The organism is Streptomyces sp. NPDC043996, from assembly GCF_056435225.1.
Genome location: NZ_JBWKEY010000007.1, coordinates 451,375 through 508,551, shown reverse-complemented (window position 1 = coordinate 508,551; position 57,177 = coordinate 451,375). Strand labels below are relative to the sequence as shown.

Here is a 57,177-nt window from a genome sequence, read left to right as displayed (position 1 = left end):
CGACGAAGAGGGCGAAGAGGCCTCCGAGGACGGCGCGTGGAGCGACGAGAAGCCCGACGACCCCACGCGGACGCCGAGTCCGGCCCCCACTTTCCGGGGCAACACGGCCGCCCGGTCGGGCTGCGCGTAAGGCCGGGGCGGGGCCGGAGGCCACTTCGTCAAAGAAATCGGGCGGATTGCCCAGTTGTAGGGGAGTGGAATTTGTCACCGGCGTCGTTGGAGGCTGAACTGGGCGGATAGTGTGAGCCGATCCGGTGTCCGGCCGCGTACGGCCGCACACCGTTGGCATGACTGACCGAGCGCCTTACTTAGAGGGGGGAAAGGCGCCGCGTGGCCCTGACGGAGGACGCAAACAACCGTGGACGCGCAAGGCCGTGGGCGGGCTGACGACATCGACCCCGCAGACCAGTGGGTGCTCAACCCGCAGACCGGCGACTACGAGCTGCGACTGAGCCCTTCCGCAGAGCAGTCGGCGCCGACGGGCGTGCCCGGCCCCCGCAGATCGGCGCCGCGCACGGGCGCCCCCCAGCAGGGCCAGTCCCGGCAGGGACCGCGCGCCGCCGAGCGCCCGGGAGGCCGCGGCGGCGGCCCCGAGCAGGTGCCCGGACAGCGCAGGCGGCGCGCCGCGCAGCCGGAGGCGGCGGGCGGGCGCCGCAAGCAGAAGGGCAAGAAGAAGAAGTCCACGGGCAAGCGGATACTGGCGTGGACGGGCGGCTCGGTCGCCTTCGTGATCATCGCGGTCGGCGTCGGCGGCTATCTGTACTACCAGCACCTGAACGACAACATCACGTCCGTCTCCGACGACGGCGCGGGCACCGGCGGGTTCAGCAAGGACCGCGCCATCAACATCCTCCTCATCGGCACGGACAAGCGCAGCGGCTCGGGCAACAAGGGCTACGGCGACGAGGGCAGCGTCGGGCACGCGGACACCACGTTGCTGCTGCACGTCTCCAAGGACCGCTCCAACGCGACGGCCCTGAGCATCCCGCGCGACATGATCACGGACATCCCGGACTGCCCCACCAAGCAGGACGACGGCTCCACGAAGACCATCCCGGGCTCGCGGAAGGTCCGCTTCAACGAGAGCCTCGGACAGAACGAGCGCACGCCCAGCTGCGTCATGCGCACGGTCACGAAGATCACCGGCATAAAGCTCGACCACTTCATGGTGGCGGACTTCAACGCGGTCAAGACGCTGTCCAGCGCGGTCGACGGTGTGGACGTGTGCCTCGCCAAGGACATCGACGACCCCAAGTCGCATCTGAAGCTGCCCGCGGGCGAGCACTCGATCGAGGGCGAGGACGCGCTGGCGTTCGTCCGGACCCGGTACACCGTGGGCAACGGCGGTGACCTGAGCCGGATCCAGCTCCAGCAGCAGTTCCTCAGCTCGCTGATGCGCAAGCTGAAGTCGAACGACACCCTGACGAACCCGAAGAAGATGATAAGTCTGGCGGAAGCGGGCACGAAGGCGCTCACCGTCGACTCCAAGATCGCCGACATAATGAAACTCCGCGACCTGGGCATGGAGCTCGGCAAGCTCGACATGAAGAACCTGACCTTCGCGACGGCCCCGGTGGTCGACAACCCCGCCGAGAAGAAGCCCGTCACGGTCGTCCTGAACGAGGCCAAGTCCGCCGAGCTGTTCTCGATGATGCGCGAGGACGTGTCGCTGACCGAGGTCAAGAAGCAGGAGAAGAAGGAGAAGGCCGCCGTGGCCGCGCGGCTCAAGGGCCCGCGCGCGGAGGCCGCCGACGTCCGCGTCGACATCTACAACGGCAGCCAGAAGAACGGCGCCGCTCAGGAAACTCTCAGCTGGCTGCAGAACACTGAGGGCGTGACGAAGTCCAGCCAGCTCGGCAACGCGCCCTCGAACCTGCGCAAGACCACCGTGGAGTACGGCGCCGCCCAGGCCGACGAGGCCCGCAAGCTCGCCGACCTCATGGGGCTGCCCGCGGCCGCGCTGAAGCCGGGCAAGAGCGAGAAGAACGCGCAGGGGCTCCCGGCGATCGTGCTGACCCTCGGTGCCGACTTCAAGGGCGCGGGGACGCCCATCAAGGCACCGTCGAAGGCGCCGGACGGCGTCCAGCGGGTCGAGGCCGACAAAACCGTGTGTGCCAAGTGACCTGAAGCGTTCGTTTCGCGTCTGACAGGACGCCCCGGTGGTGGAAGCGGGATGTTTCGCTCCGGCACCGGGGCGGCGGCACAGTGCCGCAACGGGGCGCGGTACGGCCACACTTGGGAAGCACGGCGGGGAGGGACAGGGGATGGGGCAGAACAGCGTGCGCGGGGAGGGGATGTCCACGGGGGCGGACACCCGGGGCGCCCGGAAAGCGAGCGGCGGCTCAAAAGGCGGTTCGCGGGGCGGTCCGAAGGGCGGTCCGAAGGTCGGGGATTCCGGGGACGCCCGCGCGGAGAGCGCTCCCACCGAAGGCGGCGGGGGCGAGGCGGGCCGGTCCAAGGGCGGGGCGCGCCGGGCCCGTACCCGCGGCGGCGCGAGAGGCCGGGCGCCGCGGCCCAAGGACCCCAAGGACGGGGGCGAGGCCGCCGCCGCGGCGCCGGAAGGGGACGGGCCACCGCGCGGCCCGCGGCGCAAGCGGCGGGTGCTTCGCTGGTCGGCGATCGTCCTGTCGGTGCTGATACTGGGCACGGCCGGCGCCGGATACCTCTACTACCAGCACCTGAACAGCAACCTGGAGACCGACGACCTGAACCTGGCCGACCAGCGGGCCCCCGCGCCCACGCCCAACTCGGCGGGCCAGACCCCCCTGAACATCCTCCTGATCGGCTCGGACGCCCGGGACTCCAAGGAGAACCGCAAGCTCGGCGGCGCCAAGGACACCTTCGGCGGCCCCCCGCTCGCGGACGTGCAGATGCTGCTGCACCTGTCGGCCGACCGCAGCAACATGTCGGTGATCAGCATGCCCCGCGACACGCTCCTGACCATCCCCAAGTGCACCGACCCGGACGACGGCAAGGTGTACGAGGAGAGCGGTCCGCGCACGATGACGAACGAGTCCCTGCGGCGCGGCGGCCCCGGCTGCACGGTCGCCACCTGGGAGAAGCTGACCAACATCCGCATCGACCACTTCATGATGGTCGACTTCGCGGGCGTGGTGTCGATGGCCGACGCCGTCGGCGGCGTCCCCGTGTGCGTGGACAAGAACATCCACTCGCGCACCAGCGCGGGCAAGGGCTCCGGCCTGAAGCTGGAGAAGGGCACCACGAAGATCCAGGGCGAGCAGGCCCTCCAGTGGCTGCGCACGCGCTACGGCTTCGAGGACGGCAGCGACATCGGCCGCGCCAAGGCCCAGCACATGTACATGAACTCGCTGGTCCGCACGCTCCGCGAGAACGCGAGCCTGACCAGCCCCAACCGGCTGCGCAAGCTCGCCGAGAACGCCACCAGGGCGCTGAAGGTCGACCCCGGCCTCGGCTCCGTGATCAAGCTGTACGACCTCGGCAACGAGCTCAAGAAGGTCGCGCCGGAGCGGACGACGACGACCACCATGCCGTTCGAGTACTCGGGCCCCCGCGTGGTGCCCAAGCCGGGCGACGCCGAGCAGCTGTTCCGCCTGGTCCGCGACGACATCGCCCTGGACGGCAAGGACAAGCGGAAGAAGCCGAAGGAGAAGCTGTCCGACGACCCGGCGGCGCCGGACGCCGACATCGCGCTCCAGGTCCAGAACGGCACCCGCACCGCCACCGAGCCGCCGGTCAGCCGCCGGGCGAGCACGGTCGCGGGGCTGCTCACGGACAAGGGCTTCACGAAGGCGGCGCCGGACACGTCGTCGGCCCTCACGGAGGCGCGGACGGTCATCCGCTACCCCACGGTCGACCTGGAGGGCGACGCCCAGCGGGTCGCCAAGTCCCTGGGCCTGCCGCTGAGTTCGGTAAGGAAGTCGACGGACGTCTCGGGGATCACGCTGGTCGTGGGCGCCGACTGGCGCGAGGGCGACAAGCCGAAGAAGGCGAAGAAGCAGGACGACTCCACCCCGGCGTCGGCGGACGCCCTGAACGGCTCCGACACGAAGGCGTGCATGAAGGTCGACCCGAACTTCACCTGGTAGGACACCGGACCGCGCGAAGGGTCCCGCACGTACCTCATGTACGTACGGGACCCTTCGGCGCGTTCCTTGAGAGGCTCGGCGGGGCTCAGGCCTCCTGGGTCTCGCCCAGGACCGCGGGGCGGCGCGAGGCGATGACCTTCCTGGCGAGCGAGCGGGGGCTGGTGAGGAAGCCCCAGCCCCACGACATGTGCATGGTCGCGAGCGCGACGGGGATGCGCAGGCGTGACTTCAGGGGCAGGCCCTTGCCCGCGGGCACGGACCCGGCGACGATCGCCGCCAGATAGCCGCCGGGGACGACCAGGGCCCACGGCGTCACGGCGGCGCCCACGACCAGGCCCGCGGCGATCGCGCAGACGGCGGTCGGCGGCGCGAGGTAGCGCAGGTTGATGGAGCCCTCGTGGTAGCGGGCGACGACGTGACGCCAGCGGCCGTAGTCCTTGTACTGCTTGGCGAGGGCCCTCACGCTGGGGCGCGGGCGGTAGGAGACCTTCAGCTCGGGCGAGAACCAGATGAGGCCGCCCGCTTCCCTGATCCGGAAGTTGAGCTCCCAGTCCTGGGCGCGGATGAACTCCTCGTTGTAGCCGCCCTGCCGCTCCAGGGCCTCGCGCCGGAAGACGCCGAGGTAGACGGTCTCGGCCTGCTGCGCCTCGCCTCCCGTGTGGAAGGCGGCGTTGCCGACGCCGATCTTCGACGTCATGGCGGCCGCGACGGCGCGCTCCCAGTCGTTCTCGCCCTCGGCGTGCATGATGCCGCCGACGTTCATCGCGCCGGTCTCCTCCAGGAGGCGCACGGCGGTCGTGATGTAGCCCGGCGAGAGCGCGGCGTGGCCGTCCACGCGCACCACGACCGGGTGGCGCGAGGCCTTGATGGCGGCGTTCAGCGCTGCGGGCGTGCGTCCCGTCGGGTTCGGGACCGTGTGCACACGGGGGTCTTCCGCGACCAGTTCGGCGGCGATCTCGTCCGTGCGGTCGGTGGAGGGGCCGAGCGCGACGACGACCTCCATCTCGCCCGCGTACTCCTGCTTCAGGATCGCGCGCACGGCTTCGCGCAGGTGCCGCTCCTCGTTGAGGACCGGCATGATCACGGAGACGGCGGGAGGCTGACCGTCAGAATTCACGTGCGGAGTTTCCTTCTCGTGTCTCGGCCCGGAATCCGGGGGAGCCCCCGGACAGCACCGCGAGCGCTGCGAGCGCCGCGTCGGGCGTCACGTTACCGCGAACGGGGGACACGGGCGCGCGCCGTCCGGGTCGCTACCCCGGGCCGCAGATCGTATGGGCCTACCGTTCTAGCCGTCCCCCGGCCCAGCCGCGACCGCGGAGGTGTCCTCGCACGTGCCCGCACCGCACCGCTCCCCCGCCCCGCCCCCGCGCCGCCCGCCGCCCCCGCGGCCGTCGCGGCCACCGCGCCAGGGCGGCGGAGCCGCGGCCCGGCGGGGGCGGCGGCGGCCCCGGTGGGCCATGCGGATCGCGACCGCGCTGTCCGTGACGGTGCTCGGCGCCGCGGGCATCGGGCACGGGGTGATCAGCAGCCTGGACACCGGCATCAGGCGCGTCGACGCCTTCAAGGACATGAAGAACCGCCCCGAGGGCGGCCACGGCATGAACGTGCTGCTCGTCGGCACCGACGGGCGCGACAAGATCAGCCGCGCGGAGAAGAAGAAGTACCGCCTGGGCGGCGCGCCCTGCCACTGCACGGACACGATCATGATCGTGCACATCTCGGCGAACCGGGACCGCGCGAGCGTGGTGAGCCTGCCCCGGGACTCGTACGCGGAGCTGCCGCCGCACGTCGACCAGAACTCCAGGAAGCACCACCGCTCACACCCCGTCAAGATCAACGCGGCGTACGCGGAGGGCGGCCCGAACCTGACGGTCCGCACGGTCGAACGCATGACGAAGGTGAAGATCGACCACTATCTGGAGGTCGACTTCACCAGCTTCATGGAGACGGTCGACGTCCTCGGCGGCGTGGAGATCTGCACCGTGCGCCCCCTGAAGGACTCCTACACCGGCCTGGACCTGCCCGTCGGCACGCACCGCCTGAACGGCGGCGAGGCCCTTCAGTACGTGCGCTCCCGGCACATCGACGGAGCCGCCGACCTGGGGCGGATGCAGCGCCAGCAGCGCTTCCTCGCGGCGCTCATCGCGAAGGCGACGAGCAGCGGCGTCCTGCTGAATCCGGTCAAGTTCCAGGACGTGACGAAGACGCTGCTGGGCTCGGTACGGGCGGACAAGGGCTTCGGCACCGAGGACATGCTGGCGCTCGGCCGTGCCATGCGGAGCTTCTCGCCGTCGTCGTCGGAGTTCACGACCGTGCCGCTGGCCCGCAAGGGGCAGCTGATCCCGGGGGTCGGGTCGACGCTGAAGTGGGACCCGGAGAAGTCGGGGAAGCTCTTCCAGGCGCTGCGCGACGACAAGCCGCTCGCGCCGCACCGCGCGCGGCCCCGGGCGGCCCTGGTGCCGGTGTCGCCGGAGCTGATCCGGGTGCAGGTGGACAACGGCACGCGGGCGTCGGGGCTCGGGCGGCGGGTGGACGCGGCGCTGCGCGCGAGCGGCTTCCGCACCACCGGGGCGCCCGGCTCCGTCCCCCTGCCCCAGGGCGCCGCGCCGCTGGCCCGCACGGTGGTGGCGTACGACCCGCGCTGGGACCGCTCGGCGAAGTCCCTGGCGACCGCCCTGCCGGGCTGCGAGATGCGGCGCGTGAAGGGCCAGGGGGCGACGCTGAAGGTGCTCGCGGGGGCGGATTTCCGCGGGGCGCGGAAGGTACGGGCACAGGACGCGCACCAGGGCGAGTTCGGCGCGGTCACGGGGGACCAGGTGGTGTGCCCGTAGTCCCCGGCTAGTCCTCGGCCGGTCCTCGTGGCCTTCGGCCGGTCCTCGTGGCCTTCGGCTAGTCCTCGTACCCCTCGGCGGCGCGGGCCTCGCGGAGTTCCTTGATGGCGCGGCGCCGGGCGAGGCGGTGGGTGCGGCGGATCTGGGCCTCCTGGTAGCGGCGCCGGTCCCGGTCGGTCTCGGGCAGCACCGGCGGCACGAGCCGCGGCTTGCCGTCGGCGTCGACGGCGGCGAAGACGAGGTAGGCGGAGCCCACCTGCTGGGCGGGGGTCGACTCGTTCCAGCGCTCGGCGAGCACTCGTACGCCGACCTCCATGGAGGTCCGCCCGGTCCAGTTGACCTGGGCCTTCACATGGACGAGGTCGCCGACCCTGACCGGTTCGAGGAAGGCCATCTCGTCCATCGAGGCGGTCACGGCGGGACCGCCGGAGTGGCGTCCGGCGACGGCGCCCGCGGCGTCGTCCACCAGTTTCATGATCACGCCGCCGTGCACCGAGCCGAGGAGGTTGGTGTCGGCGTGGGTCATGATGTGGCTGAGGGTGGTGCGGGACGCCGAAGTCACCTTGCCCGGAATCTCCGATTCCGAACGGGAGGCCTGATCTGTCATGCCCTCCACCCTATGTCGAACACCGTCCGTCGCCGTTCGAAGCGCTTTGCCACAGCTCTGCAACAGCACTGACCCGAAATCACGCCCTCCCTGTAAGGCACGGCACACGGCACTGCACACTAATCCACATGAGCGATTGGCCAGACGCGCGGAACGACCGGAACGGTGACCGCCACGGATACGGCAGCGGCAGCCCCCAGCCCGAGGGCCCCCGCGTGATGCGCCACGTCCAGCGGCCGGACGTGCCGCGCCAGCCCTCGTACGACGACAACGTGTACGACGACCTGTACCGCGACCAGCGGCCCCCGCAGGGGCAGCCCGGTCAGCAGGGCCAGTCGCCCGACCCGGGCCAGGACGGTTATGACAGCGGCTACAACACCGGCCAGGTGTACGGCACGCCCTCGGGGCGGGGTCCGGGCCAGGGCCCGGGCGGTCCGGCCGCGCCGCCGCGCCCGCCGAAGCCGCCGGTGAACTGGAAGAAGCGGATCACCTGGGGCCTGGTCACGTTCCTCGCCCTGCTGATCGTGGTCTCGGTGAGCACGTACTTCTGGGCGGACTCCAAGCTCAAGCGCGAGGTCGACCTGTCGAAGGTGATCGAGCGGCCCGCGGGCGGCAAGGGCACGAACTACCTGATCGTCGGCTCCGACAGCCGCGCGGGCATGTCCGACGAGGAGAAGAAGAAGCTCCACACCGGCTCCGCCGAAGGCAAGCGCACCGACTCGATGATGATCCTGCACGTCGCGGACGACGGCGGGAACACGATGATCTCGCTGCCGCGCGACTCGAACGTCACGATCCCCTCCTTCAAGGGCGCGGAGTCCGGCAAGCTCTACCCGGCCACCGGGCGTCAGACCAAGCTCAACGCCGCGTACGCCGAGGACGGCCCCGAGCTGCTCGTCCGGACCGTCGAGGCCAACACGGGCCTGCGCATCGACCACTACGCGGAGATCGGCTTCGGCGGCTTCGCGAAGATCGTGGACGCGGTCGGCGGCGTGGAGATGAACATCCCCAAGGGCTTCAAGGACAAGAAGTCCGGCGCCGACTTCGAGGCGGGCAAGCAGAAGCTGAACGGCGAGGAGGCCCTGGCCTTCGTCCGCACCCGCTACGCGCTCCCGGGCAGCGACCTGGACCGCACCAAGAACCAGCAGAAGTTCCTCGCGGCCCTCGCCAACCAGGCGGCGACGCCGGGGACCGTCATCAACCCGTTCAAGCTGTACCCGACCATGGGCGCGGGCCTGGACACGCTGATCGTGGACAAGGACATGGGCCTGTTCGACGTGGCGTCGATGTTCTGGGCGATGAAGGGCGTCACGGGCGGCGACGGCAAGTCCATGAACATGCCGATCTCCGGCTCGGTCGGCGGCAACCTCGTCTGGGACAAGGCGAAGGTCAAGCAGCTGGTCGAGCAGCTCAACAACGACGAGACGGTCACCGTCTCGGGCAACTGAGCGAGCGGCGGGCGCGGCGCGCGAGCGCCGCCGGGCCGGTCGCCACCCTCCACGTCGCGTGACCGCGGGCCTCGGTCACGCGACGTTCGTGTGTACGGGGCCGGGTACCCCGAACGCCCCGCTCGCCGCGAAGCGCGGCGCCAGGCGTGGCACGGTGGTGCGACGACCCACGACGCCGCAGGTCGGCGTACGGGTGCCCCCTCCCATCCCCGCGGAGCTGCCATGGCGGACCTCCAGGACGAATTCGACACCACGGCCGAGGCCGGCGAGCTCGACCGGCCGCCCGCCCCCGCCCCGGACGCCACGGCCGAGGCCGGGCCACAGGCGGCGGAGCTCGACGACGAGGTACTCGGCAGGGCGCACGCGCTGCTGGCCGCGCATCCCGTCGCGGACGGCTACAGCGGGCTGCCGTGGGCCCTGCGGGCGCAGCCGTACTGCGACCTGGAATCCGGCGAGAGCTGTCTGGAGACCGATGTGCCTCGGCTGCGGGCGGGCGGCGTTGGCGCGCAGTTCTGGTCGCTGCACGTGCCCGCCGACGTCGTCGGCGACCACGCCGTGAGCGCGACGCTCGAACTGCTCGACCTGGTGCGGCACATCGTGGCCCGCTACGCCGACGACCTGCGGCTCGCCCGTGACGCCTCCGAGGCCGCCGACGCCCGCAACCACGGCCGCATCGCCGCGGTCGTCGGCCCCGCGAGCGCCCGCGCCATCGGTGACTCGCTGGGCGCGCTGCGCTCGCTGCACGCGCTCGGCCTGAGCGCGCTGACGCTCGACGGCACGTCGTGGGCGGGCGCGGACGGTCTGAGCGCCTTCGGCGAGGAGGTCGTACGGGAGATGAACCGGCTCGGCGTGCTCGCCGATCTGTCCGGCGCGCCCGAGGAGACGGCGCGGCGCGTGCTCGGGGTGTCCCGGGCGCCGGTCCTGTTCACCCGGTCCGGGGCGCGGGCGCTGCGCGAGCACCCGGCGAACCTGGGCGACGGCCTGCTTGAGGCCGTGGGCGCGGCGAAGGGCCTGTGCCTGGTGCCGCTGGCGGCCGAGCAGACGGGCCCGGCGGTGCGGGACGTGGCGGAGCACGTGGAGCACGTACGCCGCGTCGCGGGTCCTGAGTGCGTCGGGATCTCCGGGACGTACGACACCGAGGCCGCGCACCCGCACGGGCTCGATGACGCCTCGCGCTTCCCGCGCCTCGTCGCGGAGCTGCTCGACCGGGGCTGGAGCGACGCCGAGATCGCGGCGCTCACCTGGGGCAACGTCCAACGCGCCCTGCGCGGCGCGGACTTCACCGCGCGGGCGGCGCGCGAGCGCAGGGAGGCGTCGACGGCGACGATCACTCGCCTGGACGGCTGAGCTACGCCGGGATGCGGCAGAGGCAGAAGGGGTGGCCTGCCGGGTCCGCGTACACCCGGAAGTCGCGCTTGCCGCCGTCGTCGTCCAGGTCGAGCGGGCGGGCGCCGAGCGCGATGACGCGCTCCTGGGCGGCTTCGAGCTCGGCCATCGTGCTGCCCGCGTCCAGGTCCAGGTGGAGCTGCTGGCCGTTGACGTCGGCGCGGGGCCACTCGGGCGGCGTGAAGTTCTCGGCGCGCTGGAACGACACCTTGACGCGGCCGGGGGCCACCAGGTCGATCCAGTCCTCCTCCTCGACGATCTCGCCGCCGATGACCGCCGCGTAGAACTCGGCGAGGCGGCGGGGGTCGGGGCAGTCCAGGACGACGTTGCGCAGCGTGGCGACCGGCGTGGACGCGGGCGTGGCCGACATGACCTCTCCTCTCGTTGTTACTGGAAGAAGCCGTCTTCCGGTAACGGATGCGGTGACCTCATGGTGGCCCATAGGAGGTAACGTCGCAAGCATGAACGACAGAGCGCCCGCGCCGGGGGGCCTCGCGCTGATCCAGGACCTGGTGAACTCGCTGGACATCGGGGCGGGCACCGACGCGTTGGACACGGACGCCGGGCGCGCGCGGTTCGGGCTCGCCCCGGCCGACGTGCCCGCCGCGCGCGAGCTGCGCGAGTCCCTGCGGGCGGTGTGTCTCGCCCACGCCGGGCACGCTCCCCACCAGGAGGTACGGCCGCTCGGCGAGCTCCTCGCCGGGGCACCGCTGGTGGTGCGCGTCTCCCCCGGCGACGGCGCGGCGGAGCTCGTCCCCGTGGACCCCGGGCCGCTGGCCTCGCGGGTGGCGGCGGCCGTCGCGGAGGCCGTGGCGGCGGGGACGTGGGCCCGGCTCAAGGGGTGCGAGTCGGTGACCTGCCACTGGGCGTACTACGACCGCAGCCCGGGCGGGCGGGGCCGCTGGTGTGACATGGGGGTGTGCGGGGCGCGCGCCAAGATGCGCGCGTACCGGTCCCGCAAGGCTGGGCGCCCCCGCTGACCGGGCCCTGCTCCGCCGCTCCGCGGCGGGCCTGCCCTTGCCCGGCGGCCTGCCCCCTGCCCGGCGGCTGCGCCTCTCTCCGCCGCTCCGCGGCGGGCTTTCCCACCCGCCCGCCCACCTCCCAGCAGCACGCCGCACCCACGTCGCTCCGCCGCTCCGCGGCGAAAAAACAGGGGGCTGCTCAAGCCCTGCCCCCTCAGGCCGCCGGCCGCCCCATCGCCCGGTACGTCCAGCCGGCGGCACGCCACCGCCCCGGATCCAGCGCGTTGCGCCCGTCCAGGATCACCCGGTGCCCGGTCACGGTCCCGAGCGCCTCGGGGTCGAGCTCGCGGAACTCGCGCCACTCGGTGAGGTGCAGGACGACGTCGGCACCGCGCACGGCGTCCTCGGCCGTGGGCGCGTACCCGAGCGTCGGGAACAGGCGGCGGGCGTTGTCCATGCCCTTGGGGTCGTAGACGGTGACCTGGCCGCCCTGGAGGTGGATCTGCCCAGCCACGTTCAGGGCGGGCGAGTCGCGCACGTCGTCGGAGTCCGGCTTGAACGTGGCGCCGAGCACCGCGACCCGCTTGCCGAGGAAGGAGCCGCCGCCGACGGCCTCCCGGGCGAGCTCCACCATGTGGCCGCGGCGGCGCATGTTGATCGAGTCGACCTCGCGCAGGAAGGTGAGGGCCTGGTCGGCGCCGAGCTCGCCCGCGCGGGCCATGAAGGCGCGGATGTCCTTGGGCAGGCAGCCGCCGCCGAAGCCGATCCCGGCGCGCAGGAACTTGGCGCCGATGCGGTCGTCGTACCCGAGGGCCTCGGCGAGCTTCACGACGTCGCCGCCCGCCGCCTCGCAGACCTCGGCCATGGCGTTGATGAAGGAGATCTTCGTGGCGAGGAAGGAGTTCGCCGAGGTCTTGACCAGCTCCGCGGTCGGGAAGTCGGTGACGACGAAGGGCGAGCCCTCCGCCACGGGCGTCGCGTACACCTCGCGAAGGAGCTTCTCGGCCCGCTCGCCGCGCACGCCGACGACGATCCGGTCGGGGCGCAGGGTGTCCTTGACGGCGAAGCCCTCGCGCAGGAACTCCGGGTTCCAGGCCAGCTCCACCTCGGCGCCCGCGGGGGCGAGGCCGACCAGGCGCGCCGCGATCCGCTCCGCGCTGCCGACCGGCACGGTGGACTTGCCGACGACGAGGGCGGGGCCGCGCAGATGCGGGGCGAGCGCGTCGACGGCGGCGTCCACGTAACTCATGTCGCAGGCGTACTCGCCGTGTTTCTGCGGGGTGTTCACGCAGAGGAAGTGGACGTCGCCGAACTCGGCGACCTCCGCCCAGTCCATGGTGAAGCGCAGCCGTCCGGTGGACCCCTCGATGCCCGCGACGTGGGCGCGGAGCAGTTCCTGAAGACCCGGCTCGTACATGGGGACTTCGCCGCGCCGCAGCATGTCGATCTTCTCGGGCACGACGTCGAGCCCGAGGACCTCGAAGCCGAGTTCGGCCATGGCCGCGGCGTGGGTGGCGCCGAGGTAGCCGGTGCCGATCACGGTGATCTTCAGGGCCATGAGGGTGCTCCAGAGGTGGACGGCCGAGGTGCGCTGCCCGAGCATAGTCGGGCGTGCGCAGGCCCCTCACCGGGCACGTTCTTCCCTGTCGTCAAGGTCACGTATCCGTGGCGTGACCAGCCGCCTAAAATTCGAGTACGCATCGTGTTACTTAACGGTAATTAGCATCCGCAGCGTCCTTGGAGCGTGAGAGACCTTGGCCGGATCGGCTGACTTCGACCTGTACCGCCCGTCTGAGGAGCACGACATGCTCCGGGACACGATCCGCTCGCTCGCCGAGGCGAAGATCGAGCCGTTCGCCGCCGCCGTGGACGAGGAGGCGCGCTTCCCGCAGGAGGCCCTGGACGCCCTCGTCGCCTCCGACCTGCACGCCGTGCACGTGCCCGAGTCGTACGGCGGCGCGGGCGCCGACGCGCTCGCCACCGTCATCGTGATCGAGGAGGTGGCCCGCGTCTGCGCGTCCTCCTCCCTGATCCCCGCGGTGAACAAGCTGGGCTCGCTGCCCGTCATCCTGTCCGGCTCCGAGGAGCTGAAGAAGAAGTACCTGACGCCGCTCGCCAAGGGCGACGCGATGTTCTCGTACTGTCTGAGCGAGCCGGACGCGGGCTCGGACGCGGCGGGCATGAAGACCAAGGCCGTGCGCGACGGCGACCACTACGTCCTCAACGGCGTGAAGCGCTGGATCACCAACGCGGGCGTCAGCGAGTACTACACGGTCATGGCCGTGACCGACCCGGAGAAGCGCTCCCGGGGCATCTCGGCCTTCGTCGTCGAGAAGTCCGACGAAGGCGTGTCCTTCGGCGCCCCGGAGAAGAAGCTCGGCATCAAGGGCTCCCCCACCCGCGAGGTCTACCTGGACAACGTGCGCATCCCCGCCGACCGCATGATCGGCGCGGAGGGCACCGGCTTCGCCACGGCGATGATGACCCTGGACCACACCCGCATCACCATCGCGGCCCAGGCCCTCGGCATCGCGCAGGGCGCCCTCGACTACGCCAAGGGGTACGTCAAGGAGCGCAAGCAGTTCGGCAAGCCGATCGCCGACTTCCAGGGCATCCAGTTCATGCTCGCGGACATGGCCATGAAGATCTCCGCGGCCCGCGCCCTGACGTACCAGGCCGCCGCGGCCTCCGAGCGCGGCGACGCCGACCTCACCTACCTCGGCGCCGCGGCCAAGTGCTTCGCCTCCGACATCGCCATGGAGGCCACCACGGACGCCGTCCAGCTCCTCGGCGGCTACGGCTACACCCGTGACTACCCGGTCGAGCGCATGATGCGCGACGCCAAGATCACGCAGATTTATGAAGGCACGAACCAGGTGCAGCGGATCGTGATGGCCCGCAACCTGCCGTAGCGGGGGTTGCGCGAGAACCAGCACAGACAACGCGGCCCCCGGCGACATGCCGGGGGCCGTCGTCGTGAGCGGATCAGGCGAAGAACTCCGTGAGCAGGGCGGTCACTTCCTCGGGGCGCTCCTCCGGCAGGTAGTGGCCGCTGTCGGCGAGCGCGGCCACGCGCACGTCCGTGCCGTGCGCGGCGAGGCGGTCGCGCAGGTAGCCCTCGTTGTCGCCGCCCGCGACGCCGAGGATCGGCAGGCTCACCGGCGCGTACGTCTCGAAGTCGGCGAAGTCCTGGAAGAAGGTCTGGTACCAGGCGTTGCCCGCGCGGATCGCGTCCGGCGTCGCGTACGCGTCGGCGTACACGGCGCGGGCGTGGTCGTCGATCGACGCGGGGTCCTTGGTCATGTAGTCGAAGAGCCAGTCGATCAGGAGGCGCGAGCGGCCCTCTATGAGGCGCTCGGGCAGCCCCTTGACCTGGTTGAAGGCGAACCACCACAGGTAGACCCCGGGCACCGGCCTGGACTCCCAGTCGGGTCCGGCCGCGGGGAGCATGGGCAGGTCCTGGAACGTCCGGTCCGGGTGGGCCACGTCCAGCAGGGCCAGCTTCCGGACGGCCTCGGGGTGGTTGGCGGCGAAGGCGTACCCGACCATCGCGCCGATGTCGTGCCCGGCGATGTCCACGCGGTCGTGGCCCAGGTGGCGCACGAGGTCGTACACGTCCCGGGCCATCGTCTTCTTGTCGTAGCCGGACTCCGGCTTGGCCGAGCCGCCCATGCCGCGCAGGTCCACGGCGAGCACGCGGTGGCGGCGGGCGAGCTCGGGCATGATCTTGTGGAACTGCCACCAGGTCTGCGGCCAGCCGCCGAGCAGGACGAGCGGCTCGCCGCTGCCGCCCTCCACATAGTGCAGTCGGACTCCGTTCACCTCGGCGTACGCGCTGGTGAAGTCCCCTGCCAGGGAACGGGCCAGCTCGGCGTCGGTGCGCGCGGTCTCGGTCATGACGGTCTCCCTCAAGGGCTTCACGGTTTTGGACCGATCGGTTCAGTACTTGATGAGATGACGATAGCGGTTCTGGATCGATCATTCAAGAATGCGGAACGAAGAAGGGGCGCGGCCCGATGGCCGCGCCCCTCACCCCTTATGACGCCGCGTCAGCGACGCGTGTCAGCGGCCCGCGTCGCCGTCCAGCTGCTCCAGCGTCGCCACCGAGGGCCCCCGGCGGGAGGCCTCCGCGCGGGCCACGTCCTCCGCCGCGCCCAGGACCCGTACCGCGTTCCGCCAGGTCAGCTTGGACAGGTCGGCCTTCGACCAGCCGCGGTCGAGGAGTTCGGCGATCAGGTTCGGATACCCCGACACGTCGTCGAGGCCGGACGGCGTGAACGCCGTGCCGTCGTAGTCGCCGCCGATGCCGATGTGGTCGATGCCCGCGACCTCGCGCATGTGGTCGAGGTGGTCGGCGACCGTCGCGGCGGTGGCGATCGGGCGCGGCGTCGACTCCTCGAAGGCGGCGTGCACCTTCATCGCCTCGGGGGTGGTGTCGAGGTGGTGGAAGCCGTGGGCGCGCATGTTGGCGTCGGCGGCCAGCGTCCAGTCGACCGCCGCCTGGAGCACGAACTTCGGCACGAAGGTGGCCATCGCCACGCCGCCGTTCGCGGGCAGGCGCTCCAGGACGTCGTCCGGGATGTTGCGGGGGTGGTCGCACACCGCGCGGGCGGAGGAGTGCGAGAAGATCACCGGCGCGACCGAGGTGTCCAGGGCCGCCCGCATCGTCGTCGCCGCCACGTGCGAGAGGTCCACCAGCATGCCCAGGCGGTTCATCTCGGTGACCACCTCACGGCCGAACGCGGAGAGGCCGCCCACGCCGGGCTCGTCGGTCGCCGAGTCCGCCCACGCGATGTTGTCGTTGTGCGTGAGGGTCATGTACCGCACGCCGAGGGCGTGGAACGCCCGCAGCGTGGCCAGGGAGTTGTTGATCGAGTGGCCGCCCTCGGCGCCCATCAGGGACGCGATCCGGCCCTCGCCGCGCGCCGCCTCCATGTCGGCGGCGGTCAGCGCGCGGCGCAGGTCCCCGGGGTGGCGGTCGAGCAGCCGCCCCACGCAGTCGATCTGTTCGAGCGTCGCGCTGACCGCGTCGTCGCCCGCCATGTCGGTGCGCACGTACACCGACCAGTACTGCGCGCCGACGCCGCCCGAGCGCAGCCGGGCGAGGTCCGTGTGCAGCCGTCCCGCCTGGTCGGCGGCGATGTCCAGGAAGTCGAGGTCGTACCCGGCCTTCTCGCGCAGCGCCCACGGCAGGTCGTTGTGCCCGTCCACGACGGGGAACTCGGCGAGCAGGGAGCGGGCTTCGGCCAGGGACTCAGGCAGCTTCGTCATGGGATTACTTTCCCGACCCGAAGCCGAATCCGGAACCCGCCCCCTCGACCTTGGCGCGCAGCCGCTTGCCCTTCTCCGTCGCCTGGTCGTTCAGGTCCTGCTGGAACTCCCGCATGCGGCCGAGGAGTTCGGCGTCGTGCGCGGCGAGCATCCGCGCGGCGAGCAGCCCCGCGTTGCGGGCGCCGCCCACCGAGACCGTCGCGACCGGCACGCCCGCGGGCATCTGCACGATGGAGAGCAGGGAGTCCATGCCGTCGAGGTACTTCAGCGGGACCGGCACGCCGATCACGGGCAGCGGGGTCACGGAGGCGAGCATGCCGGGCAGGTGGGCGGCGCCGCCCGCGCCCGCGATGATCGCCTTCAGACCGCGGTCGGCGGCGTGCTCGCCGTACGCGATCATCTCGTGCGGCATGCGGTGCGCGGACACCACGTCCACCTCGTACGCGATCTCGAACTCGTCGAGGGCCTTGGCGGCGGCCTCCATGACGGGCCAGTCGGAGTCCGAACCCATCACGATGCCGACAGCGGGGGAGGTCATTCGGTGATCGTTCCTCTGAGGTAGCCGGCAGCGTGACGGGCGCGGTCAAGGACCTCGTCCAGGTCGTCGCCGTAGGTGTTGACGTGTCCGACCTTGCGGCCGGGCTTCACGTCCTTGCCGTACATGTGGATCTTCAGCTGCGGGTCGCGCGCCATGCAGTGCAGGTACGCGGCGTACATGTCGGGGTAGTCGCCGCCGAGGACGTTGGCCATGACCGTCCACTTCGCGCGCGGGCGCGGGTCGCCGAGGGGCAGGTCGAGCACGGCGCGGACGTGGTTGGCGAACTGGGAGGTCACGGCGCCGTCCTGGCTCCAGTGGCCGGAATTGTGCGGTCGCATCGCGAGCTCGTTGACCAGGACGCGGCCGTCGCGGGTCTCGAACAGCTCGACGGCGAGATGCCCGACGACGCCCAGCTCCTGGGCCACGCGAAGGGCCAGCTCCTGGGCCTGACCGGCCAGTTCGTCGCTGAGGTCGGGGGCGGGCGCGATCACGGTGTCGCAGACCCCGTCGACCTGCCGGGACTCCACGACCGGGTAGGCCACGGCCTGGCCGTGCGGCGAGCGCACGACGTTCGCCGCCAGCTCCCGTACGAAGTCGACCTTCTCCTCGGCGAGGACCGGCACGCCCGCGCGGAACGGCTCGGCGGCGTCGGCGGCGGAGCGCGCGACCCACACGCCCTTGCCGTCGTACCCGCCGCGCACGGTCTTCAGGATGACCGGGAATCCGTCACCCTCCGTACCCTCCGGGGCCCCTTCCGCGGCGAAGGCCACGACGTCCGCCGGGTCCCTCACGATGCGGTGGCGGGGGCAGGGCACCCCGAGCTCGTCCAGCTTCGCGCGCATCACCCCCTTGTCCTGGGCGTGCACCAACGCGTCGGGCCCCGGGCGGACGGGGATGCCGTCCGCCTCCAGGGCCCGTAGGTGCTCGGTGGGTACGTGTTCGTGATCGAAGGTGATCACGTCGCAGCCCCGCGCGAAGTCACGCAGCGTGTCGAGGTCGCGATAGTCGCCGATGACGACGTCGCTGACGACCTGCGCCGCGGAATCCTGCGGAGTGTCACTGAGGAGCTTGAACCTGATGCCTAGCGGGATGCCCGCCTCGTGGGTCATACGAGCGAGCTGCCCCCCGCCGACCATGCCGACTACCGGGAACGTCACACCCACAGGGTATCGGCCATCCGGGAACGGCCCGATCCCGTGCTCTGGCGTCACAGCCGTGCCACGGACTGACGGCGCCCTCGCGCGCCGCGCGGGGTCGCTGGTTAGCATGGCTGGGTTGACGTGATCGGGGAAACCGCGAACAGGCGGACGAGGAATCCCGTCGACGGCGCCGGGCACCCGGCCGCGATGACCGACTGACACCGACACGGGGGCTGGGGCGACCAACCATGACGGACCGCGCCGCACTGCGGGGGCGACTGGACCAGCTCACACGCGAAGTGGCCAAGTTCGGGGCCGTCGGCGCCGTGGGAACCCTGATCAACTTCGCCGTCTTCAATCTCGTACGGCACGTCACCGATCTCCAGGTGGTGCGCGCGAGCCTGATCGCGACGACCGTCGCGATCTGCTGCAACTACCTGGGGTTCCGGTACTTCACCTACCGTGACCGGGACAAGAGCGGGCGCACCAAGGAGCTGACGCTCTTCCTGCTGTTCAGCGTGGTCGGCGCGATCATCGAGAACGGCGTCCTGTACGTCGCGACGTACTGGTTCGACTGGGACAGCAGGCTCCAGTCGAACGTCTTCAAGTTCCTCGGCATGGGCATCGCCACGCTGTTCCGCTTCTGGTCGTACCGGACCTGGGTGTTCCGGGCGCTGCCCGCGCGGGCGGCCGTCGCGGACGCGGAATCGTTCCTGGAGGACGCCGAGACGGCCGAGGGCGGAGCGGAGCGCCCCACGGCTACGGGCACGCGCGGCTCGGCCTGATGGCTCCGGGGGCTGCGAGGGCCGGAGCGGCCCCGGCCGCTCAGCGGACCGTGTCGTCCCGGCCGTGCTCCTGGTCGCGGTCGTCCCGCTCGCCCTTGTACGCGGGCGTGCGCGACAGGAAGAGGCCGAACACCGGCGGCTTCGCCTGGAGCATCTCCAGCCGGCCCCCGTCCGCTTCGGCCAGATCCCGGGCCACCGCGAGGCCGATCCCCGTCGAATTGCGGCCGCTGATGGTGCGCTCGAAGATCCGCGCGCCGAGGTCGGCGGGCACCCCGGGGCCGCTGTCGGTGACCTCGACGACCGCCTGGTTGCCGGTGACGCGGGTGCGCAGGGCGACGGTGCCGCCCCCGTGCATCAGCGAGTTCTCGATCAGTGCCGCGAGGACCTGCGCGACCGCGCCGGGCGTGCCCACCGCCATCAGATGGCGCTTGCCGGAGCTGACGATGGCGCGGCCCGCGCTGCGGTAGGCCGGGCGCCACTCCTCCAGCTGCTGCTTGATCACCTCGTCCAGGTCGAAGGAGACCGCGGAGCCGGTGCGGGGGTCCCGGGAGTTGGTGAGCAGCCGCTCCACGACGTCCGTGAGCCGCTCCACCTGGGCGAGCGCGATCGTCGCCTCCTCCTTCACCGTGTCCAGGTCGTCCGTGACCGTGATCTCCTCCAGGCGCATGGAAAGGGCGGTCAGCGGCGTGCGCAGCTGGTGCGAGGCGTCGGCGGCGAGGCGGCGCTCGGCGGTGAGCATGCGGGCGATCCGCTCGGCGCTGCCGTCCAGGACGTCGGCGACGCGGTCCAGCTCGGGGACGCCGTAGCGGCGGTGGCGTGGGCGCGGGTCGCCGGAGCCGAGGCGCTCGGCGGTGGAGGCGAGGTCGGTGAGCGGCGAGGTGAGGCGGTTCGCCTGGCGGACGGCGAGCAGGACCGCCGCGACGATCGCGAGCAGGGCCACGGCGCCGATGATCAGCAGGGTGCGGCCCACCTCCCGGGTGACCGCGGCGCGGGGCTCCTCGACGGTGACCTTCTCGCCCTCCTCGCCGTCCTCCGTGGCCCGGATGACGTCGCCCTCGGGGCGGGTGCCGACCTCGATGGGGGCGCGTCCTGGGATCTCGATGCGGGCGTAGCGCTCGGTGTCGACCTGCTCGCGCAGCACCGCGCCGCTGACGCGTTCATCGCTGATCAGACGGCTGTCCACGATGCTCGCGAGCCGGACGGCCTCGGAGTTCACGCGCTCCTGGGCGCTGTTGCTGATCGTGCGGGTCTCGACGATCACGAGGGAGACGCCGAAGACGGCGATCACCACGAGCACGACGGCGAGGGTCGAGTTGATGAGACGGCGACGCACGGGGCCCTCCGGCCGGGCTGGGGGTAGGACCAGACAAGTGTGCCCCGCGCCTGGCGGCGGGCCTGCCGCTCCCCGGCACGGGCGCCCCGTGCCCGGTTACCCGGCGGCTTCGGGCTGTGCCCACCCGTTCCGCCCTCTGGGCGGACCAGCTGCCCACAGCAGGGGGGGGAGGCCCAGTGGGTCTAGGACTTCTCGAAGCGGAAGCCGACGCCTCGGACCGTGGCGATGTAGCGGGGGTTCGCCGCGTCGTCGCCGAGCTTCTTGCGCAGCCAGGAGATGTGCATGTCGAGGGTCTTGGTGGAGGACCACCAGGTGGTGTCCCAGACCTCGCGCATCAGCTGGTCCCGGGTGACCACGCGCCCCGCGTCCCGCACCAGGACCCGCAGCAGGTCGAACTCCTTCGCCGTGAGCTGGAGTTCCTCCTCGCCCATCCAGGCCCGGTGCGACTCCACGTCGATGCGCACGCCGTGCGTGGCGGGCGGCTGGGCCGGCTCCGTGGCGCCGCGCCGCAGCAGCGCCCGGACCCGGGCGAGCAGCTCGGCGAGGCGGAAGGGCTTGGTGACGTAGTCATCGGCGCCCGCGTCGAGGCCGACGACCGTGTCCACCTCGTCGGCGCGCGCCGTGAGGATGAGGATCGGCACCGTGTGCCCCTCGGCGCGCAGCCTCCGGGCGACCTCGAGGCCGTCCATGCCGGGCAGCCCCAGGTCGAGCACGACCAGGTCCACGCTGCCCTGGAGCCCGGCGTCGAGCGCGGTCGGGCCGTCCTCTCGCACTTCGACCTCGTAGCCCTCGCGGCGCAGGGCGCGGGCCAGCGGCTCCGAGATGGACGCGTCATCCTCGGCGAGCAGTACACGGGTCATGGGGTGATGGTAGTCCGCGCCGGACCAGCGTCGAGGGGTGATCGCCGCGCGCCCGGGCAGGTGCGGGGCCCGGAGAGCGGAGTCGACCGCTCCGGCATGTGATCCTTGGGGTGGTCTCGTAGACACCTTGGAATGTGTGCCGTTGGTTCCTGCGTCACCTGTGATCCATCTCTCAAGTCCTTCCAAATGCCGAAGTGTCGTGGCGTATGGTGACGAGAAGCCTGTAGCAGCACTCGAAGACCTTCGGCCGCACGCGCTGAAGGTCTCTTCTGTGTGCGGGCTGGTGTTCACCAGCCCGGAAGGAATGACCTGTGGTCGGGCCCCGCACGCGACGATGCGTCCCGGGGTGTGGATCTCGGTGTCTCCGCCCCTCGGCTCCGCGCAGCGGAACGAAACCCCCGTCAGGCGAGGGGGCGGGCGGAACGGCGCCGGTGCCGACCGCCCCCCACCGGGCGCGCCCACGGCCCTCAGCCGCGCGCGTCCCGACACCCCCGAGGATCGACCCATGGCGTCCAGCCTGACGAAGGACTCGGCCAGCGCTCCTGGCTCCGAGAAGACCTTCTTCGGCCACCCCCGCGGCCTGGCCACTCTCTTCATGACCGAGATGTGGGAGCGCTTCAGCTTCTACGGCATGAAGGCCCTGCTCCCCTTGTACCTGGTCGCACCCGGCGGCATGGACATGAACGCCGCCACGGCCACGGCGATCTTCTCGATCTACATGGCCATGGTGTACCTGCTCGCCCTGCCGGGCGGCTGGTTCGCGGACCGCCTGTGGGGCCCGCGCAAGACGATCACGATCGCCGCCCTGGTGATCATGGCCGGTCACATCACGCTCGCGCTGCCGGGCCAGGTGATGTTCTTCCTCGGCCTCGTCCTCGTGGCGATCGGCTCCGGCCTCCTGAAGGCCAACATCTCCACGATGGTCGGCCACCTCTACAACGGCCCGGACGACCCCCGCCGCGACGGCGGCTTCACGGTCTTCTACATCGGCATCAACCTGGGCGCCTTCATCGCGCCGCTCGCCATCGGCACCGTCGGCGAGAAGGTCAACTGGCACCTGGGCTTCGCCCTCGCCGCCCTCGGCATGGGCCTCGGCCTGGTGCAGTTCCTGCTCGGCGGCCGCCACCTGAGCGAGCGCAGCAGCGTCGTGCCGAAGCCGGTGGCGAAGCCGGAGCTGATGGGCCTGGTGCGCAAGGCCATGCTGTGGGTCATCGCCGCCGTGGTCTTCTACGGCGTCGCGGTCGGCACCGGTGTCTACACCCTGAACTGGGCCATCGTCCCGATCACCATCGCCGGTCTCATCATCCCGATCTGGGTCCTCGCGCGCATCAAGCGCGACAAGGAGCTGACCCAGGTCGAGCAGTCCAAGATGACGGCCTACATCTGGTTCTTCGTGGCCGCCGCCGTCTTCTGGATGATCTACGACCAGGGCGCGTCCACCGTGGCCCTGTTCGGCAAGAACTCCACGGACACGTCGATCCTCGGCTTCGACTTCCCGGTCTCCTGGTACCAGTCGGTCAACCCGGTCCTGGTCATGGCCCTGGCCCCGGTCGTCGCCTGGATCTGGCTGGCGCTGAACCGCACGGGCAAGGAGCCGAGCACGGTCACGAAGTTCGCCTCCGGTCTGGTCGTGGTCGGCGCGTCGTTCTTCGTCTTCCTGATCCCGCTCACGATGGCGGCGGACGGCCAGAAGGTCGGCGCGTACTGGATGGTCGCGATCTACTTCATGCACACCGTCGGTGAGCTGTGCGTCTCCCCGGTCGGCCTGTCCGTCACCACGAAGATGGCCCCGCAGAAGTACGCCTCGCAGATGCTGGGCGTCTGGTTCCTCGCCGTGACCGCCGGTGACTGCACCACCGGCCTGCTTTCCACGGCGGGCGTCGACCTCAACAAGACCGGCGTGGTCGCCATGGAGGCCACCCTCGCGGTCATCGCGGGCATCGCGGTCTACATGTACCGCAAGAAGGTCAAGGCGCTCATGGGCGACGTGAACTGACACCGCGCGTCCGCACGCGTACGAACTGAGGGCCGCCGCACCACCCGGTGCGGTGGCCTTCGGCGTTCCGGGCCCCGCCGCCGCGCGGGGCGGTGGACCATCGGCCCATGACCGTACGCCGTAGCCTGCTCGCCCTGGCCCTGGGCGGAGCGCTGCTCTCGTCGAGCGCCGCCGCCGAGGCGGTGCCCGAGGCCCCGCGGGCCCCCGTCCTCTCGTACGGGCCGCACGCGCGCCAGACCGTCACCGTGCACGGCGCCGAGCGGCCCGGCGAGCGCCCCGCCCTCGTCGTCCTGCACGGCGGCTCCTGGGCCCGCGACACGGACTGGAGCGGCTGGTCGCGCTGGTTCGCCGCGCGCGGCTTCACCGTGTACGAGACCGACTACCGCCTCTCCTCGGACGCGGTGTGGTCCGCGCAGCGCGCCGACGTGCTCGCCGCGCTGCGCTGGATCGCCCGCAGGCAGGGCCCCGGGGCACAGCGGCCGCTGCTGCTCGGCTCGTCGGCGGGCGGGCACCTGGCGCTGAGCGTCGGCGCGTACGGCGACGGGCGGGCGTACACGCGCGGCGTGGTCGCCCTCTCCCCCGTGGCCTCGCCCTACCGCGCGTGGCGGGACGGGACGCGGCCGGGCGCGAGCGCCGAGCGGCGCTCCCTCGCGCGGGCGGCGAAACGTCTCGCCGGATGCGACCCGGACCGGGCGGGCAAGCGCTGCTGGGAGCGGTGGGGCGACATGGCGGCCGCCGCGCACGCCTCGGGCGCGCGGGACGCGCCGCTGTACCTGGTGCACTCGGCGGCCGACTTCGTCCCGCCCGCGCACTCCGCCGACCTCGCGTCGGCGCAGCGCGCGGCCGGGCTGCGGGACGTGACCGTACGCACGCTCCCCGGCTCGGCCCACGGCGGCCTGCTCCTGAAGGAGCGGGGGCTCGCCGCGGACGTCCTGGCGTGGCTGCGGGGCCGCTGAGCGCTGGCTAGTGGCGCCGTACCCGGCGCAGAAACGTGAACACCGCGCCGCCCGGCTGTGCGGAGGTGTCGAGTTCCAGGGACACCGCGGTCTTCGCGGGCGTGCACGTGGTGATGGTCCCGAGCGCCTTCACGGTGAGGACGCCCGGTGAGAGCGTCGACCTGCCGTCGGCGCCCGGCTTGTAGGTGCCGGTCAGGTCCGGGACGGCGATCGGGTCACCGGCCTTGATGGGCTCCTTGTTGAGAGGGCCCTGGACCGGGACGGTCCCCTGGTCGACGCGGCCTCGACGGTCCTCCAGACCACCTCCGTCTCGTACGGGGTGGTGCTCCGCCCGCTCTCGCGCTCCGGTGCCTCGTCTTCCCCGGCTCGCCTGTCACGGCTTTCCTTTCGTCGGGGGGCCGTTGTCGGACGGCGCGGCGAGCTGTCCCGCCGGTGCCCCCGGATCGGTGTCCGGGGCGAACCAGGGCAGAGCGGTGGCGGCGTCACCCTCGGGGGCGGGCCGGGCGCCGGGGCGGCGGGTGCGGTGACGGCCCGGGGCGCGGCGGCCCCGGTCGGGGCGGAAGCGGTCGACGACCGCCATGCCGACGCGGAAGACGGCCGCGGGCACGACGACGCACAGCAGCACCCAGAACAGCGTGACCCCCCAGGGCCTGCCGACTCCCCACGGCTGCTCGGCCAGGACCCGGCCGCCGTACCGGAGCGAGACCACGTAGTCGCCGTGGGCCCCCGCGACCAGCTCGACGGGCAGGCTGATCCGGGCCTTGCCGCCGGGCGCGACCGTGCCGCGCCACCGCTGCTCCTCCCAGCGCGGCGCGAACACGCCGTGGGAGGTGCCGACCTGGAAGACGGGGTCCTTGACCGGCGCGGTGCCCATGTTGCCCACCGTGAACACAAGCCGCCGCGAGGGCGGGGCGCCGAACCACGTCAGGACGCCGCTCGACCCGTCGAGCCGGGTGCCCGTGACGACGGTGAGACGGCCGCCGCCCCGCTTCGGCAGCGGCTTCACCGGGTGCCCCGCGACGGTGAACCGCGCGTCCGCGGCCGCCTTCGCGCCGGTCGCCGTGGCGACGTGCACGACGCACGGGCAGGGCTCGGGCGGCTCGGCGACCGGCAGCTTCCGGCGGAAGGCACCCTCGCCGTCAGTGGTGACGGTGCGCCCCTGGGCGTTGGCACAGGAGTTGGTGCCGCCGGGCACGCCGGCGGCGGGCGTCGCCTGCCCGCACACCAGCACCATAAGCAGCGCCTTCGGCCGCCACCCGCTCCCCCGCACGGTGACCGAACCGCCGGCCCCCGCCTGGGACGAGGAGAGGGTGACACTGGGCTTGGGCCGCGCGGCGGCGGACCGCTCGGCGGCCGCGGTGCCCGGTGCGGCCGCGGTGAAGCCGAGGAGCGCGAGCACCAGGGCGACGGCGTGGGCGCGCGGCCCCCTGCGCTGACTGTTCACGGCTTGCCTCCCGTTCCGGCGGCCGTCGGCTCCCGCGGCGCCCGCACCCCGTCCCCGCCCCGGCGCCCCCGGCGCCGCCCGACCCACCAGGCGAGGGCCGCGACCACCGCGGCGCCCGTGCCCGCGACAGCGGGCCACGGCACGAGGCGCGCGGACGTCGTGGCCTCGGCCCGGGCGCCGCCCGCCGCCGTGGCCGTCAGGCGGACGTCGACCAGGTCGAGCGCGGGCACGCCCGGCCACGGCTCGCTGAGGGACATCCGGCGCCCGGGCTCCACCCGTACGGGCAGCCGTCGCGGCGCGCGGTCGAGCAGCTCCCCGAAGACGCCGTCGGCCCGTACCGCGATGCGCGGCGCGAGCACCGTGTTGCCCCGGTTCACGAGGTCGTACGCGATGCGCCCGCCGTCGGCGTCGATCCGCACCCGCTCCACCGTGAGCGCGGCCAGGGCGGGGCCGCTCACCCGCAGCCGCAGCGGCACCCGTGCCTCCCGGCCGCCGCCGCGCGCCACCACCGCCCCGGAGCGGTCGCCGGGCACGGCGCCGCGCGGCACCGTCACCGTGAACGGCACGTCGGCCCGCGTCCGCGGCGGCACCGTCACCTTCCGCTCGGCGAAGGCGATCCGCGCCCCCGTGCCGTGGAGCGTCACGGTGCGCGGCCTCGGGCCGCGGTTCGTGACGGACACCTCGTCCTCCAGTACGGCGCCGGGGGCGCCCTCCGCGTACAGCGAGGGCCGCGCGGAACCGGCCGCGGTGAGGGACCAGTCGGCGTCCGCCGCGGGCGCGCCCCGCGCCGGTGCGGCGCCGCACGCGAGCAGCACGGCCGCCGCGGCAAGGGCCCGTGCGCACCGGCAGGACCGCATGGTCCGCATGGCCCGCATGGCCCGCACCCGCGCCCGCGCCGTCAGCGCGGCGCCTGGTGACGCCGCGTCAGCCACAGCACCCCGGCCGCGCCCGCGAGCAGCACCGTGCCGCCGAGCGTGCCGAGCGCGATGGCGGAGTCCGCGGGCCCGGTCCGCGGCAGGTCCTCGCCGCCGGAGGCCGTGCCCCCCGAACCGGAACCTGAGCCCGAGGGCCCGGAGCCCGCGTTCGTACCGGCGCCCGAGCCCGTGTCGGCGGACCCTCCGGACCCCTTCACGTTGAGGGTCAGGGAGGGTTTGGGGTTGTTCGCGGGCGTACACGTCGTCGTCGTACTGAGCGCCTTGATGGTGAGGACCCCGGCGGTGAAGGTGACCTCGCCGGACTTCTTCGGCCTGTACGTACCCGACAAATCACTGATCTTGATGGGGGTATTGGCCGGAATCGCCTCGGCGTTCGCGGGCCCGGACACCGCGACGGTGCCGCTCTCCGCGCCGCCCAGCTTGATCACGGCGCTCGGCTTCATGGCGCCCTTGCCGAGTTCGACGGGGCTGGAGGAGACGCCCTTCTTGAAGGACATCGTGAGCTTGTAGCCGCCGCCGCTCTTCACGCTCTTGATGTCGATCGGCGAGACGGCGCCCTTGTTCCCGATGGGCGTCTTGCACTGGTAGTCCACGTCCCTGACCTCGGCCCGCGCGGCGGGTGCCGCGAGCAGCAGTGCCGATCCGGCCAGGGCGGCGGTGACCACGAGCGCGGCGGGTTTCCTCTGGTACGACACCTCGATGTCCCCTCATGCCGTGGTGCGGGCGGGTCCGTGCCGCGCGTGCGGATTTGCTGACGGCACATCAGATCGGGCGCTCAAGGTACGCCCGGGACCTTGCCGAGGGAAGACAAAGGACGCGCCGGATCCGTGGAGATCCAGCGCGTCCTTCGCGGCAGAGGTGAACGGCGGGCGGCGCGCGCCGCCCCGGCCCTAGCCCGGCGCCCCCAGCTCCGCCCACACCGTCTTGCCGGTGGCGCCGGAGGTCCGTACGACCCCCCAGTCCAGACAGAGCCGCTGCACGATGAACATCCCGTGCCCGCCGGGGCGCCCGGCGCGGTGGGGCGTGCGCGGCGCGGGCTGGCCCGCGCCGCGGTCGGAGACCTCGACGCGCAGCACCTTCCTGGCGTTGTCGCAGGAGAGCCAGAGCTCGTCGGGGCCCTCGGCGTGCAGGCAGGCGTTGGTCACCAGCTCGGAGACGACGAGCAGGACGTCCTCCGCCGCCGCCCGCCGGTCGGCGGTCGCCGCGGGCAGCCAGCCCCAGGCGTGCAGCGCCTCGCGGGTGTAGTCCCGGGCGAGCGGCACGACGCCGCTCGCGCCGTCCAGGCGCAGCCTGCGGACCTGGCGGCCCCCGGACCCGGGGGTGGCCGCGCGCGCGGGAGCGTCCGCGACGGCGGCCTCCGAATCCGGGCCACGGTCGCCCGGCGAGTAAGGCCGGGTGGCGCTCATCAGCACTTCACCTCACCGACAAGAGACTCTGGACAAGTGACGGGTTCCGGGAGCCCCGGCGGAACCCCCCGCCCGGCCGCTCCCTGGCCGCTTGCCGTTTCTGACGTTGATCTGACGTTCGAATCCGAGATCCGGCCGGTGCCCGGCCGACGACGGATTCTGGGGTGACTTCTGCCCGGCCGAACCGTGCGAACACCCATGGATTCGGCAGGAACCGTGTGACCCTGATAACGCATTGATCACACGGGGGCAACCGGCGCATAACGCTTCGCGTCGCACACCAGGTCGCCCTTCGCGCTCCTCGCATCCCCCACGGAGAGCCACCGCCACTCAGTCGGCGAGCGCCGCGTCGAGCGTCTCGTGGACCGTGAAGACGGCGTCGGCCCCGGTGATCTCGAAGACCCTGGCGACCACCGGCAGCATCCCCGCGAGATGGACGCCGCCACCGGCCGCCTCGGCTTTCAGCCGGGCCCCGAGGAGCACGTTGAGCCCGGTGGAATCGCAGAACTCCAGCTGTGAGCAGTCGACCACGAGCCGTGCGAATCCCTCGTCAACGCAGCCTTCGAGGGGCTCCCGGAGCAGTTCGGCGGTGTGGTGATCGAGCTCACCCGCCGGGGTCACGACGGCGCTGCGGCCCTCTGTCCGGACTTCGACCAGAAGCCGACCCCTGTGTGCGCTGCCGACCGTCCCGCGGTCCATTCCGTCACTCTCTTCCGACCGTCGTGGGCTGATTCCGACGCGCGCCGTGGGCGCGCGATGACGCCCTTGAACATTACGCCTTCCCTACGCCCCGGGACAGCCGAACATCCCCCCGAATTCGGACATTTCGCCATGGACCGCACTTGCGACTCCGGCGCGGGAGCGGGTAGGGGTAGAAGGGACATCACCCGACCCGGACGGCTATGGAGGCGCCGCACACCGCAGTGCACGTAGTGGCATCGGCAGCCATATGCCGAGAACGATGGAGGAGACCATGTCACCCCGGCTCGACGAATCGCGTACTGACCAGGCGACGTCGACACCCCCGCCGAACCGTACCCGGACCCCGTTTCCGGGCTCCGCCGAAGAAGCAAGGACGCCGGCCGCCGAAGACCCGTCGGGCGCCGGTGAACGGCCCGAGTGCCTCTCCGGGCTCCCCGAGATCCCCCCGTTCGACGAGGTGGGACCCCTCGACGCGCGAGCCCTCTCCAAGACTCTCTTCGAGCGGCTGGAATCCCTCGAAGAAGGCACGCACGCCCACGCGTACGTGCGCAACACCCTCGTCGAACTCAACCTCGCCCTGGTGAAGTTCGCCGCCTCCCGGTTCCGCTCCCGCAGCGAGCCGATGGAGGACATCATCCAGGTCGGCACGATCGGCCTGATCAAGGCCATCGACCGCTTCGAGCTCAGCCGCGGCGTGGAGTTCCCCACCTTCGCGATGCCGACGATCGTCGGCGAGATCAAGCGCTTCTTCCGCGACACGTCGTGGTCGGTGCGCGTGCCGCGGCGCCTGCAGGAGCTCCGCCTCGACCTCGCCAAGGCGGGCGACGAGCTCGCGCAGCAGCTCGACCGCGCGCCGACGGTGGCCGAGCTCGCCGAGCGCCTCGGCCTCTCCCACGACGAGGTCGTCGAGGGCATGGCGGCGTCCAACGCCTACACCGCGAGCTCGCTCGACGCGCAGCCCGAGGACGACGACTCCGAAGGCGCCCTCGCCGACCGCATCGGCTACGAGGACCACGGCATCGAGGGCATCGAGTACGTGGAGTCCCTGAAGCCGCTGATCGCCGACCTGCCGCCACGGGACCGCAAGATCCTCGCGCTGCGGTTCGTGGCGAACATGACGCAGTCCGAGATCGGCGACGAGCTGGGCATCTCGCAGATGCACGTGTCGCGACTGCTGTCACGGACGCTGGTACGGCTGCGCCGGGGCTTGACGGTCGAGGAATAGGGCGCCCCGTGGCTCCCCCTTTCGGCGCCGCGCGCCTCGTCCTCCAACGCCGGACGGGCTGGGACTCCGAACACCGGGCGGGCTAGAACGTTCTCTCTAGCCCGCCCGGAGGACCAGTTTGTTCACCGCCCAGAGCGCGATGCCGATCGCGAGGAGCACCCCGGCGCGGATGTAGACGTCGGCGGGCCGGTCCGCGAGGGGGCTGGCGAGGATCAGGGCGGTGATCGCGCCGAGGACCGGCAGGGCCGTGGGCGCCCGGAAGTGCCGGTGCTCGACCGGGTCCCGGCGCAGTACGAGCACGGCCACGTTGACCACGGCGAACACACACAGGAGCAGGAACGCCGTGGTGTCCCCGAGCCCCTCGATCTCCCCGGTGGAGACGAGCCCGACGGCGAGCAGGGACACGAAGGCGATGCCCACGACGGGGGTGCGGCGGCGCGCGAGGACGCGCCCCATGGCCCGGGGCAGGATGCGTTCGTTGGCCATGCCGTAGCACAGCCTGGACGCCATCATGATGTTGATGAGGGCGGAGTTGGTGACCGCGAACAGCGCGATGAGGGCGAAGAGCTTGTGCGGGAAGTCGACGCCGCCCGCCTTCACGACCTCAAGGAGCGGACCGCTGGAGCCCGCCAGGGTCTTGTGGTCGACGAGCAGGGACGAGACCAGGGCGACCAGGACGTAGATCGTGCCGGTGACCGCCACGCCGAGGAAGATCGCGCGCGGGAAGGTGCGGGTGGGGTCCTTGGTCTCCTCGGCCATGTTCACCGAGTCCTCGAAGCCGACGAACGCGAAGAAGCCGAGCGCGGTGGCGCCGAGGATGCCCGTCATCAGCGCGTATCCCGTGCCGTCCCCCTCGAACTCGGTGAGCCGCCCCGGCTGACCGTCGCCGGACAGGACCGCCCACGCGCCGATCCCGAGGATGATCAGCAGGCCGGTCAGCTCGACGACGGTGAGGACCACGTTCGTCTTCACCGACTCCGACACGCCCCGCAGGTTCAGCGCGGCGAGCGCGAGGAGGAAGGCGATGGCGACGAGCGTCGGCGGCAGCGCGTCGCCGGTGAGCTCGCTCAGGTAGTCACCGCTGAAGGCGCGGGCGGCCGCGCTCGCGGACGACAGGCCCGAGCACATCACCATGAACGCGATGATGAAGGTCAGGAAGGGGACCTTGAAGGCCTTCTGCGTGTACAGCGCGGCACCGGCCGCCTTCGGGTACTTGCCGACCAGTTCCACGTACGACGCGGCCGTCAGGATCGCGACCACGAAGCCGATCACGAACGGCAGCCACAGCGCGCCGCCCACCTTGCCCGCGACCTTGCCGGTGGTGGCGTAGATGCCGGTGCCGAGGATGTCGCCGATCACGAAGAGGATCAGCAGTCTGGGGCCGAGGACGCGGCGCAGGCCGGGTTCTTCGGCGGGCGTCGATGTGGTGCCGCTGCTCGTTCCTGACGTCGTCACAGGAGCCTCCCCCGAGCGTGACTGGGAACTTGAGAAGGTGCTCTTGCCCGGGACACGCCGGGACGATGCCCGAGTTGAGGAATTTCAGAGCCCACGCCCCGGCCCTCACCACCCGCTCAGCGCGTCCGGTTCGCCGCCGCCCGCCTCCGCGACCAGCTCCGCCACCGGCTGCGGAGCGCGCACGGTGGCGAACCGGACCGTGCCGTCCCCGCGCGCGGCGAAGCCGTGGATCCCGGGCCGGGGCAGGCTGTTGTACGAGTAGTGCTGGGCGAAGTAGTAGGCGCCGGTGTCCAGGGCCGCCACGTGGTCGCCCGCCTCCAGGAGCGGCAGCGGGTGGTCGGCGGCGAGCAGGTCGCCCGCGAAGCAGGCCGGGCCCGCGATGTCCTGGCCGACGGCGGGCCCCTGCTTGGGGCGGCCCTTGGCGTCGTACGCGGCGATCCTGAGCGGCCAGGACTCGGGCGCGTACACCGTGCGGGTCGCCACCTGGACGCCCGCGTGGGTCAGCGCGATGGGGCGCCCGCCCGCCTCCTTGACGTACTCGACGCGGGCGAGCAGCACCCCTTGTTTGGCGAGCAGCGAGCGGCCGAACTCGGTGACCAGGCCGTAGCGCCCGTCGAGCAGGCCGGGGACGCGCTCCTTGAGCAGGCGCGCGTAGGCGCCGTGGGTCGGGCTCGCCTCGTCGGAGTCGAAGTTGACGGGCAGGCCGCCGCCGATGTCGAGGGTGTCGACCTGGCGGCGCCCGGCGCGGGCGTTGATCTCCTCGGCGAGTTCGAAGACCGCCGCGACGCCCCGTACGAGCAGGTCGAGAGGGATGCCCTGGGAGCCGGTGTGGGCGTGCACACGGGTCAGCCAGGGGCGGTCGAGATAGGCCCGCACGAGCCACTCGCGGGCGCCGTCGTCGCGCAGCGCCACACCGAACTTGGAGGTCGCGGTCGCCGTGGAGAGCGCACCGATGGAGCCCGCGCCGACCTGCGGGTTCACCCGGATTCCCAGGGGCGAGCCGGTGGGCGCCGAGCGCACCAGGGCGTCGAGGCGGGCCAGCTCCTGGGGGTTGTCGGCGTTGACGGCGATGCCGAGGGCGAGGGCCTCGCGCAGCTCGGCAGGGGTCTTGGCGGGCGAGTCGAGGACGGTGTGCGCGGGCGGCACCCCGGCGGCGCGGGCCAGGGCCAGCTCGCCGGGGCTCGCGACCTCGGCGCCGATGCCCTCCTCGTGCAGCAGCCGCAGGACGGGCACCAGGGGCGTCGCCTTCACCGCGAAGGCGTGCAGGACGGGGGTGCCGGGCGGGGTGACCCCGGCGAAGGCGGCGCGCAGGGCGGTGGCGGCGGCGCGGACGCCGGTGACGTCGATGAGGCCGGCGAGCGGGTGCTCGGGGCTGACGAGCCCCTGCTCGATCGCGGCGCGTACGGCCTGGTCGCGGCGGGCGGCGGCCTCCGCGCCCGGGGGGCTTGTGGGGTCGACGGTGGGGCCGGGAACCGTCGCGTCATCGAGGCTCATGTGATCCACACAATCACCCGGGCGCCGCGCCCGGGGGCCCTACCGCGCTATTGACTAGAGCTATTCACCAACCGAGGATGTGAATAACAAGGTCACAACCCGGAGGAGGCACCGCCATGTCAGGACCCCGCCCCGTACGAGCGCCGCGCGGCACCGAACTGAGCACCCTGGGATGGCAGCAGGAAGCCGCCCTGCGGATGCTCCAGAACAACCTCGACCCCGAGGTCGCCGAGCACCCCGACAAGCTCGTCGTCTACGGCGGCACCGGCAAGGCGGCCCGCGACTGGCGCTCCTTCGACGCGATGACGCGCACGCTCAAGACCCTGAAGCAGGACGAGACGATGCTCGTCCAGTCCGGCCGCCCGGTCGGCGTCATGCAGACCCACGAGTGGGCCCCGCGCGTGCTCATCGCCAACTCCAACCTGGTCGGCGACTGGGCGAACTGGGAGGAGTTCCGCCGCCTGGAGGCCCTCGGCCTCACCATGTACGGCCAGATGACGGCCGGTTCCTGGATCTACATCGGCACCCAGGGCATCCTCCAGGGCACCTACGAGACGTTCGCCGCCGTCGCCGCCAAGAAGTTCAACGGCACCCTCGCCGGGACCATCACCCTGACCGCCGGGCTCGGCGGCATGGGCGGCGCCCAGCCGCTGGCCGTCACCATGAACGACGGCGTCGCGATCTGCATCGACTGCGACCCGCGCGCCATCGAACGCCGCATCGAGCACCGCTACCTCGACGTGAAGGCCGACTCCCTGGAGCACGCGCTCCAGCTCGCCACCGAGGCCCGCGACGCCCGCCGCCCGCTCTCCATCGGCCTGCTCGGCAACGCCGCCGAACTCCTTCCCCGGATGCTCGCCGAGGGCGCCCCCGTCGACATCGTCACCGACCAGACGTCGGCCCACGACCCGCTCGCCTACCTCCCGGTCGGCGTGGCCTTCGACGACATGGCCACGTACGCGGCCAAGGACCCGGCGGGCTTCACCCAGCACGCGCGCGAATCCATGGCCCGGCACGTCGAGGCCATGGTCGGCTTCATGGACGCGGGCGCCGAGGTCTTCGACTACGGCAACTCCATCCGGGGCGAGGCCCAGCTCGCGGGCTACGACCGCGCGTTCGCCTTCCCCGGCTTCGTGCCCGCCTACATCCGCCCCCTGTTCTGCGAGGGCAAGGGCCCCTTCCGCTGGGCGGCCCTGTCCGGCGAGGCCTCGGACATCCACAAGACCGACAAGGCGATCCTCGACCTGTTCCCCGAGAACGAGTCCCTGCACCGCTGGATCAAGATGGCCAGCGAGCGCGTCCACTTCCAGGGCCTGCCCGCCCGCATCTGCTGGCTCGGCTACGGCGAGCGCGACCGCGCGGGCGAGCGCTTCAACGACATGGTGGCCTCCGGGGAGCTCCAGGCGCCCCTCGCCATCGGCCGCGACCACCTCGACTGCGGCTCGGTGGCCTCCCCCTACCGCGAGACCGAGGGCATGCTCGACGGCTCCGACGCCATCGCCGACTGGCCCCTCCTGAACGCCATGGTCAACGTCGCCTCCGGCGCCAGCTGGGTCTCCCTCCACCACGGCGGCGGCGTCGGCATGGGCCGCTCCATCCACGCGGGCCAGGTGAGCGTGGCCGACGGCACGAAGCTCGGGGGCGAGAAGATCCGCCGGGTCCTCACCAACGACCCCGGGATGGGCGTCATCCGCCATGTCGACGCCGGGTACGAGACCGCTGACGCGGTGGCCTCGGAGCGCGGTGTCCGGGTGCCGATGCGGGAGGGCGAGTGAGCACGCCGCAAGAGGGGATCTCCCCCAACCCGCCCCGTCCCGAGCCGGGGGCTCTGCCCCCGGACCCCCGCTCCTCAAACGCCGGAGGGGCTGAAAATCCAGCGCCCCGTCCGGCGTTTCCCCCCTCCTTCCAGCAGATGTGGGCCGACCTCAGCCCCATCGGCCGCCACCCGGAGACGGGCGGCTACCGCCGCCACGCCTGGACCGGTGCCGACGCCGACTGCCGCACCTGGTTCCAGGAGCAGGCCGAGTCCCGGGGCCTGGCGTACGAGACCGACCGCAACGGCAACCAGTGGGCCTGGCTCGGCGACCCCGCGCGGGGCGACGCCGTCGTCACCGGCTCCCACCTGGACTCCGTCCCCGACGGTGGCGCCTTCGACGGCCCCCTCGGCGTCGTGTCCGCCTTCGCGGCCCTCGACGAGCTCCGCTCCCGGGGCGTCACGTTCACCCGGCCGCTGGCCCTCACCAACTTCGGCGACGAGGAGGGCGCCCGCTTCGGCCTCGCCTGCGTGGGCTCCCGGCTCACGGCGGGGCAGCTCACCAAGGAGCAGGCGTACGAGCTGCGGGACGCCGACGGCGTACGCCTTCCCGAGGCAATGGAGGCCGCCGGGTACGACCCGTCGGCGATCGGCGCGGACCCCGAACGCCTCGCCCGGATCGGCGCGTTCGTGGAGCTGCACGTGGAACAGGGCCGGGCCCTTGACCTGTCCGGCGACGCGGTCGGCATCGCCAGCGCCATCTGGCCGCACGGCCGCTGGCGCTTCGACTTCCGGGGCGAGGCCAACCACGCGGGCACCACCCGCCTCGTCGACCGCCGCGACCCGATGCTGAGCTACGCGGAGACGGTCCTCGCGGCCCGCCGCGAGGCCGAGCTCGCGGGCGCCGTCGCCACCTTCGGCAAGATCGCGGTCGAGCCGAACGGCGTGAACGCCATCCCGTCCCTGGTGCGCGGCTGGCTGGACTCGCGCGCCGCCGACCAGGACACGCTGGACACGGTGGTGACGGCGGTCGAGAAGGCGGCCCACGAGTACGCCGACCGCCACGGCGTCGACCTCGCCGTCGTCCGCGAGTCCTTCACCCCGGTCATCGAGTTCGAGCACGCGCTGCGCGACGAGCTCGGGGCGCTCCTGCGCGACCGCACGGGCCGCGAGGTCCCGGTGCTCGGCACGGGCGCCGGACACGACGCGGGCATCCTCTCGGCCCGTGTCCCCACCGCCATGCTGTTCGTGCGCAACCCCACGGGCGTCTCGCACTCCCCCGCCGAGTTCGCGGCGGAGGACGACTGCGTGGCCGGGGTCCACGCGCTGGCCGACGTACTGGAGGGACTGGCGTGCCGATGACGCGGACGTACTGGGCGGAGCACGCCTGGCTGGACCCGGTCGTGGAGCCGGGCGTGGCCCTCGACGTCGGCGCGGACGGGCGGATCGCCGCCGTCCGCACGGGCGTCGAGGCCCCGCCGCCGGGCGCGACGGTCCTGCGCGGCCTGACCCTGCCCGGCCTCGCCAACGCCCACTCCCACGCTTTCCACCGCGCGCTGCGCTCGACCGTGCAGGTCGGCAGCGGCACGTTCTGGACGTGGCGCGAGGTCATGTACTCCGTGGCCGACCGGCTCACCCCCGACAGCTACTTCGCGCTCGCGCGAGCGACGTACGCCGAGATGGCCCTCGCCGGGATCACCGCCGTCGGCGAGTTCCACTACCTGCACCACGCGCCCGGCGGGACGCCCTACGCCGACCCCAACGCGATGGGCGAGGCCCTCATCGCCGCCGCGTCCGACGCGGGCATCCGCATCACGCTCCTCGACACCGCCTACGTGGCCTCCGGCCTGCGCGGCGCCACCGAGGGCGAGCCGCCCAACCGCCACCAGCTGCGCTTCTCCGACGGCACGGCCGAGGCCTGGGCGGAGCGGGCCTCGCTCCTGAAGGACCGCGAGCACGCCCGCGTCGGCGCCGCGATCCACTCCGTACGGGCCGTGCCCGCGCGGCAGCTGGGCACCGTGGCCGCGTGGGCCGCCTCGCGCGGCGCCCCGCTGCACGTCCACCTCTCCGAGCAGACCGCCGAGAACGAGGCCTGCCTCGCCGCGCACGGGTGCACGCCCACGCGGCTGCTCGCCGACCACGGGGTGCTCGGGGAGCGCACCACCGGCGTCCACAACACGCACCTGACGGACGAGGACATCGCGCTGCTCGGCGGCTCGGGCACCGGCACCTGCATGTGCCCCACCACCGAGCGGGACCTCGCCGACGGCATCGGGCCCGCCGCCGCCCTCCAGCGCGCGGGCAGCCCCCTGTCCCTCGGCAGCGACAGCCACGCCGTCATCGACCTCTTCGAAGAGGCGCGGGCCATGGAGCTGAACGAGCGGCTGCGGACGCACACGCGGGGCCACTGGACGGCGGCGGCGCTGCTGCGGGCCGCGTCCCCCGACGGGCACGCGGCCCTGGGGTGGCCCGAGGCCGGCGCCCTGGAGCCGGGGCGGCTCGCCGACTTCACCACCGTCGCGCTCGACTCCGTCCGTACGGCGGGGGCGGTGCCCCGGCTCGGGGCGGAGGTCGCGGTGTTCGCGGCGGGGGCCTCGGACGTGCGGCACACCGTGGTCGGTGGGCGCCACGTCGTCCGCGACGGCGCGCACACCTCGATCGCCGACGTGCCGTCGGCCCTGGCCCGAGCGGTGCCAACCTGGCACTAGCCCCGCGTGGGACGCCCCAGACCCACCCCTTCCCGAACCATGGGGCTCCGCCCCCTGCCACCCCCGAAAAGCATCGGCGCTTCGCGCCTCGTCCTCAAACGCCGGACAGGCTGGATCTCCCGGCCGTGGCTGCGACAGTTCTAGCCCCTCCGGCGTTTGAGGAGCGGGGTCTGGGGCGGAGCCCCAGGATCGGGAAGGGGCGGGTCTGGGGCGTCCCGCGAGGGCACATCACCCGCACCCAGAGAGGCACCCCCCATGACCACCACCCTCATCCACAACATCGCCAGCCTCGTCACCAATGACCCCGCCCTCGGAGAGGGGCCCCTCGGCGTCATCGAGGACGCCGCCGTCGTCCTGGACGGAGACCGCGTCGCATGGGCGGGCCCGGCCGCCAAGGCCCCCCCGGCGGACGAGGCCCACGACGCGCAGGGCCAGGCGGCGCTGCCCGGCTTCGTGGACTCCCACTCGCACCTGGTGTTCGCGGGCGACCGCACCCGCGAGTTCAACGCCCGCATGGAGGGCCGCCCCTACGAGGCGGGCGGCATCCGCACCACGGTCGCCGCCACCCGCGCCGCCACGGACGACGAGCTGGAGGCGAACGTCACCCGCTATCTGCGGGAGGCGCTGCGCCAGGGCACGACGACGTTCGAGACGAAGTCGGGCTACGGCCTGACGACCCACGACGAGGCCCGCGCGCTGCGCATCGCGGCCCGCCACACCGACGAGGTCACCTACCTGGGCGCCCACATCGTGTCGCCGGACCACGCCGACGACCCGGCGGCGTACGTGGCGCTGGTGACGGGCGAGATGCTGGAGGCGTGCGCGCCGCACGCGCGGTGGATCGACGTGTTCTGCGAGAAGGGCGCCTTCGACGGGGACCAGGCACGGGCGATCCTCACGGCGGGCAAGGCGAAGGGCCTGCACCCGCGCGTGCACGCCAACCAGCTGACGTACGGCCCGGGCGTGCGGCTGGCCGTGGAGCTGGACGCCGCGTCCGCCGACCACTGCACCCACCTCACGGACGCCGACGTGGACGCGCTTGCGAACAGCGCGACGGTGGCCACGCTGCTGCCGGGGGCGGAGTTCTCCACGCGCGCCGAGTGGCCGGACGCCCGGCGGCTGCTCGACGCGGGCGTGACGGTGGCCCTTTCGACGGACTGCAACCCGGGTTCGTCGTTCACGTCGTCGGTGCCGTTCTGCGTCGCGCTCGCGGTGCGGGACATGGGGATGACCCCGGACGAGGCGGTGTGGGCGGCGACGGCGGGCGGCGCGGCGGCGCTGCGCCGCACGGACGTCGGCCGTCTTACGCCGGGCGCCCGCGCCGACCTGGTGCTGCTCGACGCGCCGAGCCATGTCCACCTGGCGTACCGGCCGGGCGTACCGCTGGTGTCGCACGTGTGGCAGCGGGGCGTACGCGTCGTCTGAGGCGGCGCGTCACTCCGCGAACAGGCCCCGTTCGGCCGCCCGTACGTCGAACTCCTCCAGGCGGGCCTGCGCGTCCGGCAGCGCGTCGCACATGGCCTCCAGGAGCACCCGGCCGAGCAGCATCGGCGCGCACGCCGTGTCGAAGGCGAGGCCGGTGCCGACGGCGGCGGGCAGCAGCAGGTCGCTGTGCGCGGCCACGGGCGCGAACGCGGAGTCGGCGACGGTGACGACGGTGAGGCCCGCGCCCTTGGCGTAGCCGAGGGCGTCGACCACCTCCTTGGGGTGGCGGGGCAGCGCGAAGCAGAGCAGGACGGTGGCTCCGGCGCGCGCGGCCGCGTCCAGGCGGTCGGTGAGCATGGAGCCGCTCTCGTCCAGGAGCCGCACGTCGGGGTGGACCTTCGCGGCGAAGTACGAGAAGCCGTACGCCTGGGAGGCGGCGGCGCGCAGGCCGAGCACCGGCAGCGGCCGCGAGGAGGCGAGCAGCTGGCCCGCGCGCTCCACGGGGCCGGGGTCGGCGAGCAGGTCCGCGAGGTGGCGGAGGTTCTCGATCTCCGCCTGGACGGCCTGCTGGTACTCGTTGGCGGTGGCTTCGGCGGCCGCCTGTGCCGGGGCCACGTCGCGCAGGTGGCGGCGGAGCGCGGGGTAGCCGTCGAAGCCGAGGGCGACCGCGAAGCGGGTCACGGACGGCTGGCTGACGCCCGCGAGTTCGGCGAGTTCGACGCTGGAGAGGAAGGGCGCGTCGGCGGCGCGGCGCACCATGCAGTGGGCGATGCGCCGCTGGGTGGGTGTGAGGCGGTGCCCTTCGAAGAGCACCTGCAGCCGCGCCGCTGGACTGTCACTCATGCCGGACTCCTTCATGCCGTACCCCTCCCCGAGCCCGCGTCGAGCCCTTCCCACAGCTCGGTGAACCGGTCGAGCAGGCGGGCCGCCGCCGTCACATCATCGGTCAGCGGGCGGTCGGCGACGTCCGCTTCCAGGACGTCACCGGCGAGTTCCAGGGCCCGGGCGACCGGAAGTCCGGGGTCGATCCTGAGCTCGCGCTGCCGCAACGCCCGTACCGCGGCGACCAGTTCGCAGCCGACCACGAGCCGGAAGGCCGCGCGGGCGCGCAGCGTCTGGCGGGCCGCGAGCGAGGCGAAGCTGGCCTGTTCCTCGACGCCCCGGGACAGCACGGCGTGGCCGAGGGAGGCGGGCGCGGAGAAGGCGCGCAGGTCACCGAGGGCGGCCCCGGCCGCGTACTCCAGGATCATCACGCCGGACGAGGCGGGCTCGGCGTCGGCGAGGAAGGGCCGCAGGCGGGTGAGGGCCGGTTCGTTGAGGCTGGAGAGGCGGGACGTGGACAGGCGCGCGACCTGCGTCAGGGCGAGCCTGAAGTGGTCCAGGGCGAGGGCGAGCTGGGCCAGGTAGAAGCCGCCGTGGTGGTAGGCGGCCAGATCGGCGGGCGAGATGAGGGGGTTCTCGGCGGCCGCGTTGATCTCGACGGTGAGGACCTGTTCCAGGGCGTCGGCGGCGTCGTGCGCGGGCCCGTGGACCTGCGGGAGGCAGCGGAATCCGTACGGGTCCTGGATGCGGCCGAGCGGCGGCGCGGGCCGGTCGGCGGCGCCGAGGAGGAGCCGGGTGCGGGCGGCGGCCTCGCGGCTGCCCGGGTGGCGGCGGGCCTCGTGGACGGGCAGGGCGTACGGCTCGTGGGAGCCGTCGACGGCGAGCAGGGACAGGGCGGCGACGACCTGGGTGGCCTGGATCAGGCCGCGCAGCTCGTGCAGGGCGAGCGCGGACTGGCCGAGGGTGAGGGCGTTGCTGCTGATGAGGGCGAGGGCGTCGTTGTTGTCGAGGGCCTGGGGCGCGGGGGGCGTCCCGCCGTCCGTCCAGGGGTGTTCGCCCGCGAGGGCGAGGCCGAGCTGGGCGAGGGCGGCGATGTCGCCGGTGCCGACGGAGCCGAACTCGTTGACCTGGGGGCAGGTGCCGGTCTCCAGGGCCTCGCACAGGGCGGTGACGACGCCGGGGCGCAGGCCCGCGCCGCCCGCGAGGAGCTGGTTGGCGCGCACCGCGAGCATGGCGCGGACCTCGCGCGCGGGCAGCTCGGCGCCGATCGCGCCCGCGTGGGAGCGCAGCAGGCGAAGACCGTGGTCGGCGGCGGCCTCGGTGGGGACGTCCTCGGTGCGGTTGGCGCCGACGCCGGTGGAGCGGCCGTAGACGCGGCCCCAGGAGGCGATGCGGCGGGCGGCGTCCCAGGACTCCTCGACGCGCTTGAGGGCGTCGGTGCCGGGGACGGGCCGGGCCGCGCGGTCGGCGAGGCGCACGACGTCGGCGACCGGCATGCCGAGCCCGTCGAGCACGACGACGGGCACATCGGGCGCGGCGGGCACGGCGGGCACATCGGCGGCGGTCGGCCGCACCGTGCGAGTGGACATCGCTCTCCCCATGCCCAGGGCATTGACGAACTATTCAGGCACTAAGAACTCTGCATGAAGTTATACAGCCAGGCAAGCAGCCGCGCGAGCGCGGCGCGGGTGCGGGCGCGGGTGCCGAGCCCAGGGGCCTGACGGGGGGCTTGGCCCAGGCCGCAATGGGGGGCTAGCCCCACTGCCGCCCGGGGGCGCGTTGCGTACCGTGAGGGGTATGGAAGCCCCACGTGACGCCGAACTCAAGAAAGAACTCGACGCCGCCCTGCACGCGCGCAAGGACCTCGGCGAAGAGTACGAGTCGGCGCTGGTCGACTCGTTCCTCGAAAAGGTCGAGCAGCGCCTCGACGGCACGATCGACCGCCGGATGCGGCGTCACCTGGCCGAGCAGCAGATGATCGTGGCCCGGGGCGCCCGCGATCCCTCCGGCGGCGTGGACTCCTGGGGCGAGCGCTTCGGGTTCGGCATCGTCTCGCTGATCCTCGCCGTCCCCCTCTCGGCGATCGGCGTGGTCAACGCGGGCCTTCCGGGGCTCTTCGTCACGTGGTTCGGCATCGTCGGCGTCAACGCCGTACACGCGGCACGCGGCACCGGCCTCCTCCCGTTCCTCCGCCCCCGATCGCGCACCACCGACTGGGACGACTAGAAGCATCCGGGCGAGGAATTTAAGCCCGCCCGGCGTTTGAGGGCGAGCCGCGCAGCGGCGATAGGGCTGGTCAAGGCCCAGGGGCCAGCAACCGCGGCGATAGGGCTGGTCAAGGCCCAGGGGCCAGAGGGGGGCTGCCGCACCCCCGGCCGAGCCGGAGGGCGGGACGACGGCAGCCCCCGCGGGGGACGGGCGCCAGGTCAAGGCCGGCACTCGCGTCCTGAGCGCGCGGCAGGGGTCCGGGAGCCGCTCCGGAAGCCCTGCCGCCGACATCCCCTACGGTGCCGGAGCCGTGTTAAGCGGGTGCTGCGCGCACGTGTCGGCCCCGTACCAGTTCCGCGAAGTCCCGCCCCACCGGCCCGCCGGCCGCCCGAGAGCCCCGCGGCCGCTCAGCCGCTCAGCCGCTCTGCTGCTCCGCGAGGAAGGCCAGCAGGTCCTGGCGGCTCACCACGCCGGTGGGCTTGCCCTCGACGAGGACGATCGCCGCGTCGGCGGTGCCGAGGACCTGCATCAGGTCGGCGACGGGCTCACCGGAGCCGACCTGCGGCAGCGGGTCCGACATGTGCTTCTCCAGCGGGTCGTGCAGCGAGGCGCGCTGCGCGAACAGCGCGTCGAGCAGCTCGCGCTCCACGACCGAGCCGATCACCTCGGCGGCCATCACGTCCGGGTGCCCGGCGCCCGGCTTGACGATGGGCATCTGCGAGACGCCGTACTCGCGCAGGACCTCGATGGCCTCGCCGACGGTCTCCTCCGGGTGCATGTGGACGAGCGAGGGCAGCTCGCCGCCCTCCTTGCGGCGCAGGACGTCGCCGACGCGCGGCTGGTCACCGGCCTCCTCCAGGAAGCCGTAGTCGTTCATCCACTCGTCGCTGAAGATCTTGCTCATGTAGCCGCGGCCGCTGTCGGGGAGCAGCACGACCACGACGTCGTCCGGACCGAGGCCCTCCGCGACGCGCAGCGCGGCGACGACCGCCATGCCGCAGGAGCCGCCGACGAGCAGCCCCTCCTCCTTGGCGAGGCGCCGCGTCATCTGGAAGGAGTCCTTATCGGACACGGCGACGATGTCGTCGGTCACGTTCCGGTCGTAGGCGGTCGGCCAGAAGTCCTCACCGACGCCCTCGACCAGGTACGGCCGCCCGGAGCCGCCCGAGTACACCGACCCCTCCGGGTCGGCGCCGACGACCTTCACCTTGCCGCCGGAGACCTCCTTCAGATAGCCGCCGGTGCCGGAGATGGTGCCGCCGGTGCCGATGCCCGCGACGAAGTGGGTGATCTTCCCCTCCGTCTGCTCCCACAGCTCGGGTCCGGTGGAGTGGTAGTGGGACAGCGGGTTGTTGGGGTTGGAGTACTGGTCCGGCTTCCAGGCGTCCGGGATCTCACGGACCAGGCGGTCGGAGACGTTGTAGTACGAGTCCGGGTGCTCGGGGTCGACGGCCGTCGGGCAGACGACGACCTCGGCGCCGTACGCGCGCAGCACGTTGATCTTGTCGGTGCTGACCTTGTCCGGGCACACGAAGACGCACTTATAGCCCTTCTGCTGGGCCACGATGGCAAGGCCGACACCCGTGTTGCCGCTGGTCGGCTCGACGATGGTGGAGCCGGGGCGGAGCTCGCCGCTGGCCTCTGCCGCCTCGATCATGCGCAGCGCGATGCGGTCCTTCACGGAGCCGCCCGGGTTGAAGTACTCGACCTTGGCAAGGACGGTGGCCTGGAGGCCCTCCGTCACGTTGTTGAGCCTCACCAGCGGGGTGTTGCCGACGAGACTGATCATCGAGTCGTGGAAATGCACCGTTGTCTCCGTGTATCCGGGCCGGGTGTCCGGGTCGCGATGGCGGGGCGGACGTGGACACCGCACGAGGTGGTCGTATGCGGTAGCCGTCAGCCTACGGGGCCATCTGCCCGCTTCACCTCCGCACGCGATTGGCCGAGGGCCCCGACGGGGCAAGCACTGGATGTACGGGACGAATGGCTCCACAACGACCTGGCAGGGGTGACAGCGGGGATGTCGAGGGCGAGGGTGGCGCGGCGGATCGCCGCGGGCGCGGCGTACGGAGGCGGGGGCATCGGCCTCCTGGGCGCGGCCACGGTCGGGGTCGTCCTCGCCGAGGTGCAGCTGGCGAAGCGGTCCGTGGGCAACGGCGGGCACGGGTCGCCGCCGCGGGCCGACGGGCGGTACGGGGCGGCGTTCGCGGCGCGCGCGACCTGCGGGGAGCCGCTGCGGTTCGCGATGCTCGGGGACTCCACGGCCGCCGGGCTCGGTGTGCACCGGGCCCGGCAGACGCCCGCGGCGCTGCTCGCGTCCGGGCTCGCGGCGGTGGCCGAACGGCCGGTGGACCTGCGGGTCGTGGCCAAGGCCGGGGCGCAGTCCGACGACCTCGACCGGCAGGTGACGCTGGTCCTGTCGGACGAGACAGGGTGGGTGCCCGATGTGTGCGTCGTGATGATCGGGGCCAATGACGTGACGCACCGGATGCCGCCGACGCGGTCGGTGCGCCTGCTCGCCGCGGCGGTCCGCAGACTGCGCACCGCCGGGGCCGAGGTGGTCGTTGGCACGTGTCCGGACCTCGGCACGATCGAGCCCGTGTACCAGCCGCTGCGGTGGCTGGCCCGCCGGGTCTCGCGGCAGCTGGCGGCGGCGCAGACGATCGGGGTCGTCGAGCAGGGCGGCCGGACGGTGTCCCTCGGCGACCTCCTCGGCCCGGAGTTCGCGGCGAACCCCCGCGAATTGTTCGGACCCGACAATTACCACCCCTCGGCGGAGGGGTACGCGACGGCGGCGATGGCGCTCCTGCCCACGCTCTGCGCGGCGCTCGGCCTGTGGCCGGAGGAGGAGCGCCCCGACGTGTCGCGGCGCGAGGGCTTCCTGCCGGTCGCCCGGGCGGCGGCCCGCGCCGCCGCCGAGGGGGGCACCGAGGTCACCGGCGCGATGCCCTCGGGCCCCCGGGGCCCCTTCGCCCTCCTCAAACGCCGACGCCGCCGCCGCATCCAAACCCCGGACCCGACCCCGATCCCTTGACCCCGGGCACCGACACCTGGCCCGCCTGCCCCCGGCACCCCGCCGCTCCGCGGCGTTCTTTCCCACCCGCCCACCCACCACCCGGCACTCCCGCACCCCCCACCGCTCCGCCGCTCCGCGGCGAGAAACCACCCCCGGAAGCCCCCCAGCACCCCACCGCATCTCCGCCGCTCCGCGGCGGGAAAACAGGGGGCGGCGGGAGGGCCTGCCGCGCCGTGACGGGAGGGGCGGGGGCGGCGCGGGGAGGGCAACCGCACCGCGGCGGGAAGGCCGGAGGCAGCGGGGCGGGGAGGACAGCCACACCGCGACGGGAAGGCCGGGGGCAGCACGGGGAGGACAGTCACGCCGTGACAGGAGGGTCGGAGGCAGCGGGGGGGGAACCACACCGCGACAGCAGGGCCGGAGGCGGCGGCGCGGGGAGGACAACCACACCACGACCGGAAGGCCGGAGGCAGCCGCGCCCAAAAGACCGGCAGGCGCCAGGTCGGCGCCCTGGCCGCCAGGGCGGCACGGGCGGGTGGGTGGGCGAGCATCCGCCGCGCAGCGGCGGGCACGAGCGCGACAACCCGCACCCAAGAGACGAACGGACGGCAGACGCCCACCCCACCCCCGCCCCCCCAACCCCCTGATCCCGCGCGCGCCCAGGAGCGATGCGGTGCTAGTCACAGCCCCAACCCCCTGCCCCAACCCCCTACCTCCGGGTAACTTCCCAGTACGTCCCGCCCGTTCCGCCGGTTACCCCTGGAGCCCCTGATGCCCGAAGCCGTGATCGTCTCCGCCGCCCGCTCCCCCATCGGCCGCGCCTTCAAGGGCTCGCTCAAGGACCTCCGTCCCGACGACCTGACGGCCACGATCATCGAGGCCGCCCTCGCGAAGATCCCCGCGCTCGACCCCAGGGACATCGACGACCTGATGCTGGGCTGCGGCCTGCCCGGCGGCGAGCAGGGCCACAACCTGGGCCGGATCGTGGCCGTGCAGATGGGCATGGACCACCTGCCGGGCTGCACGATCACCCGCTACTGCTCCTCTTCCCTCCAGACGTCCCGCATGGCCCTGCACGCCATCAAGGCGGGCGAGGGCGACGTCTTCATCTCGGCGGGCGTCGAGATGGTGTCCCGGTCGAAGAAGGGCACCTCCGACGGTCTGCCCGACACCCACAACCCGCTGTTCGCGGACGCCGAGGCCCGTACCGCCGCGCGCGCCGAGCAGACCGGCACCGACTGGCACGACCCGCGCGAAGACGGCCTGGTCCCGGACGCGTATATGGCGATGGGCCAGACCGCGGAGAACCTCGCCCGGCTCAAGGGCATCACCCGCCAGGACATGGACGAGTTCGGCGTCCGCTCCCAGAACCTCGCCGAGGAAGCCCTCAAGAACGGCTTCTGGGAGCGCGAGATCACGCCCGTCACGACCCCCGACGGCACCGTCGTCAGCAAGGACGACGGCCCGCGCGCGGGCGTCACCCTTGAGGGCGTCGCGGGCCTGAAGCCGGTCTTCCGCCCGGACGGACTGGTCACGGCGGGCAACTGCTGTCCGCTCAACGACGGCGCCGCCGCGCTCGTGATCATGTCCGACACGAAGGCCAGGGAGCTCGGCCTGACCCCGCTGGCCCGGATCGTCTCCACGGGCGTCTCCGCCCTCTCCCCCGAGATCATGGGGTACGGCCCCGTCGAGGCCAGCAAGCAGGCGCTCAAGCGCGCCGGGCTCACCATCGGCGACATCGACCTGGTCGAGATCAACGAGGCCTTCGCCGCGCAGGTGATCCCCTCCTACCGCGACCTGGACATCCCCCTGGACAAGCTCAACGTCAACGGCGGCGCGATCGCCGTCGGCCACCCCTTCGGCATGACCGGCGCCCGCATCACCGGCACCCTGATCAACAGCCTCCAGTTCCACGACAAGCAGTTCGGCCTGGAGACCATGTGCGTGGGCGGCGGCCAGGGCATGGCCATGGTGATCGAGCGCCTCAGCTAGTACGCGGGGGTCGCCGCCGGACCCCAGGGCTTCGCGGCGGGGCCGTCCGTCTCACCAGTCGGGAAACGGCGGCCCCTCCCCCCTCTCCACACATTCGTGACCCAATCTCCCCCAGGATGTGACCAATCTCCTGGGGGCAGCGCATTTGCCCAGGTCAGATCCGGTCCACGAAGAAACACCGGGCCGAAAGTCCTGTCCAATTCGTGACGTAATGCACTGACAGCTGGATGGTGCAGGCTTCAAGCTGATGTAGGAAGTCGGGGGTCGACTTGAAACCGGGAGTACGTCAGTGAGCGCCATGCACCTTGCCTTGCTGCTCTCCGCGGCCGCCGCCACGGCCGTGGGAGCCGCGTCCCTGCACACCGTGCGGGGACTGCGGCAGCAGATCACCGACCTGCGCACCGAGCTCGCCGAGAGCCGGGTCGCGGCCGGTGGCGGCCGTGCCGCCGTGCCCGCGGCCCGGACGACGGTGGACACCGACGAGATACGGGCCGCGGTCGCGGACGCCCTCGCCGAGGAGCGGGAGCGCGAGCTGGCCGAGGCGCGCGCGTTCTGGGCCGCGCAGGAGGCCCGTGACATCGCGGACGCCCCCTCGCTCCTGAGCGGGCTGCCGGAGAGCGTCGCGGACGAGCTGTTCCTGCCGCGCCAGGCCGATCTGGTGGGTCTGGAATCGGACAGCCTGGAGCCGGTCGTGGAGCCGTACGCGGAGCCCGAGGAGTTCGCGGGCGAGTCCGCGGAGCTGGCCGCGGCCCGCCGCCGCCACCCCTCGCACCCCGACTTCGTGCCGGTGCAGTCGCCCGCGCAGGGCGACCACGAGCGCACCGTGGCCTGCCTGGAAGAGCTCGCGGACGCCCGCACGGCGCTCGCCGACGTCCGCCCGGGACCCCTCGGCACCCTGGACGTGTACGTCTTCGCGGACGGTACGACGCTGTGCATGACCCCGGGCCACCGCGAGACCGCGGAGCTGCTCGCCGCCGCCCTGCGCGACGGCCAGGCCCCGGTCCTGCTCGGCGGCTCCGGCGTCTCCGGCGCGTACGCGCTGACGTTCGCGTGCGGCACGGAGAACGTCTACATCCTGGCGGACCGCGTCATCGCCTCGGTCTGAGCACCGCGGCGGCGCTCACACCCCCGCCCGCGCCAGCGACTCCTCCACAAGCCGCACCGCCTCCGCGAGATCGCGCTCGTCCTTGAGGACGAGCGCCAAGTCACGTCCGGCGACGGTGATTTGATCGGCGGCCGCGAACATCCCGGCGTCCGGCATCCGCCGCGGCTCGGCCCCCGGGGCCTCGCTGAGCTGGGAGCGCACCGCCAACTCTCGGGCGAGCTCCAGGGCTTCCGCCGCGGCTCCGCGCTGCAGCCGGGACTGGGGCGCGGCCCGCAGCCGGTCGGCGAAATGGTCCACGGCGGCGATCAAAGGCGTCGTATCGAGCACGGTGCGACCCTATGCGCCGAGCCGGGACTGTTGCCAATATCCGAACGCTCAGGCACGGTGGCGTGAAGGACGGACCACATCGAACGCGTCCGGAGGCGCCGATGTCCCAAGTCTTCTCCGAGGAGACCCACCGGAACCTGCTCGCCCGCATCCCCCACTGCACCGGTCGTGAAGTATCCGACTGGCTGCGCACCGTCGACGACGGACCCTCGCTCTTCCGTTTCGAGGAGAAAGTCAGCTGGCTCCGCGGCGAGCACAATCTGGCCTACGGCCACGCGAAGGCGATCATCCACGAGTACGACCTCAGGCGGGCCGCGCGCAAACTCGGCTGATCCGCATCCGTAGCTCCCCGACCCCCCGATCCCCCACAGGACTCCACGACACGACGAAGGGCCCGCGGAAGGAATTCCGCGGGCCCTTCGGCCGTGGGTCGGCTACGCGCCCGCGTACCGTCAGTCGTTGCCCTGGAGGATCGCGATCAGACGCAGGAACTCCAGGTAGATCCAGACCAGCGTCATCGTGAGGCCGAAGGCGGCGAGCCAGGCCTCCTCGCGCGGGGCGCCGTACGCGATGCCGTCCTCGACCTGCTTGAAGTCCAGGGCCAGGAAGCACGCGCCGAGCAGGATGCCGATGATGCCGAACATGATGCCGAGGCCGCCGCTGCGGAAGCCGAGGCCGTCACCGCCGCCGAAGACGGAGAACAGCAGGTTCACCGCCATCAGCAGGACGAAGCCGAGGGCCGCGGCCATCACGAAGCCGTAGAAGCGGCGGTTGACGCGGATCCAGCCCGCCTTGTACGCCACCAGGACGGCGAGGAAGACGGCCATCGTGCCGAGCACGGCCTGCATGGCCGCGCCGCTCGCGATGCGGTTGTCGACGACGCTGGAGACGACGCCGAGGAAGACGCCTTCCAGGGCGGCGTACGCCAGGATCAGGGGCGGCGACGCCTTGCGCTTGAAGGCCTGGACGAAGCCCAGGACCATCGCCACCAGACCGGCGCCGATCGCGATGCCGTACGACTTGCTGATGTTCGCGTCGTCGACGGGGAGCAGCGCCCAGGCGAGCGCGGCCGTCACGACGAGGACACCGAGCGTGGTGGCCGTGCGCATGACGACGTCGTCCATCGTCATCCGGCCCGTGGCCGCCGGGGCCTGGGGCGGGGCGCCCTGGAGGCCCTGCTGGGCGTACGGGTTCGCGGCGTACGGGTTGGTGGGGGCCTGCTGGCCCGCGTACGGGTTGGTCTGCGTACCGACTGCGGGGCCCCCGGCCTGCGGCTGCGCGTTGAAGCCCGCATAGCCGTTGTCGCGGCTGAACCCCCGTCGCGAGAAGACCGGGTTGCTGCTCCTCATCTCACTCCTCCATGGCCACCGTGCGTGGCTTTGCTTCAAGGGTAATGCGTAGGCAAAAGGATGTGCCTAGTGCTTGGGGAGGATCTTTTCCGCCAGGTGGCGGGGATACCCCTGTCCGCACCGCTGTCCGCGCTGGAGGAACGCCCGGGGCCGGGTCCTGTGTTCCCCGCCCGCGCCCGCTCCCCCTATCGGGTGGTGTCGCGGGTCACAGTACGCCGTCGAACGGCGATCCCGTATAGGCCTCGGCGAGGTCGGCGCGGGCCGGGCGCGAGGTGGCGACGCGGTCGAGCTGGGCGAGCTGGACGCGGTCGTCGAAGGGGGTCGCTTCGGGGTGGCGGTGCAGCAGCGTCGTCAGCGCGCTGGAGAATCGTTCCGCCTGCCAGACGCGGCGCAGACAGGACGCGGAGTACGCGTCGAGGGGCGCGGTGTCCCCGGTCCGCTCGTGCGCGACGAGGGCCCGGGCGAGGGCGACGACGTCACCGACGGCGAGGTTGAGGCCCTTGGCGCCGGTGGGCGGCACGATGTGCGCGGCGTCCCCGGCGAGGAAGAGCCGTCCGTACCGCATGGGCTCGTGGACGTAGGAGCGCATGGGCGTGACGGACTTCGCGGTGAGGGGCCCGCGCGCGAGGCGCCAGCCGTCGTCGGTCTCCAGGCGCCGGTCCAGCTCGTCCCAGACCGCCGTGTCGCTCCAGTCGGCGGCGTCGGTGCCCTCCGGGACCTGGAGGTAGAGCCGGGAGACAGTCGGCGAGCGCAGGCTGAGCAGGGCGAAGCCGCGGTCGTGGCGGGCGTAGACCAGCTCGTCGTGGGAGGGCGGCACGGCGGCGAGGACACCGAGCCAGGCATAGGGGTACGCGCGCTCGTAGGTACGGGCCAGGGCGGGCGGCACGGCGGCGCGGGCCACGCCCCAGAAGCCGTCGCACCCGGCGACGTAACGGCACTCCAGGAGGCGCTCGCGGCCCTCGTGGCGGTAGCGCACGCGGGGGCGCGCGGTGTCCGCGCCCTCCACGGCGAGCGCCCGCGCGCCGAACAGCAGCGGGCCGCCCTCGCGCCGCTGGAGGGCGATGAGGTCCTTGCACACCTCGGTCTGCGCGTACACCGTCACGGAGCGGCCGTCGGTGAGGGAGGGGAAGTCGACGCGGTGCCTGCGGCGGGCGAACCGCAGCTCGATGCCGTCGTGGCGCAGGCCCTCCCGGTCCATGCGCTCGCCCGCGCCCGCGGCGCGCAGCGCCTGTGCGGTGCCGTGTTCCAGGACTCCGGCGCGTTGGCGCGCCTCTACGTAGGCGCGGTCGTGGGTCTCCAGGACGACGGATTCCACGCCCGCGAGGTGCAGCAGCCGGGCGAGCAGCAGGCCGGCCGGGCCCGCCCCGATGATCCCTACCTGGGTCCGCAGCATCCGGGGAGTCTGCGCCGGGGCGACGTCGGCGTCAACGGGGCCTCGCGGGGGCGCCCCAGACCCGCCCCTTCCCGAACTGGGGCTCCGCCCCAGACCCCGCTCCTCAAACGCCGGAGGGGCTAAAACTTCGCAGCCACGGCCGGGAGATCCAGCCTGTCCGGCGTTTGAGGACGAGGCGCGGAGCGCCAATGCTTTTCGGGGGTGCCAGGGGGCGGAGCCCCATGGTTCGGGAAGGGGCGGGCCTGGGGCGCACCGCGCGGTTGTCAGTGGGCGCTGCCATGCTGGGGAAGGCCAGGAAAGAAAGCCCGCCCCGACCGCGAAGGGCAACCGTCATGCTTTCCACCTCGTTCGTCCCCGGCGTCCCGAACTGGCTGGACCTCGGCACCCCCGACACCCCCGCCGCCGCCGAGTTCTACGCGTCGGTCTTCGGCTGGGAGTACGAGCCCGCTGGCCCCGACGCGGGCGGCTACGGCTTCTTCCGGCAGGACGGCAGGACCGTCGCGGGCGTCGGCCCGCTCACCGAGGAGGGCGCGTCGTCGGCGTGGACGGTGTACTTCCACACGCCGGACGCGGACGCCACCGCCAAGGCGGTGGAGCAGGGCGGCGGCAGCGTCCGGGTGGCGCCCTCGGACGTGTTCACCTTCGGGCGCATGGGGCAGTTCACCGACCCGACGGGCGCGGACTTCGCCGTCTGGCAGCCCGCGGACACCCAGGGCTTCGAGATCGCCGCCGTCCCGAACTCGCTGACCTGGGTCGAGCTGTACACGACGGACGCCGAAGCAGCGAAGGCTTTCTATCGCTCGGTGTTCGCCTGGCAGACGAACGACGTGGCGATGAGCCCGGAGCTGACGTACACGGTCCTGACCCCGGCGGGCGGCTCCGAGGAGAACAGCCACGGCGGTCTGATGCAGCTGCACCAGGACAACCTGGACGCGGGCTCGACCCCGGAGTGGCATCCGTATTTCGAGGTGGACGACGTCGACGCCACCCTCGCCAGGGCCTCGGAGGCGAGCGCCACGGTGATCATTCCGGCCGCCGACGCCGAGGGCATCGGACGCTTCGCCATGGCGCTCGACCCCTGGGGAGCGCCGTTCGCCGTCATCAAGAGCGCTGAGCAGGGCGGGAGTTGAGGGTCCGTCGCGCAAGGGGCCCCGTGTCGGCAGCCGTACGGGGGCGCTCGGGGTCCCAGAGGACGGCGGAGGTGCCCGGAACCGGACTTGAACCGGTACGCCCGCTAAGGGGCAGCGAGGTTTAAGCTCGCCGTGTCTGCATTCCACCATCCGGGCAGGCCATGGGCTCCGCATCAAGTGCTTCGACCTTATCGGGAGGCATCCCCCGAATAGCGGAACGGCAGCCCGACGTTGTCTTATTTTATTGACGTCTGAGGGTGCATCAGCACCTGGTACGCGCCGGTGGTACTTGCCATCGACCTCATCCACCAGGGCCCGCGAGCCAGAGGGAATTGACGGAATTTAGCCGTCTGCGTGTGTCGGACAGCAAGCGTTCTCTGTCCGCCGCGGCCCCCGCCCCGGCCCTGGCGCGCACCGTTGTGCGCCGCCCCCGCGCACCCCCGCCACCGGGCCGTGCGTCGAGCGCCTCCCCGGTCGCTTCCCCGCGCCTCCCCGCACGTGTCACCAAGGGTCACCCGGCCGTGTCACGCGTGCCGCGCCTCAGGGGCTCCCGTCATCCCCAGGTATGACATGGCCGCACCGAGTCCGACCGCAGTCGCCCCCAGGAACCGGAACAGCGGCTGACTACCGGGCCCCGATCCGCCAGGACGATGGAGTACGTCCCCTCGACACGTCGTCCCGACAGGAGCTCCGCCCGTGACCACCACTTCCTTCGCCGCCCCCGCCACCGCCGTGGCGGCGCGAGCCACGGACCTGTCCAAGGTGTACGGCCAGGGCGAGACCCAGGTGGTCGCGCTCGACCGCGTCTCCGTGGACTTCGGACAGGGCCGGTTCACCGCGATCATGGGGCCCTCGGGCTCCGGCAAGTCGACCCTGATGCACTGCGTGGCCGGTCTGGACAGCTTCAGCTCCGGTTCCGTGCGCATCGGCGACACCGAGCTGTCGACGCTCAAGGACAAGCAGCTGACGAAGCTCCGCCGGGACAAGATCGGCTTCATCTTCCAGGCGTTCAACCTGCTGCCCACCCTGACCGCCCTGGAGAACATCACCCTGCCCATGGACATCTCGGGCCGCAAGGTCGACAAGCAGTGGCTCGAGCAGGTCATCTCCATGGTGGGCCTGGCCGGGCGCCTCTCCCACCGGCCCACCGAGCTCTCCGGCGGCCAGCAGCAGCGCGTCGCCGTGGCCCGCGCCCTGGCCTCCCAGCCGGAGATCATCTTCGGTGACGAGCCGACCGGAAACCTCGACTCGCGCTCCGGCGCGGAGGTCCTCGGGTTCCTGCGGAACTCGGTGCGCGAGCTCGGCCAGACCGTCGTCATGGTCACCCACGACCCGGTCGCCGCGTCGTACGCGGACCGCGTGATCTTCCTCGCGGACGGGCGGGTCGTCGACGAGATGCACCAGCCGTCCGCTGACCGCGTGCTCGACCGGATGAAGGACTTCGACGCCAAGGGCCGTACCAGCTGACGCCGGTCGGCCCCGCCGCCGGGTGGCCTGGCCGCCCGCCCCCTTAGCTCTCCGTTGAATCTGCGGGCCGTCTGTGGCTGGTCGCGCAGTTCCCCGCGCCCCTTCGGGGCGCTCCTGCACCGCGACCTACGTCACCCCCCTCACCAGGACCTCACACCATGTTCCGTACCGCCCTGCGCAATGTGCTCGCGCACAAGGCCCGGCTGTTGATGACCGTGCTCGCCGTCATGCTCGGCGTCGCGTTCGTCTCCGGCACGCTGGTCTTCACCGACACCTTCGGCTCCGCCTACAAGAACAAGTCGGCGAAGAGCTTCGACCACGTCTCGGTCGCCATCACCCCCGACGGCGGCACCCGCGACGACGGCCAGGAGGCCAAGCAGCCGGCCCGCCTGACCGACGGCCTGCTCACCCGGGCCAAGGAACTGCCCGGGGCGGCCTCCGCGATCGGCACGTACTCCGGCTTCGCCGCGCTCGCCGACAAGGACGGCAAGCTCGTCGGCGGCGACTGGGGCACCACCGGCGCCAACTACTACCCCGGCAAGGACGGCAAGGACCCGCGGTACGACTTCACCGAGGGCAACGCCCCGAAGTCCGCGGGCGACGTCGCCCTTGACAGCCGCACCGCCGACCGCACCGGCTACCAGGTCGGCGACACCGTCCGCTACTCCACCGACGGCCCCGTGAAGACCGCGAAGGTCTCCGGCGTCTTCGACACCGACGACGGCAGCGTCGTCGCGGGCGGCAGCCTCGTCGTCTTCGACAACGACACCGCGCGCGAGGTCCTCGGCAAGTCCGAGTACGACGGGATCGACGTGAAGGCCGCCGCGGGCACCTCCGAGGCCGCCCTGAAGTCGGCCGTCGAGAAGATCCTGCCGAAGGACACCGAGGCGGAGACCGGGACCTCGCTCAAGGCCGAGCAGGACCGCATGATCGAGCAGAACACCAGCGCCATGAGCCAGGTGCTGCTGATCTTCGCCGGGATCGCGCTGTTCGTCGGCATCTTCATCATCGCCAACACCTTCACCATGCTGGTCGCCCAGCGCACCAAGGAGCTGGCCCTGATGCGGGCCGTCGGCGCCTCGCGCCGCCAGGTCACGCGCTCGGTCCTGATCGAGGCGTTCCTCGTCGGCCTGGTCGCCGCCGTCGCGGGCTTCGTGCTCGGCATCGGCGTGGCCGTGGGCCTGGAGTCCCTGATGAACGCGGGCGGCGCATCCCTGCCCGACGGGCCCCTGAAGATCGGCCCCACCACGATCGTCACCGCCCTGCTCATCGGCGTCGTCGTGACGATGCTGGCCGCCTGGCTGCCGGGCCGCCGCGCCGCGCGCATCCCCCCGGTCGCCGCCATGAACAGCGTGCACGCGACGCCGACCGCGCGCGGTCTGGTCGTCCGCAACACCATCGGCTCGATCATCGTCGCGCTCGGCGTGGTCATGCTCTTCATGGAGGACAACTACGTGATGGCGGGCGGCGCCGCGGTCGTCCTCGTCGGCGTCATCGTCCTCACCCCGCTGCTGTCCCGCCCGTTCATCGCCGCCGCCGGGCCGCTCCTGAAGCCCTTCGGCGTCACCGGCAAGCTGTCGCGCCTCAACTCGGTGCGCAACCCGCGCCGCACGGCCTCCACCGCCTCGGCGCTGATGATCGGCCTCACCCTGATCACCGCGATGACGGTCGTCGCGACCTCCATGAGCAGCGCCATCAACAAGATGGCCGCCGACTCCCTGAAGGCCGACTACACCGTCTCCATGGCGAACTACCAGCCGCTGACCCCCAAGGTCCGCGCCCAGCTGGACAAGCTGCCCGACGTCGAGGCCTCCAGCCCGCTGCGCTCCGCCTGGGGCGAGGCCGACGGCTCCTCCACGCGCATCACCGGCGTGGACCCGAAGTCCTTCGACAAGCTGGTCAGCCTCGACTACGTCAGCGGCTCCGCCGCCGGCCTGGGGGCGGGCAGCGTACTCGTCGACAAGAAGCTCGCCGACAAGAAGGACCTGAAGGCGGGCGACACCCTCCCGGTGGAGTTCGACGACGACAAGACGGTCCGGCTGAAGGTCGCGGGCGTCTACGAGCCCAACGAGATGATCGACGGCCTGTTCGCGCCGACCGCCGTGGTCGACCCGCACCTGTCCAAGATCGCCGACCAGCAGGTCCTGCTGAAGATGAAGGGCGGCGTCAGCGACAAGGCCGAGGACGCCGTCGTCAAGGCCCTCGGCGACAACCCCGCCATCAAGATCCAGGACAAGGACGACATCAGCCGGGAGATCGGCGGCGCCATCAACCTGATGCTGAACATGCTGTACGGCCTGCTCGCCATGGCGATCCTGGTCGCGGTCCTCGGCGTGATCAACACCCTCGCGATGTCCGTCTTCGAGCGGAAGCACGAGATCGGCATGCTGCGCGCGATCGGCCTCGACCGCGCGAAGGTCAAGCAGATGGTGCGCCTGGAGTCCGTCGTGATCTCCCTGTTCGGCGCGGTGCTCGGCGTCGGCCTCGGCCTGTTCCTCGGGTGGGTCGCGGGCGACAGCATCTCCGGCACGGTGAAGACGTACGCGATGGAGGTGCCCGTCGGGCGGATCGCGCTCTTCCTGGCGATCGCCGCGGTGGTGGGCGTGCTCGCCGCCGTGTGGCCCGCGCGGAGCGCTGCGCGGCTCAATCCGCTGCAGGCCATCAAGTCCGACTGACGTCGTGCTCGTCGGGGCCCCGGGTGCGCGCACCCGGGGCCCCTTCCGTTTGGGGCTTCGCCCCTTGCCCCCTTTTCGCCGCTTCGCGGCTCGTCCTCAAACGCCGGACGGGCTATTCCTTCCAGGCGCGGGCCCGCAGTGGCATCCCCGACTCCCCGCCGTCCGGCGTCTTCACCGCCAGGACCTGGTTGACGCCTATGCGGTTGCGTTCGAAGGCCAGGGCAGAGGCGGCCATGTACAGGCGCCAGACGCGGGCGCGGCCGGGGCTCGTCAGGCGGATGCCCTCGGGCCAGCGGGCCTCCAGGTTGGCGACCCAGCGGCGCAGGGTGAGCGCGTAGTGCTCGCGGATGGATTCGATGTCGCGGACCTCGAACCCGGCGCGCTCCAGGAGGCCGACGGTCGTGCCGAGCGGGGCGAGCTCGCCGTCGGGGAAGACGTAGGCGTCGATGAACTCGTCCACGGAGTACGCCGACTCGTCGCCCACGGGGCGGCGCGCGATCTGGTGGTTGAGCAGGCGCCCGCCCGGCTTGAGCAGGGCGTGCAGATCGGCCGCGTACCCCAGGTACCGCTCGGCGCCGACGTGTTCGGCCATGCCGATGGAGGAGATCGCGTCGTACGGGCCGTCGCGCACGTCGCGGTAGTCCTGGACGCGGATCTCGACGCGGTCGGTGAGGCCCTCCTCGGCGATCCGCTTGCGGGCGTACGCGGCCTGCTCGCGCGAGAGCGTGACGCCGACGACGTGCGCGCCGTGCTCGCGGGCGGCGTGGATGGCCATCGAGCCCCAGCCGCAGCCGACGTCGAGCAGGCGCGCGCCGGGCCGCAGGGCGAGCTTGCGGCAGACGAGGTCGAGCTTGTCGCGCTGGGCGTCCTCGAGGGTGCTGCCGGGTGATTCCCAGTAGGCGCACGAGTAGACCATCGACGGGCCGAGCACCAGCTCGTAGAAGTCGTTGCCGACGTCGTAGTGGTG

At 72.4% G+C, this 57,177-nt stretch carries 48 protein-coding genes, 1 tRNA gene and 1 pseudogene (2 of these 50 cut by a window edge); 24 read left to right on the top strand and 26 right to left on the bottom strand.

Annotated elements, in window-relative coordinates; all coding sequences use genetic code 11:
• The 3 genes from AC07A4_RS21510 to AC07A4_RS21500 all read left to right on the top strand — a co-directional run.
• Positions 1-130: the 3' end of an LCP family protein gene (locus tag AC07A4_RS21510; protein WP_478600970.1), read on the top strand. It extends 1,175 nt beyond the left edge of the window; only the last 130 of its 1,305 coding nucleotides appear in the window; the start codon falls outside the window, past its left edge; the stop codon is at positions 128-130.
• A gap of 228 nt (positions 131-358) precedes the next feature.
• Positions 359-2,122: an LCP family protein gene (locus AC07A4_RS21505; RefSeq protein WP_478600968.1), complete on the top strand. Its 1,764-nt coding sequence runs from the start codon at positions 359-361 to the stop codon at positions 2,120-2,122.
• 142 nt (positions 2,123-2,264) lie between these two features.
• On the top strand, positions 2,265-4,067 hold the full coding sequence (locus AC07A4_RS21500) for an LCP family protein (protein ID WP_478600966.1): 1,803 nt from the start codon (positions 2,265-2,267) through the stop codon (positions 4,065-4,067).
• A gap of 85 nt (positions 4,068-4,152) precedes the next feature.
• On the opposite strand, the gene AC07A4_RS21495 is transcribed toward AC07A4_RS21500, so the two are convergent.
• Entirely contained in the window at positions 4,153-5,184 is a 1,032-nt protein-coding gene (locus AC07A4_RS21495; protein WP_478600963.1) for a glycosyltransferase family 2 protein, read from the bottom strand.
• 214 nt (positions 5,185-5,398) lie between these two features.
• On the opposite strand from AC07A4_RS21495, the gene AC07A4_RS21490 reads away from it, so the two are divergent.
• Positions 5,399-6,898 (top strand): LCP family protein, encoded by a 1,500-nt coding sequence (locus tag AC07A4_RS21490; protein ID WP_478600961.1) that lies wholly within the window; start codon positions 5,399-5,401, stop codon positions 6,896-6,898.
• Between the two features lie 58 nt (positions 6,899-6,956).
• Here the strand turns inward: AC07A4_RS21490 and AC07A4_RS21485 are convergent, their stop codons facing one another.
• Complete coding sequence (locus AC07A4_RS21485) at positions 6,957-7,505, bottom strand: acyl-CoA thioesterase (RefSeq protein ID WP_478600958.1); 549 nt, start codon at positions 7,503-7,505, stop codon at positions 6,957-6,959.
• Between the two features lie 128 nt (positions 7,506-7,633).
• Between AC07A4_RS21485 and AC07A4_RS21480 the strand changes: the two genes are divergently transcribed.
• Positions 7,634-8,953, top strand: coding sequence for an LCP family protein (locus AC07A4_RS21480; RefSeq protein ID WP_478600956.1), 1,320 nt, complete (start codon positions 7,634-7,636; stop codon positions 8,951-8,953).
• Positions 8,954-9,175: 222 nt separating this feature from the next.
• Positions 9,176-10,300, top strand: coding sequence for a dipeptidase (locus AC07A4_RS21475; protein ID WP_478600953.1), 1,125 nt, complete (start codon positions 9,176-9,178; stop codon positions 10,298-10,300).
• 1 nt (position 10,301) lies between these two features.
• On the opposite strand, the gene AC07A4_RS21470 is transcribed toward AC07A4_RS21475, so the two are convergent.
• Complete coding sequence (locus AC07A4_RS21470; RefSeq protein ID WP_478600951.1) at positions 10,302-10,709, bottom strand: VOC family protein; 408 nt, start codon at positions 10,707-10,709, stop codon at positions 10,302-10,304.
• A 91-nt stretch (positions 10,710-10,800) separates the two neighbouring features.
• Here AC07A4_RS21470 and AC07A4_RS21465 point away from each other — a divergent pair, with 91 nt between their 5' ends.
• A complete protein-coding gene (locus AC07A4_RS21465) occupies positions 10,801-11,319 on the top strand; it encodes a CGNR zinc finger domain-containing protein (protein ID WP_478600948.1) in 519 nt (172 codons plus the stop codon).
• Between the two features lie 196 nt (positions 11,320-11,515).
• On the opposite strand, the gene AC07A4_RS21460 is transcribed toward AC07A4_RS21465, so the two are convergent.
• Positions 11,516-12,859, bottom strand: a complete 1,344-nt coding sequence (locus tag AC07A4_RS21460) for a UDP-glucose dehydrogenase family protein (RefSeq protein ID WP_478600946.1) — start codon at positions 12,857-12,859, stop codon at positions 11,516-11,518.
• Positions 12,860-13,055: 196 nt separating this feature from the next.
• On the opposite strand from AC07A4_RS21460, the gene AC07A4_RS21455 reads away from it, so the two are divergent.
• Positions 13,056-14,213: an acyl-CoA dehydrogenase family protein gene (locus tag AC07A4_RS21455; protein ID WP_478600943.1), complete on the top strand. Its 1,158-nt coding sequence runs from the start codon at positions 13,056-13,058 to the stop codon at positions 14,211-14,213.
• A gap of 73 nt (positions 14,214-14,286) precedes the next feature.
• On the opposite strand, the gene AC07A4_RS21450 is transcribed toward AC07A4_RS21455, so the two are convergent.
• The 4 genes from AC07A4_RS21450 to AC07A4_RS21435 form a co-directional block, all read right to left on the bottom strand.
• Positions 14,287-15,198, bottom strand: coding sequence for an alpha/beta fold hydrolase (locus tag AC07A4_RS21450; RefSeq protein ID WP_478600941.1), 912 nt, complete (start codon positions 15,196-15,198; stop codon positions 14,287-14,289).
• A gap of 165 nt (positions 15,199-15,363) precedes the next feature.
• On the bottom strand, positions 15,364-16,572 hold the full coding sequence (locus tag AC07A4_RS21445; protein WP_478600938.1) for a dipeptidase: 1,209 nt from the start codon (positions 16,570-16,572) through the stop codon (positions 15,364-15,366).
• A 4-nt stretch (positions 16,573-16,576) separates the two neighbouring features.
• Positions 16,577-17,110 (bottom strand): 5-(carboxyamino)imidazole ribonucleotide mutase, encoded by a 534-nt coding sequence (gene purE, locus AC07A4_RS21440; protein ID WP_478600935.1) that lies wholly within the window; start codon positions 17,108-17,110, stop codon positions 16,577-16,579.
• Positions 17,107-18,267, bottom strand: coding sequence for a 5-(carboxyamino)imidazole ribonucleotide synthase (locus AC07A4_RS21435; RefSeq protein ID WP_478600933.1), 1,161 nt, complete (start codon positions 18,265-18,267; stop codon positions 17,107-17,109). Before AC07A4_RS21435 ends, purE begins: the two co-directional genes overlap by 4 nt.
• Positions 18,268-18,497: 230 nt before the next feature.
• Here AC07A4_RS21435 and AC07A4_RS21430 point away from each other — a divergent pair, with 230 nt between their 5' ends.
• On the top strand, positions 18,498-19,034 hold the full coding sequence (locus AC07A4_RS21430; RefSeq protein ID WP_478600931.1) for a GtrA family protein: 537 nt from the start codon (positions 18,498-18,500) through the stop codon (positions 19,032-19,034).
• Positions 19,035-19,074: 40 nt separating this feature from the next.
• Here AC07A4_RS21430 and AC07A4_RS21425 read toward each other — a convergent pair whose 3' ends face one another.
• A complete protein-coding gene (locus AC07A4_RS21425; RefSeq protein WP_478600928.1) occupies positions 19,075-20,367 on the bottom strand; it encodes an ATP-binding protein in 1,293 nt (430 codons plus the stop codon).
• 182 nt (positions 20,368-20,549) lie between these two features.
• A complete protein-coding gene (locus AC07A4_RS21420; protein WP_016644465.1) occupies positions 20,550-21,227 on the bottom strand; it encodes a response regulator transcription factor in 678 nt (225 codons plus the stop codon).
• Between the two features lie 505 nt (positions 21,228-21,732).
• Between AC07A4_RS21420 and AC07A4_RS21415 the strand changes: the two genes are divergently transcribed.
• Positions 21,733-23,223: a peptide MFS transporter gene (locus AC07A4_RS21415; protein WP_478600925.1), complete on the top strand. Its 1,491-nt coding sequence runs from the start codon at positions 21,733-21,735 to the stop codon at positions 23,221-23,223.
• 107 nt (positions 23,224-23,330) lie between these two features.
• Positions 23,331-24,179, top strand: coding sequence for an alpha/beta hydrolase family protein (locus AC07A4_RS21410; protein WP_478600923.1), 849 nt, complete (start codon positions 23,331-23,333; stop codon positions 24,177-24,179).
• A gap of 43 nt (positions 24,180-24,222) precedes the next feature.
• Here the strand turns inward: AC07A4_RS21410 and AC07A4_RS21405 are convergent.
• The 6 genes and pseudogenes from AC07A4_RS21405 to AC07A4_RS21380 all read right to left on the bottom strand — a co-directional run.
• A pseudogene (locus AC07A4_RS21405) lies at positions 24,223-24,462 on the bottom strand (hypothetical protein); the annotation flags it as partial.
• A gap of 90 nt (positions 24,463-24,552) precedes the next feature.
• Complete coding sequence (locus AC07A4_RS21400) at positions 24,553-25,623, bottom strand: hypothetical protein (protein WP_478600920.1); 1,071 nt, start codon at positions 25,621-25,623, stop codon at positions 24,553-24,555.
• Positions 25,620-26,555 (bottom strand): COG1470 family protein, encoded by a 936-nt coding sequence (locus AC07A4_RS21395; protein ID WP_478600917.1) that lies wholly within the window; start codon positions 26,553-26,555, stop codon positions 25,620-25,622. The genes AC07A4_RS21400 and AC07A4_RS21395 overlap by 4 nt, the downstream gene beginning before the upstream one ends.
• Positions 26,522-27,253 carry an LPXTG cell wall anchor domain-containing protein gene (locus AC07A4_RS21390; RefSeq protein WP_478600915.1) on the bottom strand — a complete coding sequence of 244 codons (732 nt, stop codon included), beginning with the start codon at positions 27,251-27,253 and terminating at the stop codon, positions 26,522-26,524. Before AC07A4_RS21390 ends, AC07A4_RS21395 begins: the two co-directional genes overlap by 34 nt.
• Positions 27,254-27,448: 195 nt before the next feature.
• Entirely contained in the window at positions 27,449-27,964 is a 516-nt protein-coding gene (locus tag AC07A4_RS21385) for an ATP-binding protein (RefSeq protein WP_478600913.1), read from the bottom strand.
• 330 nt (positions 27,965-28,294) lie between these two features.
• The gene (locus AC07A4_RS21380; protein ID WP_478600910.1) at positions 28,295-28,663 is read right to left on the bottom strand and encodes an STAS domain-containing protein; all 369 of its coding nucleotides are present in this window, start codon (positions 28,661-28,663) and stop codon (positions 28,295-28,297) included.
• Positions 28,664-28,925: 262 nt separating this feature from the next.
• Here AC07A4_RS21380 and AC07A4_RS21375 point away from each other — a divergent pair, with 262 nt between their 5' ends.
• Positions 28,926-29,891 carry an RNA polymerase sigma factor SigF gene (locus AC07A4_RS21375; protein ID WP_478600908.1) on the top strand — a complete coding sequence of 322 codons (966 nt, stop codon included), beginning with the start codon at positions 28,926-28,928 and terminating at the stop codon, positions 29,889-29,891.
• Positions 29,892-29,987: 96 nt separating this feature from the next.
• Here AC07A4_RS21375 and AC07A4_RS21370 read toward each other — a convergent pair whose 3' ends face one another.
• Both AC07A4_RS21370 and AC07A4_RS21365 read right to left on the bottom strand, forming a co-directional pair.
• Positions 29,988-31,346, bottom strand: coding sequence for an APC family permease (locus AC07A4_RS21370; protein ID WP_478600905.1), 1,359 nt, complete (start codon positions 31,344-31,346; stop codon positions 29,988-29,990).
• 105 nt (positions 31,347-31,451) lie between these two features.
• Positions 31,452-32,840: a type III PLP-dependent enzyme domain-containing protein gene (locus AC07A4_RS21365; protein ID WP_478600902.1), complete on the bottom strand. Its 1,389-nt coding sequence runs from the start codon at positions 32,838-32,840 to the stop codon at positions 31,452-31,454.
• A 116-nt stretch (positions 32,841-32,956) separates the two neighbouring features.
• Here AC07A4_RS21365 and hutU point away from each other — a divergent pair, with 116 nt between their 5' ends.
• The 4 genes from hutU (at position 32,957) to hutI (ending at position 38,726) form a co-directional block, all read left to right on the top strand.
• The gene (gene hutU / locus AC07A4_RS21360) at positions 32,957-34,615 is read left to right on the top strand and encodes a urocanate hydratase (RefSeq protein ID WP_478600899.1); all 1,659 of its coding nucleotides are present in this window, start codon (positions 32,957-32,959) and stop codon (positions 34,613-34,615) included.
• A 137-nt stretch (positions 34,616-34,752) separates the two neighbouring features.
• Positions 34,753-35,955 (top strand): allantoate amidohydrolase, encoded by a 1,203-nt coding sequence (locus AC07A4_RS21355; protein WP_478600896.1) that lies wholly within the window; start codon positions 34,753-34,755, stop codon positions 35,953-35,955.
• Positions 35,952-37,301 (top strand): formimidoylglutamate deiminase, encoded by a 1,350-nt coding sequence (locus AC07A4_RS21350; protein ID WP_478601083.1) that lies wholly within the window; start codon positions 35,952-35,954, stop codon positions 37,299-37,301. The genes AC07A4_RS21355 and AC07A4_RS21350 overlap by 4 nt, the downstream gene beginning before the upstream one ends.
• Before the next feature lie 255 nt (positions 37,302-37,556).
• Positions 37,557-38,726 carry an imidazolonepropionase gene (gene hutI / locus AC07A4_RS21345; protein WP_478600894.1) on the top strand — a complete coding sequence of 390 codons (1,170 nt, stop codon included), beginning with the start codon at positions 37,557-37,559 and terminating at the stop codon, positions 38,724-38,726.
• A 9-nt stretch (positions 38,727-38,735) separates the two neighbouring features.
• On the opposite strand, the gene AC07A4_RS21340 is transcribed toward hutI, so the two are convergent.
• Positions 38,736-39,569 (bottom strand): MurR/RpiR family transcriptional regulator, encoded by an 834-nt coding sequence (locus AC07A4_RS21340; protein ID WP_478600891.1) that lies wholly within the window; start codon positions 39,567-39,569, stop codon positions 38,736-38,738.
• A gap of 11 nt (positions 39,570-39,580) precedes the next feature.
• A complete protein-coding gene (locus AC07A4_RS21335) occupies positions 39,581-41,044 on the bottom strand; it encodes an aromatic amino acid ammonia-lyase (protein ID WP_478601081.1) in 1,464 nt (487 codons plus the stop codon).
• 301 nt (positions 41,045-41,345) lie between these two features.
• On the opposite strand from AC07A4_RS21335, the gene AC07A4_RS21330 reads away from it, so the two are divergent.
• Positions 41,346-41,774 (top strand): hypothetical protein, encoded by a 429-nt coding sequence (locus tag AC07A4_RS21330; protein ID WP_478600888.1) that lies wholly within the window; start codon positions 41,346-41,348, stop codon positions 41,772-41,774.
• A 397-nt stretch (positions 41,775-42,171) separates the two neighbouring features.
• Here the strand turns inward: AC07A4_RS21330 and AC07A4_RS21325 are convergent, their stop codons facing one another.
• Positions 42,172-43,563 (bottom strand): cystathionine beta-synthase, encoded by a 1,392-nt coding sequence (locus AC07A4_RS21325; protein WP_478600886.1) that lies wholly within the window; start codon positions 43,561-43,563, stop codon positions 42,172-42,174.
• 228 nt (positions 43,564-43,791) lie between these two features.
• Between AC07A4_RS21325 and AC07A4_RS21320 the strand changes: the two genes are divergently transcribed.
• The 3 genes from AC07A4_RS21320 to AC07A4_RS21310 all read left to right on the top strand — a co-directional run bounded on the left by AC07A4_RS21320 (position 43,792) and on the right by AC07A4_RS21310 (position 47,869).
• Complete coding sequence (locus AC07A4_RS21320) at positions 43,792-44,790, top strand: SGNH/GDSL hydrolase family protein (RefSeq protein ID WP_478601079.1); 999 nt, start codon at positions 43,792-43,794, stop codon at positions 44,788-44,790.
• Positions 44,791-45,543: 753 nt separating this feature from the next.
• A complete protein-coding gene (locus tag AC07A4_RS21315; protein ID WP_478600883.1) occupies positions 45,544-46,764 on the top strand; it encodes an acetyl-CoA C-acetyltransferase in 1,221 nt (406 codons plus the stop codon).
• Positions 46,765-47,053: 289 nt separating this feature from the next.
• Positions 47,054-47,869, top strand: a complete 816-nt coding sequence (locus tag AC07A4_RS21310; RefSeq protein ID WP_478600880.1) for a hypothetical protein — start codon at positions 47,054-47,056, stop codon at positions 47,867-47,869.
• 15 nt (positions 47,870-47,884) lie between these two features.
• Here AC07A4_RS21310 and AC07A4_RS21305 read toward each other — a convergent pair whose 3' ends face one another.
• Positions 47,885-48,196, bottom strand: a complete 312-nt coding sequence (locus tag AC07A4_RS21305; RefSeq protein ID WP_478600878.1) for a hypothetical protein — start codon at positions 48,194-48,196, stop codon at positions 47,885-47,887.
• Positions 48,197-48,297: 101 nt separating this feature from the next.
• Between AC07A4_RS21305 and AC07A4_RS21300 the strand changes: the two genes are divergently transcribed.
• On the top strand, positions 48,298-48,528 hold the full coding sequence (locus tag AC07A4_RS21300) for a DUF4287 domain-containing protein (RefSeq protein ID WP_478600875.1): 231 nt from the start codon (positions 48,298-48,300) through the stop codon (positions 48,526-48,528).
• 120 nt (positions 48,529-48,648) lie between these two features.
• Here AC07A4_RS21300 and AC07A4_RS21295 read toward each other — a convergent pair whose 3' ends face one another.
• Together AC07A4_RS21295 and AC07A4_RS21290 are read right to left on the bottom strand one after the other, a co-directional pair.
• Positions 48,649-49,545, bottom strand: a complete 897-nt coding sequence (locus AC07A4_RS21295) for a Bax inhibitor-1/YccA family protein (protein WP_478600872.1) — start codon at positions 49,543-49,545, stop codon at positions 48,649-48,651.
• A gap of 205 nt (positions 49,546-49,750) precedes the next feature.
• Complete coding sequence (locus tag AC07A4_RS21290) at positions 49,751-50,935, bottom strand: 4-hydroxybenzoate 3-monooxygenase (RefSeq protein WP_478601077.1); 1,185 nt, start codon at positions 50,933-50,935, stop codon at positions 49,751-49,753.
• A gap of 335 nt (positions 50,936-51,270) precedes the next feature.
• Between AC07A4_RS21290 and AC07A4_RS21285 the strand changes: the two genes are divergently transcribed.
• On the top strand, positions 51,271-52,068 hold the full coding sequence (locus AC07A4_RS21285) for a VOC family protein (protein ID WP_478600869.1): 798 nt from the start codon (positions 51,271-51,273) through the stop codon (positions 52,066-52,068).
• Between the two features lie 72 nt (positions 52,069-52,140).
• Here AC07A4_RS21285 and AC07A4_RS21280 read toward each other — a convergent pair.
• A tRNA-Leu gene (locus AC07A4_RS21280) sits at positions 52,141-52,224 on the bottom strand.
• A gap of 540 nt (positions 52,225-52,764) precedes the next feature.
• Between AC07A4_RS21280 and AC07A4_RS21275 the strand changes: the two genes are divergently transcribed.
• Both AC07A4_RS21275 and AC07A4_RS21270 read left to right on the top strand, forming a co-directional pair.
• Positions 52,765-53,535, top strand: coding sequence for an ABC transporter ATP-binding protein (locus AC07A4_RS21275; RefSeq protein WP_478600866.1), 771 nt, complete (start codon positions 52,765-52,767; stop codon positions 53,533-53,535).
• A 158-nt stretch (positions 53,536-53,693) separates the two neighbouring features.
• On the top strand, positions 53,694-56,210 hold the full coding sequence (locus AC07A4_RS21270; protein WP_478600863.1) for an ABC transporter permease: 2,517 nt from the start codon (positions 53,694-53,696) through the stop codon (positions 56,208-56,210).
• A 112-nt stretch (positions 56,211-56,322) separates the two neighbouring features.
• Here AC07A4_RS21270 and AC07A4_RS21265 read toward each other — a convergent pair whose 3' ends face one another.
• On the bottom strand, positions 56,323-57,177 hold the 3' portion of the coding sequence (locus AC07A4_RS21265; RefSeq protein ID WP_478600860.1) for a class I SAM-dependent methyltransferase. It continues 444 nt past the right edge of the window; the window shows 855 of its 1,299 coding nt (coding positions 445-1,299); the start codon falls outside the window, past its right edge; the stop codon is at positions 56,323-56,325.

What these genes read in the sequence shown, in the direction of transcription:
- AC07A4_RS21500 (WP_478600966.1), top strand. Translation starts at nt 2,265, where the DNA reads ATGGGGCAGAACAGCGTGCGCGGGGAGGGGATGTCCACGGGGGCGGAC.
- AC07A4_RS21485 (WP_478600958.1), bottom strand. Translation starts at nt 7,505, where the DNA reads ATGACAGATCAGGCCTCCCGTTCGGAATCGGAGATTCCGGGCAAGGTG.
- AC07A4_RS21480 (WP_478600956.1), top strand. Translation starts at nt 7,634, where the DNA reads ATGAGCGATTGGCCAGACGCGCGGAACGACCGGAACGGTGACCGCCAC.
- AC07A4_RS21475 (WP_478600953.1), top strand. Translation starts at nt 9,176, where the DNA reads ATGGCGGACCTCCAGGACGAATTCGACACCACGGCCGAGGCCGGCGAG.
- AC07A4_RS21470 (WP_478600951.1), bottom strand. Translation starts at nt 10,709, where the DNA reads ATGTCGGCCACGCCCGCGTCCACGCCGGTCGCCACGCTGCGCAACGTC.
- AC07A4_RS21465 (WP_478600948.1), top strand. Translation starts at nt 10,801, where the DNA reads ATGAACGACAGAGCGCCCGCGCCGGGGGGCCTCGCGCTGATCCAGGAC.
- AC07A4_RS21460 (WP_478600946.1), bottom strand. Translation starts at nt 12,859, where the DNA reads ATGGCCCTGAAGATCACCGTGATCGGCACCGGCTACCTCGGCGCCACC.
- AC07A4_RS21450 (WP_478600941.1), bottom strand. Translation starts at nt 15,198, where the DNA reads ATGACCGAGACCGCGCGCACCGACGCCGAGCTGGCCCGTTCCCTGGCA.
- AC07A4_RS21445 (WP_478600938.1), bottom strand. Translation starts at nt 16,572, where the DNA reads ATGACGAAGCTGCCTGAGTCCCTGGCCGAAGCCCGCTCCCTGCTCGCC.
- purE (WP_478600935.1), bottom strand. Translation starts at nt 17,110, where the DNA reads ATGACCTCCCCCGCTGTCGGCATCGTGATGGGTTCGGACTCCGACTGG.
- AC07A4_RS21430 (WP_478600931.1), top strand. Translation starts at nt 18,498, where the DNA reads ATGACGGACCGCGCCGCACTGCGGGGGCGACTGGACCAGCTCACACGC.
- AC07A4_RS21420 (WP_016644465.1), bottom strand. Translation starts at nt 21,227, where the DNA reads ATGACCCGTGTACTGCTCGCCGAGGATGACGCGTCCATCTCGGAGCCG.
- AC07A4_RS21415 (WP_478600925.1), top strand. Translation starts at nt 21,733, where the DNA reads ATGGCGTCCAGCCTGACGAAGGACTCGGCCAGCGCTCCTGGCTCCGAG.
- AC07A4_RS21410 (WP_478600923.1), top strand. Translation starts at nt 23,331, where the DNA reads ATGACCGTACGCCGTAGCCTGCTCGCCCTGGCCCTGGGCGGAGCGCTG.
- AC07A4_RS21385 (WP_478600913.1), bottom strand. Translation starts at nt 27,964, where the DNA reads ATGAGCGCCACCCGGCCTTACTCGCCGGGCGACCGTGGCCCGGATTCG.
- AC07A4_RS21380 (WP_478600910.1), bottom strand. Translation starts at nt 28,663, where the DNA reads ATGGACCGCGGGACGGTCGGCAGCGCACACAGGGGTCGGCTTCTGGTC.
- AC07A4_RS21375 (WP_478600908.1), top strand. Translation starts at nt 28,926, where the DNA reads ATGGAGGAGACCATGTCACCCCGGCTCGACGAATCGCGTACTGACCAG.
- AC07A4_RS21365 (WP_478600902.1), bottom strand. Translation starts at nt 32,840, where the DNA reads ATGAGCCTCGATGACGCGACGGTTCCCGGCCCCACCGTCGACCCCACA.
- hutU (WP_478600899.1), top strand. Translation starts at nt 32,957, where the DNA reads ATGTCAGGACCCCGCCCCGTACGAGCGCCGCGCGGCACCGAACTGAGC.
- AC07A4_RS21355 (WP_478600896.1), top strand. Translation starts at nt 34,753, where the DNA reads ATGTGGGCCGACCTCAGCCCCATCGGCCGCCACCCGGAGACGGGCGGC.
- AC07A4_RS21350 (WP_478601083.1), top strand. Translation starts at nt 35,952, where the DNA reads ATGACGCGGACGTACTGGGCGGAGCACGCCTGGCTGGACCCGGTCGTG.
- hutI (WP_478600894.1), top strand. Translation starts at nt 37,557, where the DNA reads ATGACCACCACCCTCATCCACAACATCGCCAGCCTCGTCACCAATGAC.
- AC07A4_RS21340 (WP_478600891.1), bottom strand. Translation starts at nt 39,569, where the DNA reads ATGAGTGACAGTCCAGCGGCGCGGCTGCAGGTGCTCTTCGAAGGGCAC.
- AC07A4_RS21335 (WP_478601081.1), bottom strand. Translation starts at nt 41,044, where the DNA reads ATGCCGGTCGCCGACGTCGTGCGCCTCGCCGACCGCGCGGCCCGGCCC.
- AC07A4_RS21330 (WP_478600888.1), top strand. Translation starts at nt 41,346, where the DNA reads ATGGAAGCCCCACGTGACGCCGAACTCAAGAAAGAACTCGACGCCGCC.
- AC07A4_RS21315 (WP_478600883.1), top strand. Translation starts at nt 45,544, where the DNA reads ATGCCCGAAGCCGTGATCGTCTCCGCCGCCCGCTCCCCCATCGGCCGC.
- AC07A4_RS21300 (WP_478600875.1), top strand. Translation starts at nt 48,298, where the DNA reads ATGTCCCAAGTCTTCTCCGAGGAGACCCACCGGAACCTGCTCGCCCGC.
- AC07A4_RS21295 (WP_478600872.1), bottom strand. Translation starts at nt 49,545, where the DNA reads ATGAGGAGCAGCAACCCGGTCTTCTCGCGACGGGGGTTCAGCCGCGAC.
- AC07A4_RS21285 (WP_478600869.1), top strand. Translation starts at nt 51,271, where the DNA reads ATGCTTTCCACCTCGTTCGTCCCCGGCGTCCCGAACTGGCTGGACCTC.
- AC07A4_RS21270 (WP_478600863.1), top strand. Translation starts at nt 53,694, where the DNA reads ATGTTCCGTACCGCCCTGCGCAATGTGCTCGCGCACAAGGCCCGGCTG.